The organism is Jannaschia maritima, assembly GCF_030973515.1.
GTDB lineage: Bacteria > Pseudomonadota > Alphaproteobacteria > Rhodobacterales > Rhodobacteraceae > Jannaschia > Jannaschia maritima.
The window spans coordinates 57,672-114,113 of sequence record NZ_JARGZA010000008.1; the positions used below are offsets into that span (position 1 = coordinate 57,672).

The 56,442-nt window shown below is 71.3% G+C and carries 52 protein-coding genes (2 of these 52 running past the window's edge); 32 read left to right on the plus strand and 20 right to left on the minus strand.

The window, feature by feature from the left end:
• Positions 1 to 1,141: the 5' portion of an extracellular solute-binding protein gene (locus tag P0084_RS09390; RefSeq protein WP_308916581.1), read on the minus strand. The gene continues 122 nt to the left of window position 1, outside the view; 1,141 of the gene's 1,263 nt are visible here — the first part of the coding sequence; its start codon is at positions 1,139 to 1,141; its stop codon lies beyond the left edge, outside the window.
• Positions 1,142 to 1,237: 96 nt separating this feature from the next.
• Between P0084_RS09390 and P0084_RS09395 the strand changes: the two genes are divergently transcribed.
• The 8 genes from P0084_RS09395 to P0084_RS09430 all read left to right on the plus strand — a co-directional run bounded on the left by P0084_RS09395 (position 1,238) and on the right by P0084_RS09430 (position 11,529).
• Entirely contained in the window at positions 1,238 to 2,407 is a 1,170-nt protein-coding gene (locus P0084_RS09395; RefSeq protein WP_308916582.1) for an ROK family transcriptional regulator, read from the plus strand.
• Positions 2,408 to 2,420: 13 nt separating this feature from the next.
• A complete protein-coding gene (locus tag P0084_RS09400; protein ID WP_308916583.1) occupies positions 2,421 to 4,661 on the plus strand; it encodes a PIG-L family deacetylase in 2,241 nt (746 codons plus the stop codon).
• Between the two features lie 4 nt (positions 4,662 to 4,665).
• Positions 4,666 to 5,532 (plus strand): DMT family transporter, encoded by an 867-nt coding sequence (locus tag P0084_RS09405; protein ID WP_308916584.1) that lies wholly within the window; start codon positions 4,666 to 4,668, stop codon positions 5,530 to 5,532.
• A gap of 141 nt (positions 5,533 to 5,673) precedes the next feature.
• Positions 5,674 to 6,924 (plus strand): ABC transporter substrate-binding protein, encoded by a 1,251-nt coding sequence (locus tag P0084_RS09410; RefSeq protein ID WP_308916585.1) that lies wholly within the window; start codon positions 5,674 to 5,676, stop codon positions 6,922 to 6,924.
• 49 nt (positions 6,925 to 6,973) lie between these two features.
• Entirely contained in the window at positions 6,974 to 7,900 is a 927-nt protein-coding gene (locus tag P0084_RS09415) for a carbohydrate ABC transporter permease (protein WP_459554089.1), read from the plus strand.
• The gene (locus tag P0084_RS09420; RefSeq protein ID WP_308916586.1) at positions 7,900 to 8,781 is read left to right on the plus strand and encodes a carbohydrate ABC transporter permease; all 882 of its coding nucleotides are present in this window, start codon (positions 7,900 to 7,902) and stop codon (positions 8,779 to 8,781) included. Before P0084_RS09415 ends, P0084_RS09420 begins: the two co-directional genes overlap by 1 nt.
• A gap of 3 nt (positions 8,782 to 8,784) precedes the next feature.
• Positions 8,785 to 9,897, plus strand: coding sequence for an ABC transporter ATP-binding protein (locus P0084_RS09425; RefSeq protein ID WP_308916587.1), 1,113 nt, complete (start codon positions 8,785 to 8,787; stop codon positions 9,895 to 9,897).
• A gap of 33 nt (positions 9,898 to 9,930) precedes the next feature.
• Entirely contained in the window at positions 9,931 to 11,529 is a 1,599-nt protein-coding gene (locus P0084_RS09430) for a GMC family oxidoreductase (RefSeq protein WP_308916588.1), read from the plus strand.
• A 397-nt stretch (positions 11,530 to 11,926) separates the two neighbouring features.
• On the opposite strand, the gene P0084_RS09435 is transcribed toward P0084_RS09430, so the two are convergent.
• From P0084_RS09435 to P0084_RS09455, 5 genes are read right to left on the minus strand one after another with little or no spacing between them, the layout of a single operon-like run.
• Positions 11,927 to 12,352 carry a GlcG/HbpS family heme-binding protein gene (locus tag P0084_RS09435; RefSeq protein ID WP_308916589.1) on the minus strand — a complete coding sequence of 142 codons (426 nt, stop codon included), beginning with the start codon at positions 12,350 to 12,352 and terminating at the stop codon, positions 11,927 to 11,929.
• Position 12,353: 1 nt separating this feature from the next.
• Complete coding sequence (locus tag P0084_RS09440; RefSeq protein ID WP_308916590.1) at positions 12,354 to 13,178, minus strand: sugar phosphate isomerase/epimerase family protein; 825 nt, start codon at positions 13,176 to 13,178, stop codon at positions 12,354 to 12,356.
• Complete coding sequence (locus tag P0084_RS09445) at positions 13,175 to 14,311, minus strand: dihydrodipicolinate synthase family protein (RefSeq protein ID WP_308916591.1); 1,137 nt, start codon at positions 14,309 to 14,311, stop codon at positions 13,175 to 13,177. The genes P0084_RS09440 and P0084_RS09445 overlap by 4 nt, the downstream gene beginning before the upstream one ends.
• Before the next feature lie 50 nt (positions 14,312 to 14,361).
• Positions 14,362 to 15,114: a 3-ketoacyl-ACP reductase gene (locus P0084_RS09450; RefSeq protein ID WP_308916592.1), complete on the minus strand. Its 753-nt coding sequence runs from the start codon at positions 15,112 to 15,114 to the stop codon at positions 14,362 to 14,364.
• Positions 15,111 to 16,277: an acyl-CoA dehydrogenase family protein gene (locus tag P0084_RS09455; protein ID WP_308916593.1), complete on the minus strand. Its 1,167-nt coding sequence runs from the start codon at positions 16,275 to 16,277 to the stop codon at positions 15,111 to 15,113. The genes P0084_RS09450 and P0084_RS09455 overlap by 4 nt, the downstream gene beginning before the upstream one ends.
• Positions 16,278 to 16,384: 107 nt before the next feature.
• Between P0084_RS09455 and P0084_RS09460 the strand changes: the two genes are divergently transcribed.
• Positions 16,385 to 17,398: an aldo/keto reductase gene (locus P0084_RS09460; protein ID WP_308916594.1), complete on the plus strand. Its 1,014-nt coding sequence runs from the start codon at positions 16,385 to 16,387 to the stop codon at positions 17,396 to 17,398.
• Between the two features lie 19 nt (positions 17,399 to 17,417).
• Here the strand turns inward: P0084_RS09460 and P0084_RS09465 are convergent, their stop codons facing one another.
• Together P0084_RS09465 and P0084_RS09470 are read right to left on the minus strand one after the other, a co-directional pair.
• Positions 17,418 to 18,191 carry an enoyl-CoA hydratase/isomerase family protein gene (locus P0084_RS09465; protein ID WP_308916595.1) on the minus strand — a complete coding sequence of 258 codons (774 nt, stop codon included), beginning with the start codon at positions 18,189 to 18,191 and terminating at the stop codon, positions 17,418 to 17,420.
• Positions 18,188 to 19,768 carry an acyl CoA:acetate/3-ketoacid CoA transferase gene (locus P0084_RS09470; protein ID WP_308916596.1) on the minus strand — a complete coding sequence of 527 codons (1,581 nt, stop codon included), beginning with the start codon at positions 19,766 to 19,768 and terminating at the stop codon, positions 18,188 to 18,190. Before P0084_RS09470 ends, P0084_RS09465 begins: the two co-directional genes overlap by 4 nt.
• 121 nt (positions 19,769 to 19,889) lie before the next feature.
• Here P0084_RS09470 and P0084_RS09475 point away from each other — a divergent pair, with 121 nt between their 5' ends.
• Positions 19,890 to 20,708 carry an aldo/keto reductase gene (locus P0084_RS09475; RefSeq protein ID WP_308916597.1) on the plus strand — a complete coding sequence of 273 codons (819 nt, stop codon included), beginning with the start codon at positions 19,890 to 19,892 and terminating at the stop codon, positions 20,706 to 20,708.
• A gap of 109 nt (positions 20,709 to 20,817) precedes the next feature.
• Here the strand turns inward: P0084_RS09475 and P0084_RS09480 are convergent, their stop codons facing one another.
• Positions 20,818 to 21,090 (minus strand): hypothetical protein, encoded by a 273-nt coding sequence (locus P0084_RS09480; protein WP_308916598.1) that lies wholly within the window; start codon positions 21,088 to 21,090, stop codon positions 20,818 to 20,820.
• A 207-nt stretch (positions 21,091 to 21,297) separates the two neighbouring features.
• Here P0084_RS09480 and P0084_RS09485 point away from each other — a divergent pair, with 207 nt between their 5' ends.
• Positions 21,298 to 22,275 (plus strand): hypothetical protein, encoded by a 978-nt coding sequence (locus tag P0084_RS09485; protein ID WP_308916599.1) that lies wholly within the window; start codon positions 21,298 to 21,300, stop codon positions 22,273 to 22,275.
• A gap of 151 nt (positions 22,276 to 22,426) precedes the next feature.
• Here the strand turns inward: P0084_RS09485 and P0084_RS09490 are convergent, their stop codons facing one another.
• Positions 22,427 to 24,034 (minus strand): GMC family oxidoreductase, encoded by a 1,608-nt coding sequence (locus P0084_RS09490; RefSeq protein WP_308916600.1) that lies wholly within the window; start codon positions 24,032 to 24,034, stop codon positions 22,427 to 22,429.
• Between the two features lies 1 nt (position 24,035).
• The gene (locus tag P0084_RS09495) at positions 24,036 to 25,538 is read right to left on the minus strand and encodes an aldehyde dehydrogenase family protein (RefSeq protein ID WP_308916601.1); all 1,503 of its coding nucleotides are present in this window, start codon (positions 25,536 to 25,538) and stop codon (positions 24,036 to 24,038) included.
• Positions 25,539 to 25,764: 226 nt separating this feature from the next.
• On the opposite strand from P0084_RS09495, the gene P0084_RS09500 reads away from it, so the two are divergent.
• On the plus strand, positions 25,765 to 26,451 hold the full coding sequence (locus P0084_RS09500) for a TetR/AcrR family transcriptional regulator (RefSeq protein ID WP_308916602.1): 687 nt from the start codon (positions 25,765 to 25,767) through the stop codon (positions 26,449 to 26,451).
• On the opposite strand, the gene P0084_RS09505 is transcribed toward P0084_RS09500, so the two are convergent.
• Together P0084_RS09505 and P0084_RS09510 are read right to left on the minus strand one after the other, a co-directional pair.
• Positions 26,409 to 27,443, minus strand: a complete 1,035-nt coding sequence (locus P0084_RS09505; RefSeq protein WP_308916603.1) for a glycosyltransferase — start codon at positions 27,441 to 27,443, stop codon at positions 26,409 to 26,411. The two genes, P0084_RS09500 and P0084_RS09505, sit on opposite strands and share 43 nt — an antisense overlap.
• An 18-nt stretch (positions 27,444 to 27,461) precedes the next feature.
• On the minus strand, positions 27,462 to 28,661 hold the full coding sequence (locus P0084_RS09510) for a glycosyltransferase (RefSeq protein ID WP_308916604.1): 1,200 nt from the start codon (positions 28,659 to 28,661) through the stop codon (positions 27,462 to 27,464).
• Between the two features lie 109 nt (positions 28,662 to 28,770).
• Here P0084_RS09510 and P0084_RS09515 point away from each other — a divergent pair, with 109 nt between their 5' ends.
• From P0084_RS09515 to tviB, 15 genes are all read left to right on the plus strand, one after another.
• Positions 28,771 to 29,790, plus strand: a complete 1,020-nt coding sequence (locus tag P0084_RS09515) for a hypothetical protein (RefSeq protein WP_308916605.1) — start codon at positions 28,771 to 28,773, stop codon at positions 29,788 to 29,790.
• A 247-nt stretch (positions 29,791 to 30,037) separates the two neighbouring features.
• Positions 30,038 to 31,156, plus strand: coding sequence for a C4-dicarboxylate TRAP transporter substrate-binding protein (locus P0084_RS09520; RefSeq protein ID WP_308916606.1), 1,119 nt, complete (start codon positions 30,038 to 30,040; stop codon positions 31,154 to 31,156).
• Positions 31,157 to 31,169: 13 nt separating this feature from the next.
• Complete coding sequence (locus P0084_RS09525; RefSeq protein WP_308916607.1) at positions 31,170 to 31,805, plus strand: helix-turn-helix domain-containing protein; 636 nt, start codon at positions 31,170 to 31,172, stop codon at positions 31,803 to 31,805.
• The gene (locus P0084_RS09530) at positions 31,798 to 32,316 is read left to right on the plus strand and encodes a TRAP transporter small permease (RefSeq protein WP_308916608.1); all 519 of its coding nucleotides are present in this window, start codon (positions 31,798 to 31,800) and stop codon (positions 32,314 to 32,316) included. Before P0084_RS09525 ends, P0084_RS09530 begins: the two co-directional genes overlap by 8 nt.
• 4 nt (positions 32,317 to 32,320) lie before the next feature.
• Complete coding sequence (locus tag P0084_RS09535; protein WP_308916609.1) at positions 32,321 to 33,631, plus strand: TRAP transporter large permease; 1,311 nt, start codon at positions 32,321 to 32,323, stop codon at positions 33,629 to 33,631.
• A gap of 19 nt (positions 33,632 to 33,650) precedes the next feature.
• Positions 33,651 to 34,883 carry a metal-dependent hydrolase family protein gene (locus P0084_RS09540; RefSeq protein ID WP_308916610.1) on the plus strand — a complete coding sequence of 411 codons (1,233 nt, stop codon included), beginning with the start codon at positions 33,651 to 33,653 and terminating at the stop codon, positions 34,881 to 34,883.
• Between the two features lie 2 nt (positions 34,884 to 34,885).
• Positions 34,886 to 35,638, plus strand: coding sequence for an ABC transporter ATP-binding protein (locus P0084_RS09545; RefSeq protein ID WP_308916611.1), 753 nt, complete (start codon positions 34,886 to 34,888; stop codon positions 35,636 to 35,638).
• Complete coding sequence (locus tag P0084_RS09550; protein WP_308916612.1) at positions 35,635 to 36,339, plus strand: ABC transporter ATP-binding protein; 705 nt, start codon at positions 35,635 to 35,637, stop codon at positions 36,337 to 36,339. The genes P0084_RS09545 and P0084_RS09550 overlap by 4 nt, the downstream gene beginning before the upstream one ends.
• Positions 36,340 to 36,359: 20 nt before the next feature.
• On the plus strand, positions 36,360 to 37,544 hold the full coding sequence (locus P0084_RS09555) for an ABC transporter substrate-binding protein (protein ID WP_308916613.1): 1,185 nt from the start codon (positions 36,360 to 36,362) through the stop codon (positions 37,542 to 37,544).
• A gap of 6 nt (positions 37,545 to 37,550) precedes the next feature.
• On the plus strand, positions 37,551 to 38,414 hold the full coding sequence (locus P0084_RS09560; protein ID WP_308916614.1) for a branched-chain amino acid ABC transporter permease: 864 nt from the start codon (positions 37,551 to 37,553) through the stop codon (positions 38,412 to 38,414).
• The gene (locus P0084_RS09565) at positions 38,414 to 39,325 is read left to right on the plus strand and encodes a branched-chain amino acid ABC transporter permease (RefSeq protein WP_308916615.1); all 912 of its coding nucleotides are present in this window, start codon (positions 38,414 to 38,416) and stop codon (positions 39,323 to 39,325) included. The genes P0084_RS09560 and P0084_RS09565 overlap by 1 nt, the downstream gene beginning before the upstream one ends.
• On the plus strand, positions 39,322 to 39,792 hold the full coding sequence (locus P0084_RS09570) for a GAF domain-containing protein (protein WP_308916616.1): 471 nt from the start codon (positions 39,322 to 39,324) through the stop codon (positions 39,790 to 39,792). Before P0084_RS09565 ends, P0084_RS09570 begins: the two co-directional genes overlap by 4 nt.
• Before the next feature lie 211 nt (positions 39,793 to 40,003).
• On the plus strand, positions 40,004 to 41,308 hold the full coding sequence (locus P0084_RS09575; protein ID WP_308916617.1) for a DUF2793 domain-containing protein: 1,305 nt from the start codon (positions 40,004 to 40,006) through the stop codon (positions 41,306 to 41,308).
• Between the two features lie 268 nt (positions 41,309 to 41,576).
• The gene (locus tag P0084_RS09580; protein ID WP_308916618.1) at positions 41,577 to 42,779 is read left to right on the plus strand and encodes a glycosyltransferase family 4 protein; all 1,203 of its coding nucleotides are present in this window, start codon (positions 41,577 to 41,579) and stop codon (positions 42,777 to 42,779) included.
• Positions 42,780 to 43,046: 267 nt separating this feature from the next.
• The gene (gene tviB, locus P0084_RS09585; protein WP_308916619.1) at positions 43,047 to 44,330 is read left to right on the plus strand and encodes a Vi polysaccharide biosynthesis UDP-N-acetylglucosamine C-6 dehydrogenase TviB; all 1,284 of its coding nucleotides are present in this window, start codon (positions 43,047 to 43,049) and stop codon (positions 44,328 to 44,330) included.
• Positions 44,331 to 44,365: 35 nt separating this feature from the next.
• On the opposite strand, the gene P0084_RS09590 is transcribed toward tviB, so the two are convergent.
• The 6 genes from P0084_RS09590 to P0084_RS09615 form a co-directional block, all read right to left on the minus strand.
• Entirely contained in the window at positions 44,366 to 45,424 is a 1,059-nt protein-coding gene (locus P0084_RS09590) for a lyase family protein (RefSeq protein WP_308916620.1), read from the minus strand.
• A complete protein-coding gene (gene pcaD / locus P0084_RS09595) occupies positions 45,421 to 46,239 on the minus strand; it encodes a 3-oxoadipate enol-lactonase (RefSeq protein WP_308916621.1) in 819 nt (272 codons plus the stop codon). Before pcaD ends, P0084_RS09590 begins: the two co-directional genes overlap by 4 nt.
• The gene (locus P0084_RS09600) at positions 46,236 to 47,399 is read right to left on the minus strand and encodes a CaiB/BaiF CoA transferase family protein (RefSeq protein WP_308916622.1); all 1,164 of its coding nucleotides are present in this window, start codon (positions 47,397 to 47,399) and stop codon (positions 46,236 to 46,238) included. The genes pcaD and P0084_RS09600 overlap by 4 nt, the downstream gene beginning before the upstream one ends.
• Positions 47,396 to 48,949, minus strand: coding sequence for a tripartite tricarboxylate transporter permease (locus P0084_RS09605; protein ID WP_308916623.1), 1,554 nt, complete (start codon positions 48,947 to 48,949; stop codon positions 47,396 to 47,398). Before P0084_RS09605 ends, P0084_RS09600 begins: the two co-directional genes overlap by 4 nt.
• Positions 48,950 to 48,953: 4 nt before the next feature.
• Entirely contained in the window at positions 48,954 to 49,460 is a 507-nt protein-coding gene (locus P0084_RS09610) for a tripartite tricarboxylate transporter TctB family protein (RefSeq protein ID WP_308916624.1), read from the minus strand.
• A 67-nt stretch (positions 49,461 to 49,527) separates the two neighbouring features.
• Positions 49,528 to 50,487 (minus strand): Bug family tripartite tricarboxylate transporter substrate binding protein, encoded by a 960-nt coding sequence (locus tag P0084_RS09615; protein WP_308916625.1) that lies wholly within the window; start codon positions 50,485 to 50,487, stop codon positions 49,528 to 49,530.
• Positions 50,488 to 50,619: 132 nt separating this feature from the next.
• On the opposite strand from P0084_RS09615, the gene P0084_RS09620 reads away from it, so the two are divergent.
• A complete protein-coding gene (locus tag P0084_RS09620) occupies positions 50,620 to 51,546 on the plus strand; it encodes a LysR family transcriptional regulator (protein WP_308916626.1) in 927 nt (308 codons plus the stop codon).
• On the opposite strand, the gene P0084_RS09625 is transcribed toward P0084_RS09620, so the two are convergent.
• A complete protein-coding gene (locus P0084_RS09625) occupies positions 51,515 to 52,273 on the minus strand; it encodes a sulfite exporter TauE/SafE family protein (protein ID WP_308916627.1) in 759 nt (252 codons plus the stop codon). The genes P0084_RS09620 and P0084_RS09625 overlap by 32 nt on opposite strands.
• A 685-nt stretch (positions 52,274 to 52,958) precedes the next feature.
• Here P0084_RS09625 and P0084_RS09630 point away from each other — a divergent pair.
• The 4 genes from P0084_RS09630 to P0084_RS09645 form a co-directional block, all read left to right on the plus strand.
• Positions 52,959 to 53,696 (plus strand): PP2C family protein-serine/threonine phosphatase, encoded by a 738-nt coding sequence (locus P0084_RS09630; RefSeq protein WP_308916628.1) that lies wholly within the window; start codon positions 52,959 to 52,961, stop codon positions 53,694 to 53,696.
• A gap of 117 nt (positions 53,697 to 53,813) precedes the next feature.
• Positions 53,814 to 54,761, plus strand: a complete 948-nt coding sequence (locus P0084_RS09635) for a tripartite tricarboxylate transporter substrate binding protein (RefSeq protein WP_308916629.1) — start codon at positions 53,814 to 53,816, stop codon at positions 54,759 to 54,761.
• Positions 54,762 to 54,771: 10 nt separating this feature from the next.
• The gene (locus P0084_RS09640) at positions 54,772 to 55,233 is read left to right on the plus strand and encodes a tripartite tricarboxylate transporter TctB family protein (protein WP_308916630.1); all 462 of its coding nucleotides are present in this window, start codon (positions 54,772 to 54,774) and stop codon (positions 55,231 to 55,233) included.
• A gap of 3 nt (positions 55,234 to 55,236) precedes the next feature.
• Positions 55,237 to 56,442, plus strand: the 5' portion of a protein-coding gene (locus P0084_RS09645; RefSeq protein ID WP_308916631.1) for a tripartite tricarboxylate transporter permease. The gene runs 288 nt beyond the window's last position; only the first 1,206 of its 1,494 coding nucleotides appear in the window; the start codon lies at positions 55,237 to 55,239; its stop codon lies beyond the right edge, outside the window.

Sequence of the window (56,442 nt, forward strand, 5' to 3'; positions counted from 1 at the left end):
GCTGCGCGCTCTCGTTCACGAACTGCGTCGTGTTCGCGTATTCCAGCCCGCGGATGAACGGCCCATAGACCGGATCGTTGGCGTTCTCGTCCGTCATGCCGACCGACGGCTTGGCGGGCAGCTCACCCACGACGTCGAGCCAGACCTGCATCGCCTCGTCGGAGGTGACGTATTCCATGAACTTGACGGCGGCGTCGTACCGTTCGCCCTCCGCCTTCGTGGTGATCGCGTTCACCCAATAGCTGCTGTAGTTCGACCGCGTGCCGTCCGGTCCCGCGGGCAGCTCGGCCACGCCCCAGTTCAGGCCGCGCGTGTCGGCCAGCGACCCGATGCGGAAGCTGCCGTCGATGTGCATGCCCGCCCGCCCGGCTTTGAACGCGGCCTGCGGCTCGTCCATGAAGCCGATAGACGACACCGCGTCCTCGCCCTCCGTCAGACCCACGTAGAACTCCAACGCCTGACGCCCGGCATCGGAGTCGTAGGCGACCTCGCGCGCCGTCTCGTCGGCATAGGGTTGGCCGCCGAACTGCCGGACCAGGACCTCCCTGAACCAATGGTGGTCCTGCGCCGTCATGCCCGCGGTCAGGCCGACCTGGGTGATGTTGCCCGCGCCGTCCCGCTCGGTCAGCTGGGCGGCGACCTCGACCAGCTCGTCCAGGGTTTCCGGCGGGCCGTCGATGCCCGCGGCTTCGAACAGGCGCTCGTTGTAGAACAGCGCCAGCGAGCGCACGGCGGTGGGCAGGGCCCAGTACTCGCCGTCGACCTTCATGGCCTGGACCATGGGGAAGAAGTCCGCGTCGATCCGGTCGGCGGGGAACGCATCGGCGGGCAGGGGCTGGATCAGCCCTGCCTCGATGTAGTCGTTCAGCCAGCCATAGAACAGCTGCACCACGTCCGGTCCCTCGCCCGCGGGGATCGCGGCGGCGACCTTCGTGCGGTAGTCGGCATAGGGAAAGGTGGTCATCGTGACGGTGATGTCGGGGTTCGCCTCCTCGAAGGACGCGATCAGCTGCTCCATCGCATCGACCCGGGCGTCGAAGAAGTACTGCCAGTACTCGATCTCGACCTGCTGCGCGGACGCGCCCGCGGCCCAGATCGCCGTGCCTGCCGCCAGAGCGGCCATGCGTGCCTTCGTGGTCATGTCGTTCTCCCCATCTGCGGCCCGCGGGGCGGGCGTCGAACCCATGCAAAGCTCAAACCGCTTGAGCGGTCAAGCGGCTTGCCCTATCGCTTCCGCATGACCACCGCTCCCGACCATCCGCGCCGCGGCGCGAACGCCGCCCGGTCGCGGGACCACAACCGGCAACTGGTGCTGGGCCAACTGCACGCGGGCGGCGCCCTGGGACGGGCTGAGATCGCGCGCCGGTCGGGCCTGACGACGCAGGCGGTCAGCAACATCATCGCGGACCTGGAGGCGGAAGGGCTGCTGCGTCCCGCGGGCGCCGCGCGGGGCCGTCGGGGCCTTCCCGCGATCCAGTACGCGGTGAACCCCGCGGGTGCCTATGCCCTGGGCGTGGAGATCCGGCCCGCCGCGCTTCTGGCCACGCTGCTGGACCTGGGGGGCGGCCCCGTCTGGCAGGGCCGCGTGGCCGTGGAGGCCGCCGACCCGGACGCGGTGGCGGCCCCCCTGCGTGCGCTGCGCGACGCGGCTCTGAGCGCGGTGCCGCCGGGAGGGGGCCGGGTCCTGGGCGCGGGCGTGGCCATGCCCGGTCCGTTCGGTCGCACGGCGTTGTCGGGACAGGCGACGGACCTACCGGGCTGGCAGGACGCCGACCCGGCCGCACGCCTGGCCGACATGCTGGATCTGGACGTGGTGGTCGAGAACGACGCCAACGCCGCGGCCATGGCCGAGCGCATCGCCCTGGCGCCCGAGGGGATCGACACGTTCGCGTGCCTGTACTTCGGCACGGGGCTGGGCCTGGGCATCGTGCAGGACGGGCGCCTGGTCCTGGGCGCGCACGGCAACGCGGGCGAGGTGGGGCAGATCCCCATACCCGGCGCGGCAGGCGGCGCGGTGCCGTTGGAGCACGCCCTGTCGCGCGCATCGGTCGAACGCCACCTGCGCCTATCGGGACGCGACGCGCGCGAGATGGACGCGGTGGCGGCCCTTCACGCGCGCGGCGACGGGGCGATGCGCGAATGGATCGCGACCGCGGCGGCTGCGCTGTCCCACGTCCTGACGCTGATCGAGAACATGCTCGACCCCCGGACCGTGGTGCTGTGCGGCGCGATGCCCGCCCCCGTGCTGCGCGACGTGATCGCCGCCACCGCCTTGTCGCCCACCGTGTCGCGCCGCCCCGACGCCACGGCGCCCTTGCGGGTCGGGACTTGCTCGCGCATGGCGGCGGCGCGGGGCGGGGCCGCGTTGATGCTGTCGCGCGCCTTCACTCCGGCCCTGGCCGCGTGACGGTGGACGATCGATGACGCCCGATCAGGCCCGGCTGGAGGACGACCGCGCGGCGCCCCGCCTCGTGACGCTGTGGCATGTCCTGACCGCCCTGCGCAGCCCCGTGCGGTTCCTGCAATCGGGCGCGCATCCCGACGACGAGACCTCGGCCATGCTGGCCGCCCTGCGGTTCCGCGACGGGATCGACCTAGCCTATGTCTGCTCGACCCGCGGCGAGGGGGGGCAGAACGACATCGGATGGGAATCGGGCGCGGCCCTGGGCGTCCTGCGGACGGCGGAGATGGAGCGCGCGGCCGACCGCCTGGACATGGCGCTGTGGTGGATGGGGGAGGGGCCGGACGACCCGATGCGGGACTTCGGCTTCTCGAAGTCGGGCGAGGAGACGCTGGAGCGTTGGGGTCGCGACCACACGCTGCGGCGGTTCGTCCGCGCGGTCCGCGAGGCCAGGCCCGACATCCTGTGCCCGACCTTCCTGGACGTGCCGGGCCAGCATGGACACCACCGCGCGATGACCTGGGCCGCGGGCGAGGTGATGGGCCTTGCCGCGGATCCGGCCTTCGCGGTCGACGGGACCGACCCCTGGACGGTGGCCAAGCTGTACCTGCCCGCATGGTCCGGGGCGGGCACGGCCTATGACGACGATCTTCCGCCGCCGCCCGCCACCGTGGCGGTCGATGGCGGCGGCCGATGCCCCGTCACCGGCTGGCCCTGGGCGCGGATGGGACAGCACAGCCGCGCCATGCACCGGACGCAGGGCATGGGCCGGTGGACCGGGAACGAGGGCGGCGCCTTTCCGCTGCACCGGGTCGGCGGGGGACGGGAGGGGGCGATCACGGACGGCCTGCCCGCCGACCTGTCCGACATCGGCGCGGGGGCTGCGATGGCGGCGTTCGAGGAAGCGCGCATGGCGTTCCCGGACGGCGGGGCGGTCGCCGCGGCGCTGGCCCGCGGCCTGGCCGCCCTGCCGGAGGGCGGGCCCCACGCCCACCGGTTGGACCGCAAGCGCGCGCAGGCGATGCGGGCGCTGTGGCTGGCCTCCGGCGCGGAGGTGCGGGGCGCGGCCGACCGGTCCTTCGCGGCGCCGGGCGAGCGGGTCGCCGTCGCGGTGGACCGGCACGACGGGATCGCGACGGACGTGACGGTCTCGGTAGCGTGGCCCGACGGATGGGCGGATGGCGCGCCCGTGGCGGGCCACCGTCCGGCGGCCTATGCCATGCGCTACGACCCCCTGGACCCGCCGAGCCCGGCACTGGCGGTCACCGCCCGCGTGGCGGGACAGGCGGTCGCCGTGGCCCTGCCGCTGGACCGGACCGTCGCGGCCCGGCCGGACGGGGTGGCGCTGGATCCGCCCGCGCAGATCCTGAACCGCGCTGCTGGGTCGGATGCGGCCACGCCCGTGGTCCTTTCGCCTGCGGGCGCCGCGCTGGATCTGCCCCCGGGATGGCGTCACGCGGCGGGCGCGCTCCATCCTCCGTCGGACGCGGCGGGCGCCGTCGGGATACCGGTCCTTCGGGACGGCGCGCCCGCCGCCGTGGTGACGCCGGTGCAGGCGCCGCACGTGCCGCCGCGCGTGCTGGCCATGCCCGCGATCCTGCGCATCGCCGTGCTGGACGTCCTTCTTCCGGACGCGCGGATCGCCGTCGCCTCCGCCGGGCGGGACAGGGTGGCGCATTGGCTGGGCCGCCTGGGGGCCGACGTGGTGGAGGCCGACGACGCGCTGCTGGATGCGGGCCTGCCGGGGGTGGACACGCTGGTCCTGGGGATCTTCGCCCTGCGCTTCCGCCCGGGCCTGTCGGCGCGGATGCGGGCCATATCCGACTGGGTCCGGGCGGGTGGCACCCTGGTCACGCTGTACCACCGGCCCTGGGACGATTGGGACCCGACCGCCATGCCCGCACGGCTGGAGATCGGGCAGCCGTCCCTTCGCTGGCGGGTGACGGACCCGGAGGCGGCGGTCACGCATCTGGCTCCGGACCACCCCGTCCTGACGGGGCCGAACCCGATCGGGCCGGACGACTGGGCCGGGTGGGACAAGGAGCGCGGCCTCTATTTCGCGTCGTCCTGGGACGGGGCGTACCGGCCGCTGCTGTCGATGTCCGATCCGGGCGAGGCGCCGCTGGAGGGCGCGCTCGTGTCCGGCGACGTGGGCCGGGGGCGGCACGCGCATTGCGCGCTGATCCTGCACCATCAGATGGAGCGGCTGGTCCCCGGGGCGTTCCGGTTGATGGCGAACCTGTGCGCGCCCCGGCGCTGAGGCGGTGAGCGGGCGGTCCCCGCCGGGCGAATGGCGGGGCGTCGCATGGCTGCTGGCGGATATAGGGCTGAACGTCTGGGCGCTGACCATCGTCAAGGCGACGGGGGCGGAGCTGTCGGCGTGGCAGCTGGTCTTCCTTCGCGCCGCCGTGGGGCTGGCGCTGATGGTGCCATGGATCGCGTGGTCGCGGGCCGAGTTCCGCCGCGCCCGCCGTCCGGGCCTGCATCTGCTGCGGATCGCCCTGTCCGCCGTGACGCTGACCGCCAGCTTCCATGCGGTCGCGCGCCTGCCCTTCGCCCTGTTCACCGCGATGAACTTCACCCGACCCCTGGTGATGATCGCCATGGCCGCCCTGTTCCTGGCGGAGCCCGCGACCCCGCGACGGTGGGCCGCAGCCCTTCTGGGCCTAGCGGGTGTGGTCGTGGCGGTGGGGCCCACGGCGACCCCCGATCCGGCGCTTCTGGCCATGGCGGTGACGGTGCTGTGCGGGACGGGTGCGATCGTGGTGACGCGCAAGCTGAACGACCAGCCGCCCGTGGTCCTGATGACGGCCTACACCGCGGGGCTGGCCCTGGCGACGGCCGGACCGGCCCTGGCGGCGTGGCGGCCGGTGAGTGCGGATCTGTGGCCCGTCCTGCTGGCGGTGGGGCTGTTCGCGCAGGGCGCGCAGTTCTGCTTCCTGCGCGCGCACCGATTCGCGACGGCGGGGCGGCTGGCCATCGCGGGCTATGCCGGGTTCGTGCTGACGACCGCGATCGGGTGGGCCGTGTTCGGCGAATGGCCCGCGCCGGCGTTCTGGCCCGGCGCCGCGGCGATCCTGTTCGCGGGTTGGCTCGCGCGGCCCGTGCGGGGGCGGGGGGCGGATCGATGACGTGGGCGGATCGGTGACGTGGGCGGATCGAGCCGCATGCGTGGCGCGCGGACCGGACGAATCGACCTCCGGCCGGCTGATCGGACTTGGCAGGACCGGCAGATGTTGTAACCATCCGGTTACAACAAACGGGAGGACGACATGATCCGGATTCTTACGACGACGGTGGCGCTGACCGCGGCCCCCTTCGCGGCCTTCGCGGACGGCCATTCGGGCGACGTGGAAGTGCTGCACTGGTGGACGTCCGGCGGCGAGGCCGCGGCGTTGAACGTCCTGAAGGAAGATCTGGAAGGGCAGGGCATCGGTTGGACCGACATGCCCGTCGCGGGCGGCGGCGGCGAGCAGGCGATGACTGTGCTGCGCGCGCGCGTGACCGCCGGCAACGCGCCGACCGCGGTGCAGGCCCTGGGCTTCGACATCCTCGACTGGGCCGACCAGGGCGCGCTGGCCGACCTGAACGCGGTCGCCGCGGAACAGGGCTGGGACGACGTGGTGCCCGAGGCGCTGAAGGCGTTCGCCAAGTCGGACGGCCAATGGGTGTCCGCGCCGGTCAACGTCCATTCGACCAATTGGGTCTGGGCCAACACCGCGGTGCTGGAGGAGAACGGCATCGAGATCCCCACGACCTGGGAGGAGTTCACCGCCGCCGTCGAGACCTTGAAGGCCGCCGGCATCACCCCCATCGCCCATGGCGGGCAGGCGTGGCAGGACGCGACCGTGTTCGACGCGGTCGCCATGTCGACCGGCGGGCCGGAGTTCTACGAGGCCGCGTTCATCGACCTCGATCCCGAGGTCCTGGGCTCGGACACGATGCGCGAGGCGTTCGACCGGATGGCGTTCATCCGAGAGAACGTGGACGACAACTTCTCCGGCCGGGACTGGAACCTGGCGACGGCCATGGTCATCAACGGCGAGGCCGGGTTCCAGATGATGGGCGACTGGGCCAAGGGCGAGTTCGTGAACGCGGGCCTGACCGCGGGCGAGGACTTCGCCTGCTTCCGGTTCCCGGGCACGCAGGATCAGGTCACGTTCAACGCCGACCAGTTCATGATGTTCGACCAGGACGGCGAGGTGTCCCCGGAGCAGGCGGCCCTGGCGATGGCGATCCTGTCTCCGGAGTTCCAGTCGGCCTTCAACGTCGTGAAGGGGTCCGCGCCGGCGCGCACGGACGTGTCCGACGAGGCGTTCGACGCCTGCGGCAAGAAGGCGATGGCCGATCTGGCTGCGGCCAACGAGTCGGGCAACCTGTTCGGCTCGATGGCGCACGGCCATGCGGCGCCCGCCGCGGTGAAGAACGCCATGTTCGACGTCATCACGGCCCACTTCAACGGCGAGTTCGATAGCGAGACCGCCGTCGAGGAGATGGTGACCGCCGTCGAGATCGCCCAGTGATCCACGTCGGGGCGTCCTTCGGGGCGCCCCGCCTTCCGGGGGGAACGCCATGAGCCTGGCCAACGCGGAGGTGCGTCCGGTCGTGACGCCCAAGCGCGCCGCCGACATGCGCACGCGCCTGCAAGGCTGGATTCCCAAGCTGGTGCTAAGCCCGTCGGTCGCGCTGATCTTCGTGTTCGTCTATGGGTTCATCGCCTTCACCTTGTACCTGTCGTTCACCGACAGCCGGATCCTGCCCTCCTACGACTGGGTGGGGCTGGAGAACTATTCAAAGCTGTTCCGCCTGTCGCACTGGACCATCGCGGTCACGAACCTGGCCGTGTTCGCGGGCCTCTACATCGCGATCTGCACGGCCATCGGCCTGGCGCTGGCCATCTTCCTGGACCAGAAGATCCGCGGCGAAGGGCTGTTGCGCCCGATCTATCTGTATCCCATGGCCCTGTCCTTCATCGTGACGGGCACCGCGTGGAAGTGGATCCTGGATCCCGGAATCGGGATCGAGAACACGATGCAGCTGTGGGGCTGGGAAAGCTTCGCCTTCGACTGGATCAAGAACCGGGACTTCGCGATCTACACGGTCGTGCTGGCCGCCGTCTGGCAGTCGTCCGGCTTCACCATGGCGATGTTCCTGGCGGGCCTGCGGGGCATCGACAACGAGATCCTGAAGGCCGCGCAGATGGACGGCGCGTCCAACTGGCAGCTGTACCGGCGCATCATCATCCCGCAGCTGCGCCCCGCCTTCCTGTCGGCCTTCGTCATCCTCAGCCACCTGGCGATCAAGTCCTACGACCTGGTCGTCGCGTTGACGGGCGGGGGGCCGGGCCGGGCGACCGAGCTGCCCGCGACGTTCATGTACTCCTACACGTTCAGCCGGAACCAGATGGGCATCGGCGCCGCCTCCGCCGTCATTATGCTGCTGACCATCGCGGCGATCATGGTCCCCTATCTCTATGCCGAACTGCGGGAGCGTCGCTGATGGCCGCGGCGTCCTCCGACACCGCCATCCGCACGGGTCGCGTGGCGCGCGCGGGGATCTACCTGTTCCTGCTGCTGTTCGCGCTGTTCTATCTGCTGCCGCTGTTCGTGATGGGGGCGAACTCGCTGAAGCCCCTGGGCGAGATCACGGGCGGGAACATGATGGCGCTGCCGTCGGACTGGACCATCGCGCCCTGGCTGTCCGCCTGGTCCACCGCCCAGATCGGGGTGGAGCCGACAGGGCTGCGGCCGTACTTCTGGAACTCGATCAAGATGGTCGTCCCCGCGGTCGCGATCGCGACCGTGCTGGGGGCGCTGAACGGGTACGTCCTGACCAAGTGGTCGTTCCGGGGCGACAAGGTCTTCTACGGGTTGATGCTGTTCTCGTGCTTCATCCCGTTCCAGATGGTGCTGATCCCCATGGCCCGGGTCCTGGGGCTGGCGGGCATCGCGGGCACCACATCGGGGCTGGTGCTGGTTCACGTCGTGTACGGGATCGGCTTCGCCACCCTCTATTTCCGCAACTACTATGCCGCGTTCCCGACCGAACTGGTGCGCGCGGCGCAGATCGACGGGGCGGGATTCTTCCAGATCTTCTGGCGCATCATGTTGCCGTCTTCGGGGCCGATCGTCGTGGTGTGCGTGATCTGGCTGTTCACGAACATCTGGAACGATTTCCTGTTCGGGGCGTCCTTCGCGGATGCCGACAGCCAGCCGATGACTGTGGCGTTGAACAACCTGGTGCAGTCGTCGACGGGCGTGAAGGAGTACAACGTCCACTTCGCGGGCGCGATCCTGGCGGCGCTTCCCACCCTGCTCGTCTATGTCGTGGCGGGCCGATACTTCGTGCGCGGCCTGATGGCCGGCAGCGTCAAGGGCTGACCCATGGGCTTTCTCGACATCGACAACGCGACCAAGAGCTATGGCGCCGTGGAGGTGCTGCACAACGTCGACATCTCCGTCCAGGAGGGGGAGTTCCTGGTCCTGGTCGGACCGTCGGGCTGCGGGAAGTCCACGCTGCTGAACATGATCGCGGGGCTGGAGGACATCACCTCGGGCGAGATCTCGATCAAGGGGCGCACCATGAACGGGGTGCACCCGTCCAAACGCAACATCGCAATGGTGTTCCAGTCCTACGCCCTCTACCCGAACATGTCGGTGGCGCAGAACATCACCTTCGGGTTGGAGATGCACGGCACCCCCAAGGCGGAGCGGCAGGCCGCGCTGGGGAAGGTGGCCAAGCTCCTGCAGATCGAGCCCCTGCTGGACCGCAAGCCCGGCGCGCTGTCGGGCGGGCAGCGGCAGCGGGTCGCGATGGGCCGGGCCCTGGTGCGCGACCCGGACGTGTTTCTGTTCGACGAACCGTTGTCCAACCTGGACGCCAAGCTGCGCGTCGACATGCGCACCGAGATCAAAAAGCTGCATCAGACGCTGGGCACGACCATCGTGTACGTCACCCACGACCAGATCGAGGCGATGACCCTGTCCACGCGGATCGCAGTGATGAACGGAGGCTACGTGCAACAGCTGGGCACGCCAAAGGAGATCTACGACGACCCGGCGAACCTGTTCGTGGCGGCCTTCATGGGGTCGCCATCGATGAACCTGCTGCCCGCGACCGTGCGGGTGGCGGACGGGCGCGTCGCGGCCGAGGTCGACGCGCCCGGCGGGCCCGTGTCGCTGGCCCTGACGCGGGGGGCGGACGCCCTGCGGGCGCGGGACGGGCGGCGGATCGTGCTGGGCATCCGACCGGAGGCGATCACCGATCCCGACGGGGCCGACCGCGGGTCGAACGCCCTGGAACGGATCGAGGCACGCATCGACGTGGTGGAGCCGTCGGGCGCGGACACCTTCGTCACGCTGGCGCTGGGGGGGCGGGACTGCATCGCCCGTCTGCGCGCGGATGCCGACGTGCGCGCGGGCGAGACGGTGCCCCTGACGGTGAACATGGAGAAGGCGACGGCCTTCGACCCGGACACGGAGATGCGGATCGGCTGACGCGGGCGGCCGGGCGGGCAGGGGGGCCACGACGTGACCGAATACGACCACATCGTCGTGGGCGGCGGATCGGCGGGCTGCGTCCTGGCCGCGCGCCTGTCGGAGGAGCCCGACGTCAGCGTGCTGTTGCTGGAGGCCGGCCCGAGGGACCGCAACCCCCTGTATCACATGCCCGCGGGCTTCGCGAAGATGACGAAGGGGCTGGGGTCGTGGGGCTGGCAGACGGTGCCGCAGCGCCACCTGGGCGGGCGGCGGCTGAACTATACGCAGGCGAAGGTAATCGGCGGCGGGTCGTCGATCAACGCGCAGATCTACACCCGGGGGCATGCGGGGGACTACGACGCCTGGGCCGCGGCGGGATGCGAGGGCTGGAGCTACCGGGAGGTGCTGCCCTATTTCCGGCGGTCGGAAGGGAACGAACGGTTCTCGAACGCCTATCATTCGGGGACGGGGCCGCTGGGGGTTTCGATGCCCCGCGGGGCCCTGCCCATTTGCGATGCGTTCCTGCGGGCCGCCCAGGACTGGGGGATGCCCTACAACCCCGACTTCAACGGGGTGCGGCAGGCGGGGTGCGGGTTCTATCAGCTGACGCAGCGCGACGCGCGACGCAGCTCCGCGGCGCGGGCCTTCCTTGTCCCCGCGGAGGGCCGGGCGAACCTGACCGTGCGCACGGGCGTCGCCGTCCGCCGCGTGATGGTGGAGGGGCGCCGCGCGGTGGGGGTCGAGACGGCGGACGGCCCCGTTCGCGCCGGGCGCGGGGTGGTCCTGGCGGCGGGGGCCATCGGCTCGCCCTGGCTGCTGATGCGGTCGGGCATCGGTCCCGCGGACCATCTGCGGCAAAGGGGCGTGGCCGTCGTCCACGACCTGCCGGGCGTGGGCGAGAACCTGCAGGACCACCTGGACCTGTGCACCATCGCGGAATGCACGGGGGCGCACACCTATGACGGGATGGATCGCTGGGACCGGGCCGCGCGGGCTGGGCTGCAATACCTGTTGACCCGGACCGGCCCCGTGACCGCGTCGCTGTTCGAGACGGGGGGGTTCTGGTACGCGGAGGACGGCGCCCCGTCGCCCGACATCCAGTTCCACCTGGGCCAGGGGTCGGGGATCGAGAAGGGGATCGAGGCACTGTCGGGGCACGGGGTCACGCTGAACTCCGCCTATCTGCGGCCACGGTCGCGGGGGACGGTCCGGTTGGATGCGGACCCCGACGCCCCGCCCCTGATCGACCCGAACTATTGGGCGGATCCGCACGACCGCGCCATGTCCCTGCGCGGGCTGGAGATGGCGCGCGAGATCATGGCCCAGCCCGCCCTGGCCCCCTTCGTGCGGCGCGAGGTCCTGCCCGGCGCCGGGGCGTCGGAACGGGAGGTGATGGAGTATGCCGTTTGCGCCGCCAAGACCGACCACCACCCTGCGGGGACATGCCGGATGGGGGTGGACGACGCGGCGGTCGTGGACCCCGCGCTGCGGGTGCGGGGGATCGAGGGGCTTCGGGTCTGCGACGCCAGCGTGATGCCCCGGGTGCCGTCGTCCAACACCAACGCGCCCACCCTGGCCGTGGGCGAGAAGGGGGCCGACCTGATCCGGGGGCTGGAGCCGCTGCCCGCCGCGGTGGTCCCGCCCAACTGACCCGATTCGCCAGGCACGGAGCGGGCGGAACGTCTTCCCGTTTTCGGCACCACGCAGGGTGTGCACCCCCCGTACACCCCCTGTACACCCCCCGTACATACGCGAGGCACCGTCCGGGGTCGGCGTTGGGGTATGCAGAACCGTTCCGACACAGGGGGCGGTGTCCGGCGGTCCACTATGGTGGACCGCGCTGCGGACCTCAGCTATCCCCCGGATCGACCCGTCCCTGCGGGACCGGTCCTTCGCCCCCCGCACACCCCCGGTACATAGGCGAAGGCACCGTCTCGAGGCGGCGTTGTGGGTGCCGCGCCGTTCCGAGCGGGCGGCGGCGTCCAGCGGTCCGCGCGGGCGGGCGGCGTTCGGGCGGGGGCATCGGCGGGGGCGGGCGTCGGCCGCGTCAGGCCGGGTCGAAGCCCAACTCGGCCAGCGCGGTGGCGACGCATTCGGCGTCCTGGTGGCCCGATGCGCCGGACGCGCCCATGCCGCCAACCAGCGTGCCGTCGAGGCGGATGGGCTGCCCGCCCTCCCAGGCCAGGAGGTCGGTGCGGCTGGACAGGCCGCCCGCCAGGGCGGGGTCGCGCATCCGTTCCATGAAGGCCAGGGTCGTCTTGCCCAGCGTGGTCGTCACGGCCTTGTCGGTGGCCATGCGCAGCGTCGTGGGGCGCACGCCGTCGGGCCGGGCCGCGGCGATCACGTCGCCGTTCGGGTCCACCACGGCGACGGCCACGGACCAGCCCCGCGCGCGGGCGTGACGCAGGGCGGCGGCGACGAGCGCCGCGGCGGCGTCGTAGGTGACGGTCGGGGGGGCGTGGGTCAGGTCCATGTCAGCACCCTGGCAGGCGTTCGACGATCGTGTCGAGCACATGGCCGGGATCCGCGGCCCACCAGCGACGCGAGAACACCTCCACCTCCACCGGGCCGGTGTAGCCCGCGCCTTCGGTGGCGGCGCGGATGGCGGGGATGTCGGCGACGCCGTCGCCCATCATGCCCCGGTCGAGCAGCATGTCCGACGTGTCGCGCATCCAGTCGCACAGGTGCAGACCCGCGATGCGCCCGCCCGCGGCGGCGCAGGACGCGGCGAGGGTTCCGTCCCACCAGACGTGATAGACGTCCACCGCGATCCCCAGGTCCGGCACGCCCGATGCCTCGCACACCGACAGGGCGTCGGCGATCGTGAAGATCACCGTGCGGTTCCCCCCGAACATCGGGTTCAGCGGCTCCAGCACCAGGCGCACGCCCGCGCCGCCCGCGTGCTCCGCCAGGCCGGCCAGGCGGTCCGCCAGGCGCGCGCGGCTGGCCTGCAGGCCGACGGTGCCCGTCTCCGTCCCGCCGGTGACGACGGTCAGCACGGGCGCCCCCAGGGCGGCCGCGTCGTCGACGGCGGCCCGCAGGTCGTCGTCGGACGCGGCGTCCGGGCCGGTGAGATAGGGGGTGCGGCACAGCCCGTCGACGCGCAGGCCCGCGGCGCGCGCGCGCTCGCCCACGGCCCGCGCGCGGCCCGCCAGTTCGCCCCGCCAGAAGACGATGCCGCCGAAGCCGCGTCCGGCGCAGGCGTCGATCACGCGCTCGACCGGCCAGCCCGCGCCGTGGCCGGGCAGGTTGTGCCCCAGCGTCGCGGTGTTCAGCGCCAGCCGGGTGCGGGCGATCACAGCCCGTGCATCCGCAGGAGGCGGTTCATCCGGTCCACCGCGAGGTCGGGATCGGCCAGGAGCCCGCAGGCATCGGCCATGCGGAACGCGTCGGCGAAGTAGGGCAGGGGCCGCTTGCCCTGCGCGCCGTCGATCATGACGAAATGGTCCTGGTGTCCGTTCAGCCAGGCCAGGAACACGACGCCCGTCTTGTAGAACCGCGTGGGCGCGCGGAACACGTGCCGGGCCAGGGGCACGGTGGGGTCCAGCGTCGCGCGGAAGCCCGCCACGTCGCCCCGGCCCAGTTGATCCACGGCCCGTCCGACCGCGACGGCCAGCGGATCGAAGATCCCCAGGAGCGCGTGGCTGTGGCCTTCGCCGTCGCCCTGCATCAGCTCGGGGTAGTTGAAGTCGTCGCCTGTATACATCCTGACGCCCGCGGGCAGGCGGCGGCGCAGCGCGACTTCCTTGTCCGCGTCTAGGAGGCTGATCTTGATGCCGTCGACCTTGGCCCTGTTCGCCTCGATGATGCCGACCACGGTGTCGAGCGCGGTTCCGAAATCGTCCGTGCCCCAATAGCCCGCCAGCGCGGGATCGAACATCGCGCCCAGCCAGTGCAGGATGACGGGACGGTCGCATCCGGCCAGGACGTCGCCGTAGAGCGCGGCGTAGTCGTCGGGGGACGTGGCGACGCGGGCCAGGGCGCGCGACGCCATCAGGACGATGCGGCCGTCCGCCGCCTGGATCGCCTCCACCTGTTCGGCATATGCGCGGCGCACGTCGTCGGTGGTCCGCGCCTCGGCGGGGTCCAGGTGGTCCGTGCCGCAGCCGTTGAACACCAGCGCGTCGGGCAGTTCCGCCCGGGTGCGGCGGATCAGCTCCAGCGCCTGCGGCCAGCCGAGCCCCATGCCGCGCTGCGCGGTGTCCATCGCCTCCGCGATGCCCAGGCCCAGGCCGTGCAGGTGGCGGCGGAAGGCCATCGTCGCGTCCCAGTCGATCGCGCGGATGTCGTCGGCGAACGGGTCGGCGACCACGTGCGCGGCGGAAAAGCAGGTCCGCGCGGGGTCGGGGCCCAGCGGGGTGGGCGGGATCGGCGTGCCCGTCAGCGCATGGGGGGACAGGGTGCCGGTGGCGTCGGGAAGGGCGATTTGCATGGGGTCCTGCCGTGGTTCGCGGAATGGGGGTGGGATCGGGGGTCGCGGGTTCAGAAGCGCGGCACGAGCATACCGCCGTCGGCATGGATCACCTGGCCCGTCGTGTAGGGCAGGCCGCCGGTGGCCAGGGTGGCGACGATCGCGCCGACCTCCCCCGGTCGGCCCACGCGGGGGATCAGCGTCAGGCCGTCGCGGGCGCGATCCTCGTAATCCGCGATGACGGGGGCGGTCATGTCGGTGGCGATCAGGCCGGGGCGGACGTCGTAGACGGGGATCCCTTCGGGTCCCAGCCGCGCGGCCCAGGCCTGCGTCGCCATCGCGGCGGCGGCCTTCGACGCGCAGTATTCGGACCGGGGCACCGCCACGGCGGTGGCGTTGGCGGAGGTGACGGTGACGATGCAGCGCGGGCCCGTGCGCCCGATCATGCGCCGGGCGGCCGCCTGCGTCAGGAAGAACACCGCCTTGGCGTTGACCGTCAGGCACCGGTCCCAGGATGCCTCCCCCACGTCGAGGGGGTCGCCCCGGGACGCCACGCCCACGCCCGCGTTGTTGACCAGGACGGTCAAGGGGCCGAGCGTCGCTTCGAGGTCGTCCAGCGCGGGGTCGTGGGCGGACAGGTCGGCCACGTCGAAGGGTAGGGGCATCGCGCGGGCCCCCAGGGCGGCCACGGCCGTGCAGGCCTCCGCGACGTCGGCGAGGGTCAGGCCGTTGAGCGCGACGGCGAACCCCTTCGCGGCCAGGGCCTCGGCGCAGGCGCGCCCGATGCCGCGGCCCGCGCCCGTGACCAGGGCCACGCCCGTCACGCGGCGGCCCCGTTCTTCAGGAGGTCGCGGGCGATGATCACCCGCTGGATCTGGTTCGTGCCCTCGTAGATCTGGGTGACCTTCGCGTCGCGGTACAGGCGCTCGACCTCGAACCCCCGGATGCAGCCGGACCCGCCGAACACCTGCACCGCGTCGGCCGACCGCGCGACGGCCATGTCGCTGGCGAAGCGCTTGGCCATCGAGCAGGCGCGGGTCGCGTCCTCGCCCCGGTCGATCCGGGCGGCGGCGGCGTGGGTCAGGAGGCGGGCCGCCTCCACGTCGACGGCCATGTCGGCCAGCATCCATTGCACGCCCTGGAACTCGCCGATGGTCCGGTCGAACTGCCTGCGCTGGCCGGCATGGTCGACCGCCGCTTCCAGCCCCGCCTGGCCGATGCCCACGGCGAGCGCGGCGATGCCCACGCGGCCCTTGTCGAGCACGCTCATCATCATGTGGAAGCCGCGGCCTTCCGGCCCCAGAAGCGCATCGGCGGGCAGGCGGACGCCGGTGAAGGCGAGCGCGCCGACGGGGCTGGCGCGCTGGCCCATCTTGCGTTCCTTCGGGCCGCGTTCGACGCCGGGAGCATGGAGGTCGACGGCGAAGATCGACATGCCGCGTCGGCCCGCCGCCCGGTCGGTCCGGGCCAGCACGAAGCCCAGATCGGCCACGGGGGCGTTGTGGATCCAGATCTTGCTGCCGTCGAGGACCCAGCCGTCGCCATCGCGGACCGCTTCGGTGCGGATCGCGGACACGTCGGTCCCCGCTTCGGCTTCCGTGATGCAATAGGCGACGCGGATCCGGCCCGCCATCACGCCGGGCAGCCACCGGTCCCGCTGGGCGTCCGTGCCGTGCCGCACGAGCAGCGTTGCGATCAGCTCGACCAGGCCGCACTGGTCCGCGACGGAGGCGGAGCCGCGCGACAGTTCCTCCATCACCAGGGCATAGGCGAGGGTGTCCAGGCCGGGGCCGCCCATCCGTTCCGGGACGGCGATGCCGAACAGGCCCAACTCGCCCATCCGGGCGTAAAGGTCGGCGGGGAAGCGTTCCTCCGCGTCCAGGGCTTCGGCGATCGGGCGGATCGCGTCGTTCGCGAAGCCGCGCGCCATGTCGCGGACCTGGAGGTGCGTGTCGTCCAGCTGCATTCCCGTTCCCGACGTAACCATTCGGTTACTTACCGATCCCGGCGGCGGGTCGTCAACCGCGATCGTTCTGGACAGCCGTTCGTGCGGGCCGGTAAGTAACCAGGCAGATACTTGTGGGGAGAGGAACGATGACGCCATCCACGAAGGTCCCGTTCGGCCGCACCGACCTGGAGGTCACGGCCTTTGGGTTCGGGACCGCGCCCCTGGGCAACATCTTCCGCGAGATCGACGAGGCGACGTCGGAGGCGATGTTCGACACCGCGTGGGAGGCGGGCGTCCGATACTACGACACGGCGCCGATGTACGGGCACGGGCTGGCCGAGCTGCGCACGGGCCATGCCCTGCGCTGGAAGGACCGGGATTCCCTGGTGCTGTCGTCCAAGGTGGGCCGCCGCCTGGTGCCGACCAGGCGGGCGGAGATCGAGTTCGCGCCCTGGACCAACGCGGCCCCCTTCGCCCTGGAGTTCGACTACTCCTACGACGGGACGATGCGGGCGTTCGAGGACAGCCTGCAACGGCTCGCGCTGGAGCGGATGGACATCTGCTTCATCCACGACATCGACGTCTTCACCCGGGGCGACGATCAGTCGGCGGTGTTCGCGCAGGCGATGGACGGCGCGTGGCGGGCGCTGTCGCGCCTGCGCGACGAAGGCGTGGTCAGGGCCATCGGCGTGGGCGTCAACGAATGGGAGGTGTGCCATGCCGCCCTGGAAGCGCGCGACTTCGACTGCTTCCTGCTGGCGGGGCGCTACACGCTGCTGGAGCAGGACGCGCTGGATGCGTTCCTGCCCCTGTGCGAGGCGCGGGGCGCGGCGGTCGTGGTGGGGGGCGGCTTCAATTCCGGCATCCTGGCGACGGGCGCGCGAGACGGGGCGAAGTACAATTATGCGCCCGCGCCGCCCGCGATCCTGGACCGGGTGCGCGGGATCGAGGCGGTCTGCGCCGATCACGACGTGCCCCTGCCCGCGGCGGCGTTGCAGTTCGTGGTGGCGCATCCCGCGATCCCGTCCTTCATCGCGGGCACGCGCACCGTCGAGCAGCTGCAACAGAACCTGGCCTGGTTCGAGCACCCGATCCCGGCTGCGTTCTGGTCGGACCTGAAGGCGAAGGGCCTGCTGCGCGAGGACGCGCCGACGCCGTGACGGGATCGGCCGGGGCGGATCAGTCGGTCCCCTTCCGGAAGTCGGGGGCGCGCTTGGCGCGGAAGGCGGACAAGCCCTCGGCCAGGTCGTCTGAGCGGGCGGCGAGGCTGCCGGCGAGGCTTTCGACGACGCGGCCGACCTCCTCGCCCTCCGCGGCGGCGATCATCATCTTGGCCAGCTCGGTCGCGCGGGGGCCACGGCACAGGACGCGGGCGGCGGCGTCTTCCGCGGCCCGCATGGCCCCGCCGGTGTCGACCACCGCGTCCACCAGCCCCAGGGCCAGGGCGTCCGTGGCCGTGAACACCTCGCCGAACAGGGCCATCCGGCGGACCACCTGGGGGCCGAAGCGGCGGACCGCGCGCTGCGTGCCGGACCAGCCCGGTATGATGCCCAGGCCCGTTTCGGGCTGCCCGACCTTCACGTGGGCCTCCGCGATGCGCAGGTCGGCGCAGGCGGCCAGCTCCAGCCCGCCGCCGAGCGCGTGGCCGTCCAAGACCGCGATCACCGGCTGCCGGAGGCGGGCCAGGGCGTCGAAGGCCGCGTGACCGTCGCGGACCCAGTGCCGCCCGAAGGCGTCGGCCCCTTCGCCGGACCACGCCTCGATGTCGCCGCCCGCGCAGAAGGCGCGGCCCTCGCCCGACAGGATCACGACGGCCGCGCCGGACCGCTCGATCTCGCGGGAGCGGAGCGCCAGTTCGTCCACCATCGCGACGTCGAGCGCGTTGAGCTTCTCGGGCCGGTCCAGGACCAGCCGCGCGACGCCCCCCTCGACCGACAGGCGGATCCGGCTCATGGGGCCAGGCCGATCGGTTCGGGGCGGAACAGGGCGGCGTCCATCTCCCGCAGGTCGTGGGCGACGTGCAGGGGCGTGGCGGCCTGGTCCAGGACGTCGCCCTGCAGGTCGATGCCGGGCGCCACCTCCACCACCGTTAGGCCGTCGGGGCGCAACTCCATCACGCAGCGTTCGGTGACATAGGTGACCCGCTGGCCCTGGGCCACGGCGCGCGGGCCGCTGAAGGACACGTGGTCCACCCGGGGGACGACCTTGGCGATCCGGCCCGGCGCGTCCAGCCTCAGGCGACCGTCCGCGACGTCCATCCTGGCCCCCGCCCCGAAGGTGCCCGAGAAGACGATCCGCTTGGCGCGCGCGGTGATGTCCACGAACCCGCCCGCGCCCGCCGTGCGGTGGGGGGTGGCCTTCAAGCGGGACACGTTGACCGACCCGTCGGCCCCGATCTCGAGGAAGGACAGGAGCGAGCAGTCGAAGCCCCCGGCCTGGAAGTAGGCGAACTGGTGGGGCGAGGCGACGAAGGCCTCCGCGTTGGCGGAGCACCCGAACTTGAAGTCCAGGAGCGGGATGCCCCCCACGGCGCCCTGCTCGATCACCCAGGTGACGTCGCCGTGGCGCCCTTCCTCCAGGAGGATGCGGGGGACGTTGGCGGACACGCCGAAGCCCACGTTGACGGCCCAGCCCTTGCGCATCTCGCGCGCGACGCGGCGCGCGATGACCTTCGAGACGCCGAACTCCATCCGCGCGAAGCCGTCGAGCGGGCGGATCAGCTCGCCCGATATGGCGGGGTCGTAGGGGGTGGCGGTGGTCTGAAGCTGGTCCGGTGCCTCGACCACGCAGTCGACCAGGATGCCGGGCACATGCACGTCCTTGGGGCGGATCGACCCGTCGGCCGCGACGCGGCGGACCTGCGCGATGACCAGCCCGCCCCGGTTGCGGGCGGCCAGCGCCATCTCCATCGCGCCCAGATACGCCCCCTCGTCCTCGAAGGACAGGTTGCCGCGCGTGTCGGACGTGGTGGCCCGGACGATGGCCACGTCGGGCGCGATCGCGGGGAAGTAGAGCCACGTCTCGCCGTCGAAGTCCTGCCGGCGCACGATGGGCGCGGCGCGCGCGGCGTCGTTCATGGCGCAGCCGTGGCCGCCCGGGCCTTCGGGATCGACGAAGGTGTCGAGGCCGACCTTGGTCAACACGCCGGGCCTGTGGGCCCCCGCTTCGCGTAACATGTCGAAGACGACGCCGGACGGGACGTTGTAGGCGGGGATCGCGTTCCCGGTGATCATTTGCCAGATCGCGGGCGGCTCGGCCTTCGTGGGGCCCGATGGATAGGACCCGCCGATGATACGCGCCAGGCAGCCCGGCTTGGCGATGTGGTTGACCCCTTCGATGCCGAAGAAGTCGCCCGCAGCGATGGGATGGATGGTGGTCAGGTCGCGGGGATGGGCTTCGGCGTCGAACCGCGCGCCGATCGCCGCCAGCACCGCGTCGGGGCAGCAAAGGCCCGAGGACGAGTTCACCGCCACCACCGCGCCGTCGGGGATGCGGGCCACCGCGTCGGCCGCGCTCGTCTGCTTGGACACGCCGAGCCCTCCTTCCAAGTAACCAATCGGTTATCTGGTCTATGCCGTGGGCGAGGGGCGCGATCAACCCGGGTCGCGGAGGACGCTGGGCATGAAGTAACCGGGCGGTTACGATGGGCGGATGAGCATCTACTACACCAAGTCGTTCCAGCGGGCCTTCGGCACGTTCCCCCTGACCGGCGACACGGCGCGCCGGGCGATCGAGACGGCGGCGGAGGTCGGGTACCGCGCCTTCGACACCGCGCAGATGTACGGCAACGAGGCCGAGACGGGCGACGCCCTGCGCGCGACCGGCCTGGCGCGGGGGGACCTGTGCGTCACGACGAAGGTGCATCCGGACAACTTCGCCGCGGACCGGTTCGTGCCATCCGTGGAACGCAGCCTGACGGCGCTGAAGCTGGACCGCGTGGACGTCCTGCTGTTGCACTGGCCGCCCGCGGACGGGGTCGTGGCACCATCGCTGGAGCTGTTGCAGGGGGCCAGGGACGCGGGTCTGGCCGACCACGTCGGCGTGTCGAACTATACCGTCGCGATGATGCGGGAGGCGGCGGCCGCGATCGACGCGCCCCTGGTGACGAACCAGGTGGAGTTCCATCCGCTGCTGAACCAGGACGTCCTTCTGGCCGGGTCGGCGGAGGTGGGAATCCCCCTGTCGTCCTATTCCTCCGTCGCGCGGGGCGCGGTGTTCGAGCATGCCGACTTCGCCGCCATCGGCGCGGCCTACGACAAGTCGGCGGGGCAGGTGGTGCTGCGCTGGATCCTGCAGAAGGGCGTGTCTGTCAACACGATGTCCACGAACCCCGACAACATCCGCGCCAACTTCGACGTCATGAATTTCACACTGTCCAACGTGGACATGGCCCGGATCGAGCGGTTGACCCGGACCGGGCACCGTGTCGTGGGGTCGGGCCAGGTGCCCTGGGCGCCGGACTGGGACTGACCGGGGGCGGTCGCCGGGCGACGGTATCGTGGAGGACGCCAGAACGCTCGCACCCTGCGCGACTGCCTCGCCGAACACATACGGCGCAGTGGCCCCGACCGCGCGCCGTTCAGATGCTGACGTATCCCCCGAAGTGCCATGCGACGATCCACGCCCCTGCGGCGAGCCCGATCAGGGGCGTGACGAGCCAGACGGATGCCCGGCGGTACAGGGCTGCGACCGAGGTGGCCGACAGGATCGATGCGAGAACGAAGTCCAGGAACGGGACGACGCCGACCATCGGCCAGAATGTGTGCAGGGCGACGACGCCGCCGAAGAACCCTGCGAGCCCTCCCGCGACCATCGAGAGGACGAGCAGGGCGATGCGTGGAGCTGCTTTCATGGAACGGGCATGGGCATTCGATCTATCCACCCCTTGATCCTCCCCGATCCTGCCGTCCAGGCTTCGACCGTCGGCGACGCCCCGGGCGACCCTCTCCCGGGACGTCACGGGCGAGAGGTCCGGCCGACGTTCCTGTGATCGCGTTCACATCGCTCCGTCCGATGATCTGCCACGACCGTCCCATCGTCACCAGGAAGGGATAGAACGATGGCAACCTCGAACTTCATAACCGTCCGCAACGAACGCGAGATCGACATCTGGGTCGCGGTCTCGAGCGATCGCATCCAGGTCAAGCGGCAGAGCCGCGCGAACAGTTCGTCCGACAGCGAAAGCTCGTCCTGGAACAGCGAGATCGGAGTGAACGGTGAAACCACCACGACGGTCGGCGGAAACGTCACCGCCGGAAAGAAGGGCGGCATCACGGTCAAGGGGGGCGGATCGTCGGAAACGGCATCGCAGCGATCCGCGTCCTCCGACCAGGAGTTCGCGGTCCAGACCGGTCCGGAGGTGAGCGGCTTCCGTTTGCCACCCGGCACGCAATACGACCTGGCGATCCAGGCGTCGGCGAAGCAGTACTTCCTGCTGATCAAGGAGGGGGACACGATCTATTCGGAGAACCAATCCTTCGACGTGGCGACGCAGAACTTCGTCGTGGTGAACGGCAAGGGCGTGGTGGAGTTCGAGAACCCGGACAAGACCCTGTTGATGGCGATGTCCACCGTCAGCATCCTGTTCGGGTCCCGCTGGCTCGCCACGCCGGTCTCGGCGAAGAACTGGCCCGCCGCCAACTTGGGCGCGAGCGCGCAGAAGCATATCGTCGTCCGCGTCGAAGCGGACGGGCAGCCGGAAACGCCCTTCAAGCCGAAGCGCGCGCTCCGATCCGGCGACTATGTCCGGATCATCACCCTCGACACGACCGACGAGGGGTACAACCAGCTCTACTCGTCGAAGAAGGGGTGGGCGTACTACGACAAGGCGCGCAAGGGGCACGACAAGCAGATCTGGCGCATCCACGTACCCGGCGCGGCCGACAAGCCGGTCGCATCGACCGACGACGTGTTCTTCACGAACAAGAACTGGCCCGACGCCCGTCTTCGCGCCTACGACGACGAGTGGATGAGCGTGGAGGACGACCCGGCGGGGAGCATCGCGCGATTGACGGTGCATCAGACGGGGTTCAGCTGAAGCGATGCCCCCGACGCACGCGGTGGGTCGGGGGCTAGGCTCGGGGCCGGTCGGAGGGGCCGGGCCCGCGACGCCCGTACCGGGATGCCCCTCGCCGTATCGCCTTCCCGCCGGATCGAGAGCTCGGGGCGGCCTCCTCGGACCCGACCCTTCAGCGGTTGCCGCGGATCAGGTCGGCGGCCTTCTCGGCGATCATGATGGTGGGGGCGTTGGTGTTCGAGCCGACGAGGCTGGGCATCACGGAGCTGTCGCAGATGCGCAGGCCATCGATGCCGATGACGCGGAGCTGGGGGTCCACCACGGCCATGTCGTCGGTGCCCATCTTGCAGGTGCCGGTCGGGTGGTAGGACGTGCGCCCGTACCGGCGGGCATAGGCGGCGTAGTCGCCCGCCTCGCGGATCGCCCCGTCGGGGTGGCGGATGGCGCGGACGTGCCGGGCCATCGCGGGCTGCGAGAAGATCTCGACGCTTCGGCGCACGCCTTCGGCGGAGATCGCCAGGTCGTCGGGGTGGCCCAGGAAGTCGGGATCGACCACCACGGGGGCGGCCGGGTCGTCCGAGCGCAGCCGCACCGTGCCGCGGGCCTTGGGGCGGGCGTTGTAGCTGTTGAGCGTGACGCCCGAGCTGCCCGGCCGGACGGAGGGGACCCCGGCCTCCGCCCCCGCGCCGGCGAGGAAGTGGAACTGAAGGTCCGGCACGGCGTCCGGGTCGTCCGCGCCCCCCGAATACCAGAACGCGCCCCCTTCCACGACGTTCGAGGTCACGGGCCCCGATCCGAACGCGTAGTATTGGATGCCCGCCAGGGCCGCGTTCCACCACGACCTGTAGCGGTCGAGCGACTGGTGGCCGGTCAGCTCGGCCACGATGTCGATGCCGAAATGGTCCTGAAGGTTCCGGCCCACGCCGGGCAGGTCGGCCCGCACCGCGATGCCGTGCCCCGCCAGGTGGGCGGCGGGGCCCAGGCCGGACAGCATCATGAGCTTCGGCGATCCCAGGGCGCCGGCGGTCAGGATCACCTCCGACGACGCGGCGAGGCTGCGGCGGGTGCGGCCGTCGAAGACCTCGACCCCCGTGGCGCGGCCGTTCGCGATCGCGACGCGCTCGATCAGGACGTCCGTCCGGACGGTCAGGTTGGCGCGCTCGCGGATGGGCTTGAGGTACGCGGTGGCCGCCGAGCAGCGCCGTCCGTCGCGCGTGGTGGTCTGGTACACGCCGCATCCCGCCTGCCGCGGCCCGTTGAAGTCGGGGTTGTACGGGATGCCCGCCTGCTGGCACGCCTGCACGTAGGCGCGCGTCATCGGCTGGGGCGAGTGGAGGTTCGACACCCCCAGCGGCCCCTCGGTGCCGTGCCAGTCGCCCGCGAGGAACGTGTTGCCCTCGGACCGCAGGAAGTAGTCGCGGACCTGGTCCCACCCCCATCCGGCGGCGCCTTCGTCCCGAGCCCATCGGTCGTAGTCGGACGGGTGGCCGCGGGTGTAGACCTGCGCGTTCACCGAGGACGACCCACCCAGGACGCGGCCCTGCGCATACGGGATCTCGCGGTCGTCCGCGTGCTTCTGGGGGACGGTCCGGAAGCCCCAGGTGAGCGGGCCGTCGGTCATCTTGGCGAAGCCCACCGGCATGTGGATCAGCGGATGGCCGTCGCGCGGCCCGGCCTCCAGCAGCAGGACGCGGCGGTCGGCGTCCTCCGTCAGGCGGTTGGCCAGCACGCAGCCGGCGGACCCTGCGCCGACGACGATGGTGTCGTAGCCTTCGGCCACCTCAGTCGATCCAGTGCTGCCGGGGGCCGAACGCGATGTGGACGGACTTGACCTGGGTGTATTCCTCTACGCCCATCATGCCCGCCTCGCGGCCCCAGCCGGACGCCTTGAAGCCGCCGATCGGAAGCTCCGGCCCGCCGGCCAGGGTCGTGTTGACCCAGAACCGTCCCGCCCGCACGCGGCGCGACACGGCCATCGCGGTGTCGATGTCCTTGGACCAGACGGAGGCGGCCAGGCCGTATTCGGTGTCGTTCGCCATCTCGACCGCCTCGTCCAGGGTGTCGAAGGGCAGGATCGTCAGGACGGGGCCGAAGATCTCGTCCCGCGCGATGGTCATGTCGGGGGTGACGTCCGTGAAGACCGTGGGCGCGATGAAGCGGCCCCGGCCCAGATCCATCGCCGTGCCGCCCATTGCGAGGGTGGCCCCCTCGGCCTTGCCCTTCTCGATGTAGTCCAGGATGGCGCGGTTCTGCGCTTCGGTGGTGATGGCGCCCGCCTGCGTCGCCTCGTCGAGGGGGTCGCCGGTGCGGATGCGGGCCAGCTTGTCGGCGACCTTCCGGGCGAACGCGTCGGCGACGGCGCGTTCCACGATCAGGCGCGATCCCGACACGCAGCACTGGCCGGAGTTGAACGCGATGCCGAACGCGACCCCGTCCGCGGCGTCGTCGAGATCCGCGTCGGCGAAGACGATCTGCGGGTTCTTGCCCCCCAGCTCCAGCCCCAGCTTCTTGAAGTTCGACCGAGCCGACGCCTCCACCACGGCGCGGCCCGTGCGGGTGGAGCCGGTGAAGGACACCATGTCGACGTCCCGATGCTCCAGCATCGCCTGGCCCACGGTCGGTCCGGTGCCCGTGACCACGTTGAAAACGCCCGCGGGCAGCCCGGCCGCCCGGAGGATGTCGGCCAGGATCAGCGTGGTGGCGGAGGTGAACTCGGACGGCTTGGCGACGACGGCGTTGCCGGAGGCGAGGATGTAGGGGACCCGCTCGCACAGGATCAGGAACGGGAAGTTCCAGGGCGTGACGACGCCTACGACGCCGACGGGCTCGCGCATGACGAGGGACAGGGCGTCGTCGCCGACATTGTTGAACGTGTCGCCGTGCAGCGTGCGCGCGAGGCCCGCGGCCAGCTCGAACATGCCGACGCAGCCCGACACCTCGCCCCGCGCCTGTGCGATGGGCTTGCCGTTCTCCAGCGTTTCCCAATACGCGATCTCGTCCACGCGCTCGCGCAGCAGGGCGGCCGCGCGCAGGAGCACGGCGGCGCGGTCCGCCCCGCCCAGGCCCGCCCAGCGGCGGTCGTCGAAGGCCGCGCGCGCCGCCGCCACGGCGTCGTCCACGTCGGCGGGCGTGCAGGCGACCGTCCGCGTCACGGGGACGTCGTGGGCGGGGGAATGGCGGACGAACACCTCCCGCTCGCCCGCCGGCACGTCGCGGCCATCCACGTGGAAGCCAAAGGTCCGCGGCTCGGACGGGAGGGATAGGCGGGTTGTCTGCTGGTCCATGGAAGGCTCCCGGGCGTCGATGTCGGTATGGGAAGGCGGGTCAGGCGCGCCGCGGGACCGTCCGCCGTTCCACGAGCGTCTCGGTGAACGGCATGACACCCCTTCCGCCGCGCACGGGGGGACGGCTCCGCCATAACGCACTGGGTGGTTACTTGCTGTTTTCCGCAGGTGTCAAGTCTGCTATGCGTCGGGACGCGACCCCGCCGGTCGGGAGGGCAGGACAGCCATGGACGGATCGCCGCAACCACGCGCGCGCGACGCGGACGCCACGCGCCGCCGCATCCTGAACGCCGCGAAGGAGGAGTTCGCCCGGGTGGGTCTCGGCGGGGCGCGGGTCGATCTGATCGCCGAGCGCGCCGAAGCCAACAAGCGCATGATCTATCACTATTTCGGGTCGAAGGAGGCGCTGTTCCGCGCCGTCCTGGAGGAGGCGTATCTCGCGATCCGTTCGGCCGAGCGCGCGCTGGACCTGGAGCATCTGCCCCCGCTGGCGGCGATGGAGCAGCTCGTCCGGTTCACGTGGCGGTACTATCTGGAGAACCCGGAGTTCATCCGGCTGGTGAACAGCGAGAACCTGCACGGCGCGCGGCACATCGAGGGATCCGTGCCCCTGCACGACGCGTCGCGCGGGCTGACGGAACTGACGGGCGCGATCCTGCGGCGGGGCGTCGCCGAGGGGTCCATGCGGCCGGGTATCGATCCGGTTCAGTTGAACATCACGATCGCGGCGATCGGCTACTACTATCTGACGAACCGCCACACGGGCGAGTACCTGTTCGAACGCCCGTTCATGACGCAGGCGGCCCTGGACGAGCGCATCGCCTTCAACGTGGAGACGATCCTGCGCCTGGTTCGGGCGGACGCGGCCGGTCAGCCCCGCGGGACCGGCGACGCGGCCACGACGGACGCGTAGAGCGCCTCGTAGCGGGCCGCCATGGTGGCGGCCGAGAACCGTTCGCGCGCGCGGGCCGCGCAGCGGCGGCGGTCGATCCGCACCGCCCGCGCGATCGCGGCGGGCGCTTCGTCCGGATGGTCGACGAGGACGCCGGTGACGCCGTCCTCCACGATCTCGGGCATGGAGCCGCGCCGCGTCGCCACCACGGGGGTGCCGCACATCATCGCCTCCGCGACCGAGAGTCCGAACGGCTCGTCGAAGGCGATGAGGTGCAGGAGCGCCGACGCACCCCCGAGGAACCGCGCGCGCGCCGCCCCCGCGAGGGGCCCGAGCCACTGCACCCGATCGCCGTCGATCCAGGGTTCCACCGCCGCCCGGTGGTGGTCCGGGTCCGCGACGATGCCCGCCATCCGAAGGGGCCGTCCCGCCGCGCGTGCCGCCGCGATGGCCGCGCCGGGACCCTTTTCCGGATGGGACCGCGCGAAGAACGCCAGCGGGGCATCGGGCCCGGGGTCGGCCGGGGGCCATCGCGACGGGTCGATCCCGTGGTGGATCGTCGCCGCGTATCGCAGGGACGGATCCCGGTCCGCGTCCGATATGGCGACGTAGTGGGCCGCGTCCGCATAGGCCCGCCAGATCGGCAGCGTGGCCTCGCGCACCTCGGGCGGGCCCAGGCCGTGCAGCGTGACCACCATCGGCACAGGCAAGATCGGGGCGAAGGGCAGGGCGGGGAAGTCGCATTGCGCGTGGACCACGTCGAACACGCCCTCGGCCGCCAGCCGCGCGGCGGCGCCGAGATGCATCGCCTCCCACACCTTCACGTCGAGCGGCGCCTCCTCGTAAGGGTGGGGGGCCGTCACGTGGAGGCGGCCCGCCGTCCGGGACCCGCTGGCGGCGAACAGCGTCACGTCGTGCCCGCGCGTCACGAGCGCCTCCGTTAGGGTGCTGGTGGCGGACTCCCACGGACCATAGGCTGCGGGCGGGCAGCGCCACGCGATCGGGGCGATCATCCCGATCCGCACCGAACCCTACTCCGCCGCGTGGAGGTCCGGCACCGCGTCCCGCCGCGCCACCCGCCGCAAGGTGCGTTCGAGCGCGCGGGCGTGCCGGGGCCAGGTCGCGCCGCGATGGGCGTGCCACAACCGTTCGGACAGGGCCTGGCGCCGCCGGTCGTCCCCGAGGAGCGATGCGGCCGCATTCGCCAGCACGTCCGGCGCGCCGAAGGGGACGAGGCATTCGGGGGCGAGCACCTCGCGGGCATGCCAATAGGGCGTGGACAGGGTGGGCACGCCGCAGGCCAGCGCGTAGGCCAGGGTCCCCGACGTGATCTGCGCGGGGTTGGCATAGGGCGTCACGTAGAGGTCGGCCGCCTGCAGGAGGTCGCAGAGCTCGTCGTCGGCGACGTAGCGGTCCACCATCTCCAGCGCGTCCTGCACGCCGCCCGCCCGCGCGCGGGCCCGGAGCGCGTCGCGGTATCGCTCGCCTTCCGTCGCCACGAGGGCGGGATGCGTGGCACCGACCAGGACGTACCGGACCGCCGGGACCCGGTCGCGGATGGCGGGAAGGGCGTCGATCACCATCTCGATCCCCTTGCCCGGCGACAGGAGGCCGAAGGTCATGATGGTCGGTCTTTCCAGCCAACCCAGGCGCGCGCGCATGTCACGGGCCGGGACGAGCGGCCGGTCCGGCACCCCATGGGGCACGACGTGGACCTCCGGTCCGTCGGGGCGGGCGTTGCAGAGGATGTCCCGCCCGTGTCGGGCCATCACCACGAACGCCCCCGCCCGCGCGGCCAGGCCCGTCATCACCCGGGCCTGCGCCGGGTCGGGGGCGTCGAGCACGGTGTGGAGGCGGACCACCGCGGGCGTGCGCGCCGCGTCGAGCAGGTCGAGGAGCCAGGCCCCGGCGGGGCCGCCGTAGATGCCGAACTCGTGCTCCACCAGGACGACGTCCGGCCCCCATGCGGCCATGGCTGCGCCGGCCCCCGCATGCGACGCCCGGTCCCCCTGATCGACCGTCCGGTCGACCGCGCCACCGAAGCGGTGGGTTGCCCCAGGTTCCACCATCGCGGTGACGTGGACCCGATGGCCGGCGCCGCGCAGCGCCGCGGCGACGTCGCGGGTGAAGGTCGCGATCCCGCAGCGTCGCGGGGGGTGGTTGCCGACCAAGGCGATGCGCAGGCCGCCCCGGCGAACGGAAGCGGCGTCGGGTCGAGAATCGTTCTGCATGTATGCTCCGTACCGGCGGCCGATCCGGGGTCCCATGGACGGCCATGCCTCTGAGCGTGTTGAACAAGTTCCGGTTTGGGATTGTTCCCCGCCACGCTAACTCGTTGGCATGGTTCCGCTCGAACACCTGGTCCGCCTAACCGATGGCTGCGGCATCTGGCAGCACGCCCGCCACGCCGTGCCGGACCGCCGCCATGGATATTGCCTGGACGACGTGGCACGCGCGCTGTGGTTCTGCGCCCGGCGCGCCCGCCTAGATCCCGTAGATCCGGTCCCTGGACGCCTGGCCACGGTCTATGCCGGCTTTACGGACCATGCGTGGGACGGGGAGGCGGGGGCGTTCCGCAACTTCATGACCGCCGATCGACGCTGGATCGGGGACGAGGACGAGGACGCGTCGGCCCGCACGCTCCTGGCCCTCGCCGAAACGGCGACGTCGTCGCTGGGGGAGGGGATCTCGGGCTGGGCCGCCGATCTGTTGCGCGAAGCGCTGCCGATCGCGGGACGCCTGCAATCCCCGCGCGGCTGGGCCTGGGCGCTGGGAGCGTTGCGGCGGGCGGAGCGGCTGGATCACCACACGGACGGGCTGGCGTCTCCGCTGGCGCGGCGGCTGCAGGATTGCTGGGCGGCGGCGGCTTCGCCTGCCCATCCGTTCTTCGAGCCGTATCTGGCCTACGACAGTCCCAGGCTCGCGCAGGGCGCGCTCGACGGGTCGCGCTGGGTGCCCGCCCTGGGCGATGCCGGCCTGGCGGCGATGCGTTGGCTGTCCGACATCCAGAGGGGTCCGGATGGCCGGTTCCGGCCACCGGGCTCGTGGGGGTACGGACGGGAAGGCGCGCCGGCGCTCCATGCGCAGCAGCCGCTCGACGCATGGGCCCATGTGGAGGCATCGCTCGCCGCGGCCCGTGTGACGGGCGATCCCCGGTGGCGGGAGGAGGCCCGCCGGGCGCATGCCTGGTTCCTGGGCGAGAACGACGCCGGCCAACCATTGGCGACGCCCGGGGGCGGCTGCCGCGACGGGATCGACCCGCAGGGTATCAGCGTGAACCAGGGGGCCGAATCGACACTCGCATGGCTTCACGCGGATGCCGCGATGGCGCTGGCGGCGGCCGAGGCGGAGGGGGAGTGACGGGGTGACGGTGCCGCTCCGCCCACGGGGCGTGCCGGCCTCCGTCGCCGACCTCGCGTTCCCGGTCGCGGCACGCCGCCATCCCGCGATCGGCGTCCGTTCGGGCAGGGTGCCGCATCCGCGGGCCCCTGCATCCCCGCGGAGCCGGATCCTCCATGCCGCCCGTCGGAGGGAAAACAGTCAGCGTTGACCGTTTCGCCGTCCGGACCTAGCGTCATCGCAAGGACATCACGATGGGGAGAAGACCATGCGACCGACCGCGATCGTTGCCGCCGCCCTGTTTGCCGCCACCGGCGCGCAGGCTCAGGTGGAGTTCATCGCCAACTCCTTCTATTCCGCCCAGGCCCCCTTCTCGAAGTACGGCTATACCGAATGGGCCGAGCGGGTCCGGGACCTTTCGAACGGGGAGTTGGCGCCGGAGGTCTATACCGGGACGGTCCTCCTGGCGCCGCGCGCGTCGATGCAGGGCGTGCGCGACAACATCGTCCAGGTGGCCCATCACGCCGCCGTCTATACCCCGTCGGAGCTGCCCGTCGCCAACGCGGTGCAGGAGCTGGGCTTCAACTACGACGACCCGCTCGCCGCGATCCTGGCCGTCACCGAGTTCTCGATGACGAACGAGGACCAGCTGCAGGAATGGCGCGACAAGGGGATGGTCTATCTGGGGGGCTATGCCACGCCGCCCTACATCCTGTTCTGCCGCGAGCCGATCCGCACCCTGGACGAGTTCCAGGGCAAGCGCATCCGCACGGCCGGATCGACGGTGTCGCTGTGGGTCGAGGCGGCCGGCGGCGTGCCGGTCAACGTGCCGTCGTCCGAGATGTACACCGGCCTGGAGCGGGGGACGCTGGACTGCGCGTCGAACGCGGCCAGCGACCTGATCGACCGGTCCCTGTGGGAGGTGGCCGAGCATACGACCGTGCTGCCGACGGGGATGTACTATTCGGGGCCGCAATGGGGCTTCAACCCCGGGTTCTGGGCATCCCTGTCGCCCGAGCACCGTTCCGTCCTGATGGAGGCGACGGCGCAGACGATCGGGTCGATGATGGTCAACTACATCGCCAACGCCGAGGCCGCGCTGGTCACGGCCGCGGAGCGGGGCAACACCATCCACGAACCGGCGGAGGATCTGGCGCAGTCGGCCGACGACTTCCGCGCCCAGGCCATCGACATGGCCTACGAGATGGCCGCCGACCGCTACGGGCTGTCGAACGGCCGCGAGCTGATCGACGAGTTCCGCGCGACCTACGATCGGTGGCAGGGGTTGCTGGACGAGATCGACCGGACCGACCCGGAGGCCATCGCTGAGCTGGCGATGACGGAAATCTACGACAAGATCGACCCCGAAACCTACGGCGTGGAATAGAGCGGGACCCGCCGTGCTGGCGGACGCCCCCGGTCCGGGTGCGGCACGGTCGCGCCGCACCCGCGCCCGCATCCTGGACGCCACGCGGGCCTGCATCCTGGAGCGTGGCCTGCGCGACACGACGACCGTCCTCGTGACCGAACGGGCCGGGGTGTCGCGCGGCGCGTTGCTGCACCATTTCCCCGCGAAGGAGGATCTGCTGCGCGAAGCCCTGCGCGACCTGCTGGTGCGCGAGGTCGCGCACATGCGCGGCCTGGCCGGGGACGTGACCGCGGGGCGGCTGGACTTCGACGGGCTGATCGACCGGCTGTGGGGCCGCTTCTCCGGTCCGCTCTACATGATCTCGCTGGAGTTCGTGAACGCTGCGCGGACGGATGCGGCGATCCTGGACGTGCTGCGCGCCGTGGCGCCCGACTTCAACGAGGCCAGCCGCGCGATCTGGGACGAGCTGGTCCGCGTCCGGCTGGGCCGGACGTCGCCGCGCCACGGGGCCGCGTTCACCGCGACGCTGTGCCTGCTGCGGGGGATGGCGACGCAAACCATCTGGCGCGACGATCCGGAGATCCTCGACGAGGCGCTTGCCTTCTGGAAGGACGCGATGCGGGATCTGGGCATCACCGCCGACCGCGTGGATGCCGTCTATGGATGATGTCGCGGAACCGTCCCACGGGCCGCTGGCCTGGGTCGCGGTCTGGACGAACCGCGCCTTCGTGGTCGTGGCCGCCGTCGCTGTGGTGGCGATGATGGCGCACGTCACGATCGACGTGGCCTGGCGGGCGCTGGCCAACGGCGCGCTGATCGGGACCGTCGAGATCGTGTCGTACTACTACATGGTGGTCCTGGTCATGCTGGCCTTCGGCTATGTCGAGCTGCGGCGTGAGCATATCCGCGTGGACCTGTTCGTGCAGCGCATGCCCGCCGGCGTGCAGCTGGCGTTCTATCTGGCGGCCTGCGCGATGGCGGCGGCGTATTTCGGGGTCCTGCTGTACCAGTCCGTTCAGGACGCATGGCGCGCCACGGCGCAGGCGGAAACGGTGATGGCGAACTTCGTGTTCTTCATCTGGCCCGCGCGGTGGGCGCTGCCGCTGGGTTGGCTGGGGATCCTGCTGGCGGTGATCGCCAACGCGGCCCGGGCCGTCCAGACGCGAAGGGCGCTGTAGGCTCATGGACAACCTGACCATCGGGCTGATCTGCACGGGCGTCACCCTGGTCCTGATCGCGCTGCGTTTCCCGATCGGGGTGGTGCTGGGCGCGGTGGCGCTGGTGGGCATCTCCTGGATGACGTCGCCGCGCGTCGCCTGGGGCATGATCTCGGCCACGCCGTTCGACTTCATCGGCCAATGGGAGCTGTCGGCCGCGCCCATGTTCCTGCTGATGGGCTACATCGCGACCTCGGCCGAGCTGACGCGCGGCATGTTCGACGCGCTGCGGCTGTTCCTGGCACGCCTGCCGGGCGGCCTGGCGATATCGAGCGTGGGGGCCTGCGCGTTCTTCGCCGCCGCCTCCGGGTCCAGCGTGGCGACGGCGGCGGCGATGTCGCGGATCGCCGTGCCCGAGATGCTGAAGTACCGCTACGACAAGGGGCTGGCGACGGGCACCATCGCGGCGTCGGGCACGCTGGGATCGCTGATCCCGCCGTCGGTCCTGCTGATCCTGTACGGGGTGAACGCGGAGGTGTCGGTGGGCCAGTTATTCATGGCGGGGTTCATCCCGGGCCTGGTGTCGGCGCTGCTGTACGGGGTGATGATCGTGATCCGGGTCAAGGTCAGCCCCGCGCTCGCCGGTCCCGTGCAGGAGCGCGCGACGCGGGCCGAGAAGGTCGCCGCGCTGCGCGAGGTCTGGCCGCTGCCGACCCTGATCCTGCTGGTGCTGGGGGGCATCTTCACCGGCGTCTTCTCGCCCACGGAGGCGGGCGCGCTGGGGGCGGCCTTCGCCACGGCCATCGCCCTGTGGCGGCGCAGCCTGACGCGGGCCCGCTTCCGGGAGGCGGTCGTCAAGACGCTGGAAGGGACGGCGTCCATCTTCCTGATCCTGATCGGATCGGTCTTCTTCACCCGGTTCCTGGCGCTCAGCGGCCTGCCGACCGCGTTCTCGGACGCGGTGCTGTCGGTCAGCGCGGAGCCCTGGTGGATCCTGTTCGCGGTGGCGGTGATCTACATCCTGCTGGGCATGCTGATCGATTCAATCGGTCTGCTCCTGCTGACGCTGCCGCTGGTCCTGCCGTTGGCGCAGGGGGCGGGGATGGACCTGATCTGGTTCGGGATCATCGTCATCAAGCTGCTGGAGATCGGGCTGGTGACGCCGCCCATTGGGCTGAACGTCTACGTCATCAAGGGTGCGCTGGGGAACATCGTCACGCTGCCGCAGGTGTTCCGCGGCGTGGCGTGGTTCATCGTGATGGACTTCGCGGCCCTGTTCCTGATCATCGCGGTGCCTGCCCTGTCGCTTTGGCTGCCATCGCTCGCCTATCGTTGAGACTTGCCGGGAGGATGGCATGACGAGCACCTTGATACAGAACGCGCGGATCGTGGACGGGTCCGCCGACAGGGCCGCGGACCCGCAGGACATCGCCATCGAGGACGGAACGTTCCGCGCGGTCGGCGGGGACGCGGCCTTCGACGCGGAGCACGTGATTGACGTGGACGGCGCGGTGGTGCTGCCGGGGCTGATCGACTGCCATGTCCACGTCACGGCGGTGGACGCGAACCTGCCCGCGAACGTGGATCTGCCCAACTCGCTGGCCGCCTATCGCGCGATGCCGATCATGCGCGGCATGATTGAGCGGGGCTTCACCACCGTGCGCGACCTGGGCGGCGCCGACATCGGCATCGTCCGCGCCATCGAGGAAGGGCTGATCGCGGGGCCGCGCCTGGTCATATGCGGCCAGGCCCTGAGCCAGACGGGCGGGCATTGCGACCAGCGCGGCCGATACGTCACGCAGGCGCCCGACCACTATGTCGGGAAGTTCGGCGCGATGGGGCGGATCGTCGACGGGGTGGCGGAGGTCCGCAAGGCGTGCCGGGAGGAGATCAAGGCGGGCGCGACCTTCATAAAGGTGATGGCGAACGGCGGGGTGTCGTCGCCCACCGACCCGATCCACTTCCTGGGCTTCGCGGTCGAGGAGCTGCGGGCCGCCGTCGAGGAGGCGGCCAATGCCGGGACCTACGTCGCCGGGCACCTCTATACCGACGAGGCGATCGTCAGGGCGCTCGATTGCGGCGTCCGTTCGATTGAGCACGCGAACCTGATCCGGCGCGACACGGCGGAGCGCGTCGCCCGCGAAGGGGCGGTCGTGGTGCCGACCAATGTGACGTACGACCTGCTGGCGCGGGAAGGGGCGCGGTTCGGCCTGCCGCCCGCATCGGTCGCCAAGATCGCCGACGTGCTGGACGCGGGGCTGGAGGCGCTGACGGTGCTGCACGAATCGGGCGTGCTGATGGGGTACGGCTCGGATCTGCTGGGGGGGATGCATCCCTGGCAATCGGACGAGTTCACGATCCGGGGCCGCTACATGCCCGCCCACGACGTGATCCGATCGGCCACGCTGGACGCGGCCAGGCTGATGCGGATGGAGGGACGGATCGGGACCATCGCGCCCGACGCCAATGCCGACCTGATCGTGATGGACGGCGATCCGTTGGACGATCTATCGCTCCTGAAGGGGCAGGGGGCGCACATGCGGGCCATCATGAAGGACGGGGCGTTCGTGAAGTCGGAACTGGGCTGAGCATGCTCGTCGCCACGGGCATCGCGCGCGGCTTCTATGGCGTGCAGGCGCTGACGGCCGCGGACCTGACGGTCGAGCGGGGGACCGTCACGGGCCTGATCGGGCCGAACGGGGCGGGCAAGACCACGATGTTCAACTGCCTCAGCGGCGTCGTGCCGCCCGAAGGCGGCACGGTCACGTTCGAGGGGGTGGACGTCACCGGCTGGCGGCCCGAGGCGATCGCGCAGGCGGGACTGGTGCGGACGTTCCAGATCGCGCGCGGGTTCCCGTCACTGACGGTGCTGGAATCGCTGCTGCTGCATGGCGACAGGCAACCCGGCGAGGGTCTGGGGGCCGCGCTGCTCGGTCGTGGCCGCGCCCGCGAGCGCGCGTTGGTGGCACGGGCCGAAGGCGTGGCGGAACGGTTGAACCTGACCCCCGTGCTGCACGCGATGTCCACCGAACTGTCGGGCGGGCAGAAGAAGCTCCTGGAGATCGGGCGCGCCTTGATGGGCCGCCCCCGCCTGGTCCTGCTGGACGAGCCTGTGGCGGGGGTGAACCCCACCCTCGCGATCGAGATCGCGGACCGGATCGCGGCCCTGCGCGCCGACGGGCTGACCTTCCTGGTGGTGGAGCACGACATGGAGATCGTGAAGCGCCTGTGCGACCCGGTGGTGGTCATGGCGGGCGGCGCGACCTTGATGCAGGGGTCGTTCGCCGACGTGGTGTCGGATCCTCGGGTACAGGCCGCGTATCTTGGGACCCGGGTCGCGTGACGGTCCTGGCCGCCACCGACGTGTCCGGCGGGTACGCCCGGACGGACGCGATCCTGAAGGGGATCGCCATCGAGGCCGCGGCGGGCGAGATCGTGGCGATCCTGGGACCCAACGGCGCCGGCAAGTCCACCTTCCTGCGCGCCGTCACGGGCCAGCTGCCGCACGTCGCGGGGCGGATCGCGCTCGACGGGACCGACATCGCGGGTTTGCGGCCCCGGCGCGTCGCGCGGGCGGGCGTGGGCTATGTCCCGCAGGAGGCCAACGTCTTCGCCACCCTGACCGTGCGCGAGAACCTGGAGATGGGGGCCTGGTTGGCCCGGGACCCCGGGTCCCGCATCGTGGACATGCTGGATCGTTTTCCCGTCTTGGCCGAGAAGCGGCGCGACGCGGCACGGACCCTGTCCGGCGGGCAGCGGCAGATCCTGGCCATGGCCATCGCCCTGATGGTCGAGCCGAAGCTCCTGCTGCTGGACGAGCCGTCGGCCGGCTTGTCGCCGTTGGCCGCGGGCGCGCTGTTCGACACGATCCGGCAGGTGGCGGCGCAGGGCGTCGCCGTCGTGCTGGTCGAGCAGAACGCGATGGACGCGCTTTCCATATGCGACCGGGCCTATATCCTGGCCGCGGGACGCAACCATACGACCGGAACCGGCGCGGCCCTGGCGGCCGACCCGGACATACGCCGCACCTTCCTGGGCGGCTGACAGCAAGGGGGACGAACACGATGACCTACTACATGAACCGCCGCCTGTTCCTGGGAACGTCCGCGGCCGCATTGGCTGCGCCCGCGATCCTGCGCGCGCAATCGGGACCGATCGTGCTGGGCACGCTGACACCCTTGACGGGCGTGGGCGGCACCTATGGCCCGGCGATGCGCGACGCGATGCTGGGCGTGGTGTCGGACGTGAACGCGGCCGGCGGCGTCCTGGGCCGCGAGGTCCGCGTCGTGTCGGAGGACACCCAGACCTCGCCCGAGGCGGCGGTGCGCGCGGCGCGCAAGCTGATCGACGTGGACGGCGTGGCGGCGATCATGGGGACCTGGGCCTCGTCCGTCACGACCGCCGTCGCGCCCCTGTGCTGGGAATCGCAGACGATGCTGATGTGCGTGTCGGGCGCCGACAGCATCACCGAGTTGCCGCATGGCGGCTACATCGCGCGGACGCAGCCGAACTCGAAGCTGCAGATCCGCGTGGCGGGCGAGTTCATGGTCGAGGAAAGCGCCACGTCGATGGCCTGGATCGGGCCGCAGACCCCCTTCGCCGCGTCCAGCATCGAGATCCTGGAGGAGATCGCAGCCGGGGCGGGCGGCGGCATGGAGAGCCTGATCTACGAGGCGGACAAGAGCACGTACCGCTCGGAGGTGGACCAGATCCTGCGCGGCAACCCGGATTTCGTCATGCTGGGCGGTTATGCGGCGGATTCCACCGTCCTGCTGCGCGACATCTGGCAGGCGGGCTACGAGGGGCGGATCATCGGGCCGGCTTATGCGGTCAACGCCTCGGTGGTCGAAACGCTGCCGGTCGAGGTGCTGGAGGGCGTGTTCACCTGGGAGGGCGCCCCCGCCGTCGAGAGCGCGGCCTATGCCGACGTGCAGCGCATCCTCGGGGTGGAGGACGTCGACCCTTATTCCGCGCAGACCTACGACCACATGAGCCTGGCGATCCTGGCCATGGCGGCGGCGGGCGAGGCCACGGGCGCGGCCATCCGCGACACCCTGCGCACCGTGTCGCAGGGCCAGGGCGAGGTGGTCGAGAGCGCGGTGGCGGGCTTGGCCGCCCTGGGCGAGGCCGTGGACTATCAGGGCGCGTCGGGTCCATGCGACTTCGACGAGATCGGCGACATCACGGGCACGCAGTTCGTGTTCAAGCGGATCGAGGGCGGCGCGCCATCGGTCTACAAGCGGGTCTGACGGGCGTTGGACCTGCTGCCGCAACTGCTGGTGAACGGGATCGTCCAGGGCACCCTGCTGGCGATCCCGGCCATCGGCTTCACCGCGATCTTCGCGGTGCTGCGCTTCCCGAACTTCGCGGTGGCCAGCCACGCGACGATCGGGGCCTTCGCGGGCTATGCGGCCAACGTCTGGCTGGGCCTGCCGGCGGCGCCGGCGCTGGTTGCGGCGTTCCTTGTCGCGGGCCTGATCGGCGTCCTGTCCGACGAGGTCGCGCTGCGCCCCCTGCGACCGCACGGGGCGCTGACCACCGCCATCGCCAGCATCGCGCTGACCATCGTGCTGGAGAACGTCGTCCGCCTGATCTTCGGCAACGACCTGCGGGGCTACGACCTTCCGATCGTGCGCGACTGGCGCTGGCTCGGCGTGCGGATCGGGCCGCAGCAGGTGCAGAACCTCGCGATGGCGCTGGCGATCATGGCGGCGGTCTTCGCGACCCTGCGCTATACCCGGATCGGCAAGGCGATGCGGGCGGTGGCGGACAATCCCGCCCTGGCCGAGCTGAAGGGAATCGACCCCGTCACCATCGGGCGGATCACCGTGTTCGCGGGGATGGGCCTGGTCGGCGCGGGCGGGATGCTGCTGGGCCTGGGCACGTCGATCGACCCGCTGACGGGGTTCCGGTTCATCCTGCCCATCTTCGCCGCCGCGGTCGTGGGCGGCCTCGGATCCATCCCCGGCGCCGCTCTGGGCGCGATGGTCGTGGGCATCGGCGAAGAGCTGTCGCTCCTGGTCCTGTCGCCGGCCTACAAGTCTGCGGTGGGCTTCGTTGCGATCGTGCTGGTGCTGGCGTTCCGTCCGCGGGGCATCCTGGGCGAACGGGCGTATTGATGGAGAGCTACCTCCTGGCCACACTGACCTTCGCGGGCATCTATGCGCTGCTGGCGCTGGGACTGAACGTGATCTGGGGCATGGCGGGGATGATCAACCTGGGCATGGCCGGGTTCTTCGCGCTGGGAGCCTACGCGTCGGCGCTGACCACCACCGCGCTGGGGCTGCCCATCGCGGCGGGGGTCGCTGCGGCGATGGCGCTCGCGGCCCTGTGCGGGGGGGCTCTGTCGCGGCTGACGCTGAACCTGCGCGGCGATTACCTGGCCATCGTCACGCTGGGCTTCGGCGAATTGATCCGCCTGATCGCGGCCAACGAGATCTGGTTGACGAACGGGTCGGACGGGATCCCCGGCATTCCGGGGCCCATGCGGGCGGATCTGACGCCGCTGCAGTTCAACGCCCTGTCCTGCGCGCTGGTGCTGACCGCGGTGGCCGTGGTGTGGGTGGTGGCCGAACGGCTGCGGCGGTCGCCCTATGGCCGGGTGCTGCGCGCGCTTCGGGACGACGACGTGGCCGCTGCGGTCGCGGGCAAGTCGGTCCGGCGCTTCAAGGTGCAGGCCTTCGCGCTGGGGGCCGGCGTCCTCGGGCTCGCCGGCGCGGCCTATGCGCATTTCACGTCGTACATCGCGCCAGACATCTTCCGCCCGCTCCTGACGATCTACATCTTCCTGGCGCTGACGGCGGGGGGCACGGGCAACAACGCGGGCGCGGTGCTCGGCGCGGCGCTGGTGATCGCGATCCTGGAAGGGTCGCGCTTCGTCGAGCCTATGATCCCCCACCTGAACGGCGCGCAGGGCGCCGCCCTGCGCGAGATCCTGATCGGCGGCACGCTGATCCTGGTGATGCGGCTGCGCCCGCAGGGGATCCTGGCGGAACGACCGCCCGAACCGGAAAGGGCGGCCCAACCATGAGCGACACCGATCTGATCGACGACTTAAGGCGGGCCCCCGACCTGTATCCCGCGCTGGAGGCCGCGATGGCGCGCACGATCGGGCACAGGCTGTTCACGCTGATGGTGATCGACCCCGCCGCGGCGGAAGCGGCGCGGGTCCATTCCTCCGACCCCGCGGCCTATCCCGTGGCGGGCCGAAAGCCCTTAGGCGATCTGACGGAATGGGGCGACGTCGTGCTGCGCCGGGGGGAGCCGTTCATCGGATACGATGCCGGGGACATCGCGCGGGTCTTTCCCGACCACGAGACGATCGCGCGGCTGGGCTGCGCATCGGTCCTGAACGTGCCGGTCGTCGACGCTGGAACGGTGATCGGCACGATGAACTTGCTGCACGAAGCCGGGCATTTCGATGAAGCCGATGCCATCCGCGCCGCGCCCTTCGCCGCCCTTCTGGTCGGGCCCTATCGGGAATGGGCGCGGGGGTGACGGCCCGGATCGCATCGACGTCCCGCCGCGTCGCATCGATCCCCGGTCGCACGGCCCCGGCGCCCCGGTGGCGCGCTTCCGCGGGCGGCTGGGTGGGGTCCTCGTCGCGCGGGGACGCGGGTCGCCCATCGCAGGCCGGCCCTTAACGTTCCGTTCACTGCTCCCGCGAAGAACGCGATCCCTGCAACCTATACAGCCATGGGGTCCCGCGATGGATTGGGAACGTTCTCCGACACTCGGCCTGCCGTACATCCAGGAAGGCCAAGCCCAGGCCCACGTGACGCATAACGAGGCCATCCGCACGCTCGACCTCCTGGTGCAGGCCACGGTGGCCGCCCCGCCGCGCGACGAGCCCCCGGCGCTGGCGGACCTGCCCCACGGCGCGTGCTATCCCGTGGGTGATTCCCCCTCGGGCGATTGGACCGACCGGGCCGGGGCGCTGGCCGTCCACGAAGGCGGCGCCTGGACCTTTCTGCAGCCGCGGGCCGGCTGGCGCGTCGCGGTGGCGACCGACGGACGGGTCCTGCAGCACGACGGGGCGCGTTGGTCCGCCACCGTCACCCTTGGCGTGAACGCCGAGCCCGACCCCGTCCACCGCCTGAGCGTGGCGGCCGACGCGACGCTCCTGGGCCACGATCCCGACGGGTCCGGCGACCACCGCGTCGTCGTGGACAAGGCCAGTGGTGGCGACACGGCCAGCGTCGTGTTCCAGACGGCACGGTCCGGTCGGGCCGAGATCGGAACGACGGGGAACGACGGCCTGGCCCTGCGGGTCAGCGCCGATGGGGAGGCCTGGACGGACGCGCTGCGGTTCGACGCGACCGGGCGCGCGGTTTCGGGCGAGGCCGTCCAGGCGGACGCGTCCGACGCCACGCCGGATCGGCTGCTCCGCGTCGGCGCCTTCGGTCTGGGGTCCACCGGGACCGCGGCCTACACGGACGACCTGAATGGGCCGCTGGTCACCGGCTGGTACTATACGAACGGCAACACGGCCGCCCGCCCGACGGGCAACAGCTTCTGGCTCGTGCGCATGGAGCAGGGCGGCGGCATCGGCACGCAGACGGCCTATCTCCACAAGACCGGCGCGACCTACCGACGCCAAGCGGCCGGGAACGTCTGGAACCCCTGGCGGCAGCTCTACGACCAGGCCTCCGTCGTCGGCAACGTCGGCCAATCGGGCGGCGTCCCCACCGGCGCGGTGATCGAACGCGGATCCAACGCCGGCGGCGAGTACGTCCGTTGGGCGGACGGCACGCAGATCTGCACGCACAGGCTGACGGTCACCGTCACGACCGAGCAGTCGGGCCCGTTCCATCGGTCCAACGCCCCGCACGTCTGGACCTACCCCGCCGCATTCACGGGGGCCGTCACGGCCTCCGTGACGCCGGACGACACGACCCGATGGGCCTGCGTCTCCCCCGGGACGGCGAACGCGCAGTTCCGGATCGTTTCCCCGGGGGGGCTGTCCGGCCTGGACCGCACCTTCCAATGCTCCGCCATCGGGCGCTGGTTCTAAACGCGACGGGCGGACGGGCCGGTCCATCGCCCGTCCGCCCCGCGAGGTCATGGGACGCGACCGAGGCGACCCGTCCCGGCAGACGGCGTCGCCGCAGGTCGGTCCCTCGGCCGGACCCGGACGGGATGCATGGCCGTCACATCCCTGACCTGATACCCGGCGCCGTCCGCGGACAGGGCCGAACGCAATCGACTTCGCGGGACGGTCGGGGTAGCCGCGGGGCCATCCGCACCCGCCGCAATCCTCCCTCCCGGAAAGACCGTCGCAGATGAGATCCGATATGTCCGATCCGGAGGAGCCATCCGAGGCGATGGGTGGCCACAGGTTGCTATACGTGGTGAACGACGCGCCGTTCTTCCTGTCCCACCGGCTGGCATTGGCGGTGCGGGCGCGGCGGGCGGGCTACGACGTCACGGTCGCGTCGCCCGAGGACGCGGCCGCGTTCGACCTGCTCCGATCCGAGGGGCTGACGGCCGTGGCGATCCCCTTGGACAGGGGTGGAATGAACCCCTTGAAGGACGCGCGCGTCCTGCGTCACCTATGGCGCCTGATGGCCCGGATCCGACCCGACGTGGTTCATCTGGTCACGTCCAAGGCGATCATCTACGGCGGCATCGCCGCGCGGCTCCAGGGGATCCCCGCGCTCGGCGCGTTCTCCGGCATGGGCTACGTGTTCTCGAACAGGTCGGCGAAGACCCGGGCGTTGAAGGCGTTGACGATGACGCTGTACCGCCTCGCCTGCCGCCATCCCCGGTTCCTCGGCCTCTTCCAGAACGAGGACGACCGCCGCGCGGCCGTCGATGCGGGGGTCATGCGAATGGAACGGACCCGCATCGCCCCCGGCAGCGGAACGGATCTGAAGGTCATCCGCGCGACGCCGCTGCCGCGAGGACGCCCCGTCGTCCTCCTGCCGGCGCGCATGCTGCGCCAGAAAGGTGTCGCCGAGTTCGCGGCCGCCGCGGAAATCCTCCGATCAAGGGGCGTCGACGCGCTGTTCCGCCTGCAGGGGGATCCCGACCCCAGGAACCCGTCTTCGTTCACGGAGGAGGAGCTGATCGCCCTCGCGAGGGCGCCGAACGTGGAATGGAACCCCCATACCAGCGACATCGCCGCCGCCCTGTCGCGCGCGCATGTCGTGGCGCTGCCTTCGCATGGCGGGGAGGGCCTTCCCAAGACGCTGATCGACGCCGCCGCGGCGGGCCGTCCGGCTGTGGCCACCGACGTTCCGGGGTGCCGCGACGCGATCGTGCCGGGCAAGACCGGAGTGCTGTGCCGTCCGCGCGACGCGGCGGATCTGGCCGACAGGATCGCCGCGTTGCTTGCGGACGGCCCGCGCCTGGACGCGATGGCGCGGGCGGCGCGGCAGCATGCCGAAGCGCATTTCGACGTCGGACGCATCGCCGACATGCACATGGACCTGTACGGGGAACTCGCGGTCGCGGCCCCGCGGAGGGGTCGGGCGGGTCCGTGACGAACCCGATACGTCGGCGGCGCGTGCGTCCGCATCCGAGGACCGTCCGGCCGTGACGCGACCCGCCGCGACGGGTGGGTCCGGAGAAGCGCGGGGATGGGACGGGCAGTGCGACGCGCCTGCCATGAAAGACGCGCGCGGAGGGCCCCGAGGCACGGCATCGTCGGCTATGCCTCACCGTCGATCCTGGCCGCCCGGGGCTTCGGTTGATCTCCCGCGCACGCTTCGACAGAAGCCCCGCATCCCATGCCGCGAGGATCCCGGACGATGTCATCCACGTTTCCCCCAGACGCGACCGTCGCGGTCGTGGGCCTCGGCTATGTGGGGCTGCCGCTGGCGGTCGAGTTCGGCCGCGTGCGCCCGACGGTCGGCTTCGACATCGACGCGTGCCGGATCGCGGCGTTGCGCGACGGCCGGGACGCGACGCTCGAAGTGTCGGAGGACGAACTCGCGACCGCGCGCCACCTGACGTTGGCGGACGACGTCGACGCCCTGCGCCCTGCCACGGTCTTCGTCGTCACGGTCCCCACGCCCATCGACCGGTACAAGCGGCCGGATCTCGGTCCCCTGCTCGCGGCGTCACGGACCGTGGGCGCGGTCCTGAAGCGCGGCGACACGGTCATCTACGAGAGCACGGTCTATCCGGGCGCCACCGAGGAGGATTGCGTCCCCGTGCTGGAACACGCCTCCGGCCTCCGCTTCAACACGGATTTCACGGTCGGCTACAGCCCCGAGCGCATCAATCCCGGCGACAAGCAGCACCGTCTGCCCGACATCCTGAAGGTCACGTCCGGCTCGACGCCCGAGGCGGCGGCGCGCATCGACGCGCTCTACCGCGAGGTGGTCGTCGCGGGCACGCACAGGGCGCCTTCGATCCGCGTGGCGGAAGCCGCGAAGGTGATCGAGAACACGCAGCGCGACCTCAACATCGCGCTGGCCAACGAGCTCGCCGTGATCTTCGAACGCCTGGGCATCGACACGGAGGCCGTCCTGGCGGCGGCTGGCACGAAATGGAACTTCCTGCCCTTCCGGCCCGGCCTGGTGGGCGGGCACTGCATCGGGGTCGATCCCTATTACCTGACCCACCGGGCGCAGGCGGCGGGCCACCACCCGGAGATCATCCTGGCCGGGCGACGGCTGAACGACGGGATGGGCGAATGGGTGGCCTCGCGGCTGGTGAAGGCGATGCTCGGGCGGGGCATCGCCGTGAAGGGCGCGCGAGTCCTGATGCTGGGGCTGACCTTCAAGGAGGACTGCCCCGACATCCGCAACACCCGCGTCATCGACGTGGTCGAAGCGCTGGAAACGTATGGGTGCGCGGTCGACATCCACGATCCCTGGGCCGATCCCGCGCAGGTGGAGGCGGTTCTGGAACGGGGCCTGCGTTCGGAGCCCGAACAGGGCCGCTACGACGCGATCGTGATCGCGGTGGCGCATCGGCAGTTCCGCGACGCCGGCGCCCCGGCGCTGCGCGCGTTCGGCCGTCCGGACCACGTCCTGTTCGATCTGAAGTACGTCCTGCCGAGCGTGGAAAGCGACCTGCGCATGTGACACGGACAGGTCCCGCCGTGGACGTCCCGGCCGGTTCAGTCGGGCGCCCGCGGTCCCATCCGCCGGATGGCCGCCAGAAGCCGCTCGGTGGCGCGCAGCGCGCCGCCGGTCGTGCGCACCAGCGGCGGCAGGGCCAGCCATTCCAGCGTCCACGCCGGTCCCGACCGCTCGGATCCGTGCAGGGCCGCGGCACCCAGCACCCCGTTCTGCGCCGCGGCGTGCAGGGCCAGCGCGATCAGCAACTCGGCGTCCACCGGGTTGACCTTGTGCGCCATCGACGACGACGCGCCGCCATCCAGCTGGACCGCGTCCGTTCCGTCCTGCGCCATCGATCCGATATCCGCGCCAATCTTCCCCAGCGCCGCGCAGCAGACCGACAGTGCGCTTCCGACGCGGCAAAGGCGGCCCCGCTCCGTGTGCCATGCGCCGCCCGGATCGCGCAGATCCAGGCGTGCGGCCAGGGCCGCGCGCAGGGGCGGCCCATCATCCCCGAACCTTCCCAACGTTCCGACGGGACCGGCGAGCTGCACGGCCATGTCCTCCGCGCGGACGCGCGACACCTGCTCCCGCGCGACACGCACGCCGGAGGACCAGGCGGCGATGCGGTCGGCCACCGTGATGGGCAGGGCGTCGCGCATGCGGGTGACGGCCATCAGCGGCCGGTCGCCCCATCGGTCCGACAGCGCGGCAAGGCGGTCCTCCAGGTCGCCGAGGCGTTCGGCGAAGCGCGGCAGGAGGTCGGCCAGACAGAGCATCAGCGCGGTATCGATCACGTCCTGGCTGGTCGCGCCGTGATGCAGGTGACGGCCCGCGGCGCCGGTCGCCTCGCGCATCTGCGCGATCAGCGCCGGCACGACCACGCCGTCCCGTGCCGTGCCCCGACGCAGCCCGTCCATGTCGGGCCGGAACCCGTCCAGGTCGCGGCGCAACGCATCGGCCGCGTCGGCCGGGATCAGCCCCATCTCCGATTGCGTCGCGGCCAGCGCGATCTCGAACCGCAGCATCGCGGCGAGTTCGGCGTCCCACCCCATGCGCATTCCGGTTTCGGCGTCGTCGACCCACGCGGACAGGACGGGATGGTCGAAGGCGGTCACGCCCGCCCCGCCCCGGCGAGGAAGCGGGATATCTCCCCCGCCATCCGCTCGGGCGCCTCCAGGCAGGGGAGGTGACCGGCCCCGGGGATCTCGGCATGGGCCGCGCCGGGGATCGCCGTGGTCAAGGCCCGCACGGCCGCGGGCGGGGTGGAGGCGTCCTCGGCCCCCACCAGGCATAGCGTGGGCACCGCGATCGATCCCACCTCGCCCTCCAGGTCCGTGTCGCGCAGGGCGGCGACGCTGCCGAGATAGCCGTCCACCGGCTGGCGCAGCAGCATCAGGCGCATCAGGCGAACGACCTCGGGCCGGGCCGCGCGGAAGCGGGGCGTGAACCAGCGTTCCATCTGTTCGTCGGCGATCGCGGCCATGCCACCCGCGCGGATCGCGTCCGCGCGCGCGGCATAGCGTGCGGCGCTGCCGATCCGTGCGGCGGTGTCGCACAGGATCAGTCCGGCGATCCGGTCCGGCTGGTCCAATGCGGCACGCATCGCGACCATTCCCCCGATCGACAGCCCGCAGACATGGGCGGGCCGTTCCTCCGCCTCGATCAGCGAAAGAAGGTCGGCGGCGTGATCGGCCATCGCATAGGGCGGGGTCCCCGATTCGGACAGGCCATGTCCGCGAAGGTCGTAGAGGATCAGATCGGCCTGGCCCCGCAACCGGGCCGCCACGTCGTCCCAGATCCGCGCATCGCAGCCCAGCGAATGGACGAGGATCAGCAGCGGCGCGCCCGGTCGCCCGGCGGCCATGTGGCGGACATGCAGCACGGCGCCGCGAACCTCGCGCGCACCCAGGGGGTCCCCGGCATCCGTCATCCGTCGGACCCCCGGCTGGGACGGCCCAGCACCGCGGCATCGTCCGCGCCAAGGGCGCGCGGCGGGCCGGCGGGGCGATGCGCGTGTCCGCCTATGCGGAAGGGCAGGCCCGGGGCCCGTCCGCCACCCGGCAGGGGGTGCAGCACGCCGCGGCCCGCGACCTGCGGCATGGCCAGCGCCTCGGGAAGCGTGCGGACCACGGATACGGCCACGCCTTCGGCGCGGAGCCGGACCTCCCAGGCGGGCGCGTCGTCCGCCGCCAGCGCCGCGGTCAGGGCATCGGCGAGCGCGGGGGCGTTCGCGGCCCGCGCCCCCGGCCTGGCGAAGCGCGGATCGTCCAGCCAATCGGACCGGCCCACGCCGCGGGCGAGACCCGCGAAGTGCCGCTCCTCGTTGACGCCGAGTGCGATCAGCCCGGTTCGGCACCGGAAGGTCCCGGCGGTCGGGCTGCGGGAATTGGCGGCGTTGCCCCGGGGCTTCGGTTCGGTGCCCGTGGCGGTCATGTCGGTGATCGTGGAGGCCATCAGCGTCATCGCGGTGTCGAACATGGACACGTCGACGAAGGCGCCCGCCCCGGTGCGGTCGCGCTCGACCAGGGCCGCGCAGATCGCGAACCCCGCCGCCAGCGCGGTGCCGTAATCCATGATCGGCGCGCCGGTCCGAAGCGGGCCGGTCTCCGTCGTTCCGGTCAGCGTCATCAGCCCGGACGCCGCCTGGATGTTGACGTCGTAGGCCGGCGCATCGCCCATCGCACCGCGTCCGTACCCGGTCATCGCGCAATGGATCAGGCGCGGGAAGCGCGAGCCCAGATCGGCGAGGCCGAGCGTCCCAAGCGTTCGCGGAAGGTGGTTCTCGACCAGCACGTCCGCCGCGCCGAGCAGGCCGTCCATCGCCTGTCGGTCGTCGCGGGTCGAAAGGTCCAGCACGACCGATGCCTTGCCCGCCGCCTGCGTGGCCCAGGCGGTCGAGCGACCCTCGGCGGCCGCGGCCCCGTCGGTCCCGCCGCGCCAGCGCATCGCGTCGCCGCGCGGGCTCTCGACCTTGACGACCTCCGCGCCGAGCAGGCCCAGCATGTAGCCCGTCGCGGGCCCCGCCAGGACATGGGTGAAGTCAACCACCCGTATGCCCGCCAGGGGCCCCGGAGCGGACGCACCCGTCACGACGCGGCCACCCGCCGCGCCTGGCGACGCTGCCCGATCAGGCGCACCGCGACCACCAGGACCGCGACGACCAGGAACCCGCCCGCCACGGGTTCGCGCAGGAAGATCAGCGCGCCATCGTCGCTGAGCAGGAGTGCCTGGCGAAAGGATTCCTCCATCCGGCCCGCCAGGACGAAGGCGATCACGAAGGCCGCCGCGGAGAAGTCCGTGCGCCGCATGGCATAGCCGATCACCCCGAACAGCAAGGCGATGCCCACGTCCATGATCTGCGCGCGCGCGGAATAGCTGGCGGTCACGGCGGTCAGGAAGATGAACGGATACAGGAACCGGGGCGGCACGCGGGCGATGGTCTTGCCGATCAGGGGGCCGCCCCAGAAGCCCATCGCGCCGTACGCCGCGATGCCCACCAGCCCGGCGGCGAAGAGCGCGAAGATCAGCTCGCGCGACGAGAAGAAGTCGCCCGTGTCGGTGATGATCATGTTCGTGTCCGAGAAGAGCAGCGGTCCGATCTGTATCCCGTGGATCAGGAAGACGCCGATCAGGACGGCCGCCACGGTCGAGCCCGGCACCCCCAGCGTGAGCAGCGGGATCATCGACGGACCCGATACGGCGTTGTTGGCCGATTCCGGGGCCGCGATCCCCTCGATCGTGCCCGTGCCCCACTCCGCGCCGTTGGGGGCGCGGCGCTTCTCCTCGCCATAGGCGACGAAGCAGGCCACCGACGATCCCAGGCCGGGCATCATTCCGATGAACGAACCCATCAGGGACGAGCGCGCCATCAGCGGGACCAAGCGGCGGACCTCCGCGAAGGTCAGCCGGTCGTCGCGATGCGTGTCGGCCAAGCCCGCGTCGACCAGCTCTCCCTTCGCCATGCGTTCGGCCTGGACCACGATCTCGGAGATGACGAACACCCCGATCAGCAGCGGCACCAGGGACATGCCGTCGCGCAGCTCCGGCGCGCCGAAGGTCAGGCGCGGCGTGTTGGTGATGATGTCCGTCCCGATCAACGCGACCAACGCGCCGAACACCACCGACAGGATGCCGCGCAGCACCGACTTGCCGACGACGGACCCGATCACGACGAAGGCCATGGCGTAGATGGCGAAGTACTCGGTCGGCCCGAAGGTGCGCGTGTACTGCGCGATCCAGACGGCGCCGAAGATCAGGATGACCTCGCCCACGTAGTCGCCGAACACGCTGGCCACCGTCGCCGTGCGCAGCGCCCGGTTGGGCTGGCCGCGCTTGGCCATCGGATGCCCGTCGAGCATCGTCGCCGCCGAGGCCGCCGTGCCGGGTGTGTTGAACAGGATCGCGGCGATCGACCCGCCGTAGCGGCCCGACTTGCCGATCACGTACAGGAACGCCAGCGCGGGCAGGGGCCCGAGATAGAAGCTGAGCGGCAGCAGCATTGCGATGGCCGCCGAGGCCGTCAGCCCGGGCAGCGCGCCGAACACGATGCCGACGAACGCCGCGAGGATCGTGAAGAACAGCGCCTCGGGGTCGCCGAACAGCATCCCGAAGCCGCCGATGAGGTCTCCGATCGCCTCCACGCCGTCAGTCCGGCGTCACGAGGCGGGAGAGCGGGCGCAGATCCAGGAGCGCCCCGCGCGGATCCAGAAGGCCCATCATCCCCATGAAGGTGAACTGATAGACGATCGCCGCGACGAGCGGCACGGCGATCAGCGCCGCGGGGCTCCGGACACCGAACACCCACATCGTCAGCAGCATGCCCGTCGCCGCGGCCCCCATGAAGCCCACGGCCCAGAAGGCGAGCGTGAAGACCGCGCCCGCCGCGATGACCGCGGCCACGCGTCCGAGGTCGCCGTCCCCGAACCCATAGTCCGGATCGGCCGGCAGGCTCGGCCGCATCAACGCCCCGGCGCCGATCGCCGCGCCCAGCACGATCATGGCGGACGACAGGAAGACCGGCACGAACCGCGGGCCGACCGTGCCATAGGACCGGGGATCGATGCGCCACGCCTCCCACAGCAAGACGGCGCCCACCGCGATCACGGTCGCGGCGACGCCCAGATCGATGCGGGCGCGATAGGACGGCGTCATGGCGGCGCTCCTGACGGGTGGGACGGATGGGGACATGGCGCCCGTGCCAGCGCCATGTCCGGGCGCCTCAGTCCTGGGCGTCCTTGATGCCTTGGACCACCGGGCCGAACGTGTCGTAGAGCCGGGCGAGGTTCTCGCCGCCGCCCGCCCCGTCGAGATACAGCGCGCCCATGCCCGCACGGCCGAGGAAGCGGTCGAACGCCTCCATGCCCGCCACCTCCTCGACGGCGGCGGACACGTCCGTCACCACCTCCTCCGGCAGGCCCGGCGGGCCATAGACGCACATCGGCCCGGTCACGCCGAGCGCGTCCAGACCCTGTTCGCCGAAGGTCGGGACGTCCGGATTGGCCGGATCGCGCTCGCTGGCCGGAATGCCCAGCATCTTGATGTCCTCCTCGAACCCGGCGGCCTGCTGGGTCCCGTTGAAGGAGGCGTCGACGTCCCCGGCCACCAGGGCGTTGCGCGTCTCGCCGCCGCCCCGGAACGGCACCACCTGGTGGTCGATCCCGTTGGTGTTCAGGAACAGATGGCCGACGATGGCGTGCATGGTCGCGGCGCCCGAGGTCGACCAGCGCACCGTTTCGCCGGACTCCTTCACCATGTCGACCCATTCCGCCGCAGTGGTGGCGGGATGGTCGACGGGGACCTGGAGGCTCGTCACCAACTGGCTGACGCAGCCGAGGTTGACCAGCGCCTCGCGCGGGTCGAACTCCGCCTCCGGCGTGTCGAGCGAGGTCGCCGCGAGCGTTCCGTTGTTGATGATGTAGAGCGTGTATCCGTCGGCATCCGCCTCCGCCACGGCCTGCGCCGCCTGAAGCCCCGAGCCGCCGGGCTGGTTCACGATCACCATCGGCATGCCGTTCATGGACGACGCTTCCGACGCGAACGAACCGAAGCTGCGGGCCGACGTGTCGGTCCCGCCACCGGCGGAGAAGCCGACGACCAGGCGGATCGGCCGCTCCGGATAGTCGGCGAACGCGGCCGTCGCGGTCAGAATGGCGGCCCCCGAAAGCAATAGGGTTCTCATGGCTGTCCTCCCGAATAGTCCCTCGCCTGCGCGGCGCGGGTTTTTCCGGACATCAGCGTGGCACAGTCGGCGATCCCGCACTATTGCTAAGGATCGATGTTTCCCTGCGGATTTCGGAAGGGTGGTGAGATCGTGAAGCTGGACTCCCTCCGGGCCTTCGAAGCGGTCGTCGAACTCGGCTCGCTCAGCGCGGCGGCGCGCGCGCTGCACGTATCCGAACCGGCCCTCAGCCGGAAGATCGCCGGGTTGGAGGCGGAACTCGACTTGGTCCTGTTCGACCGCGCCCGACGCCAGCTCCGACCGACGGAGACCGGCCGCGCGCTTCTGCAGGAGGTGCAGCCGATCCTGTCCGGCCTGCGGCGGATCGGCGACTTCGCGGACGAGGTCCGGGCCGGCGGCGGGCGGCGGTTGCGCATCGTCTCGATGCCGCGCCTGTGCACCGCGATCACCGGCCCCGTGATCGCCGCCTTCAAGGCCGCGCATCCCGACGTGCGCCTGTCGGCCGACATCCAACCGCGCCGCCTGCTCGAGACGTGGATCACGGGGCAGCGCTTCGACATCGGCCTGTCGACGCTGCCCGCGCATCATCGCGACATCGAAACGAAGCTGCTGTTCGAACTGCCGGCGGTCGCGGTCGTGCCCAAGGCGCACAGGCTGGCCCGCGCGGACCGTGTGACCGTCGCGGACCTGATCCGCGATCCGTTCGTCGCCCCGACCGTCGGGACCGCCCTGCGCGCGCAGACGGAAGCGATCTTCGACCGGGCCAACGCGGTCCTCAGCCCCGCGGTCGAGGTCAGCCAGACGCATCTGGCCTGCCAGCTCGTGGCCCTGGGCGCGGGCGTTATGATCTGCGATCCGATGGTGCCGACCGGGTTCCGCGACAGCCTGACCACGATCCGGATCGAACCCGCCTTCACGATGGCCTTCGGCCTGCACTTCCTGCGCGGTCAGGCCCTGTCGCCCGAAGCGCAGGCGTTCGAGGCGATGGTCCGCGCCCAGGCGGAACGCTTCCAACGGGGGAACGACCTCAGCCCGACAGCGCGATCCGAAGGAGGTTGAGGCCACCGAAGATCGTCAACGCGTCGACGGCCAGGGCATGGCGGCCCTCACCCATCCCGCGCAGCACCTTCTGTCCGACCCAGTTGCCCGGCAGGGTCGCTAGCCCGCAAAGGATGCCCAGCTCCAGCCAGCCGTCGCCGAGCAGGTCGGTGCCGCCATAGACGGCCATCCGCGTCACGTTCATCGTCAGGGCGATCGCCGCCAGCGTCCCCACGAACTGCCGGCGGGTCAGTCCGTAACCGGTCAGGAACGGGATCAGCAGCATGCCCGCCCCGAGCGATGCGCCCGAGATCACCCCATAGACGCTGCCCGCCCCTGCCAGGGCACGGGGACCCGCCTGGATCGAACGCCGTGCGGCCCAGTGGCGCAGCGGAACGAATGCCAGGATCGTCAGGCTCAGGACGAAGGCCACCGCGGTCGCGTCGAGCCACGCATAGACGAAGGCGCCGAAGACCACGCAGGGCGCGGCCGACACCATCACGTAGCCATAGGCGGACCAGTCGAGCGCGTCGCGGTTGAGGAACACCCGCGCGACCCCGCTGATGGTCAGCGCGACCGCCATGACGGGCACGACCGGCTTCACGCCGATCAGGGGCACGAGCACGATGGCCATGAGGAAGCCGCCGCCGATCCCCGTGCCGCCATGGACGACGGAGGTGACGAAGGCGGCCACCAGCACCGCCGCGAGGATCGCGGGGTCGAGCGCGAATATGGCCGACAGGTCCATGACGGCGGTCTAGGACGATCCGGCAGGAACCGCGATGCGCCCACCCGCCATGCGGTCGCCGCGACCGGCATGGCCGCCCGGTTCCTGCATGACACGACGCCGTTCCATCGGCATTCCCCCTCGGCGAATGGCGCCGTCCGCGTCTTGCGCGCGAGGGGACGTCCTTGTCCAGAGCGACCGCCGGACCGGTTCCCCTCGCACGCCTGGAACGGTCCATCCCGCGATCGCGGCGGCGGGTCCACCGTGCGGACAGGACACGCCGTCGCGCCTTCGCCGACCCGAAGGCGTCGATGCGGCGGGAGACGTGCGAACATCCCGGCTGGCGAACTCTGGGTTATCGGCGTATCCCGGCCCGCCGGGCGCGGGTGCCGTGGGACCTCCGCCCCCGATGCGGTCCGTTCGATTGTCAGCTGGCAATCCCGCCGTCCGCGGGAAGCGTCTCCTCATCTCGGGATGGACATGAGGGCCGGGTGATGCCCTAGCATGCATCCATGCGTGCCGTGTTCCCCGTCGACGTCCGATCCATCCGTTCCAGTTCCGACCGAAACCCGCAGACGGGCAGGCAGGGAACGCGACCGGCCATGACGGTTTCGAAGCCCGGCATCGCTCGGGACCGGGCAGCGTCCTGACGGCGGCCCGGATGCTTTCCCGAAGGCCACGCGCGAAGTACGTCACCGGCGGTCGGATGGAGATAGGCCTGCTGCGTCCACAACAGCAGGACGCCTGGATCGTCCTGGGCGACGTCGGCCTTTGGGCCGTGGCGGACGGGATGGGCGGATGGGATGTCGGCGCGCAGGCCAGCGCGGCGATCGCCGACGCGCTGGCCACCGTTCCGGCCGCCGCCGACATCGTGGCGCTGACCGAGGCGGTGGAGGACCGGCTGGGTCAGGCCAACGCCGCGATCTGGGACCGGACGGTGCGTGGCGCGAGGGCGGGGGCGACGGTGGCGGTGCTGCTGGCGCGTGGCGACGGGGCGCGGGTGATCTGGTCTGGGGATTCGCGGGTCTATCGCCTGCGGGGCGGCGTCCTGTCGCGCATGACCCGCGACCATTCGGAGGTGAACGACCTGCTGGACCGCGGCACCATCACGCGGGCGGAAGCCGAGCGCTATCCCGAGGATCGCGTGCTGACCCGTGCCATCGGCACGGCCCCCCGCGCGGAGTTGGAGGTGCGGGGCGTGGACATCGCCGCGGGCGACGTTTGGCTGGTCTGCACGGACGGGCTGACCACGCACCTGACGGATCGCGACATCGAAGCGATCCTGGCGGAGGCGCGCGCGCCGCAGGCAGCCTGCGACGCGCTGGTCGATCTGGCCCTGGCGCGGGGCGGCCGCGACAACGTCACCGCGATCGCGGTCGAGGCGCAGGACGCGGCGCCTCTGTCGTTCGCGCGTTCGATCGCGGAGCGGCTGCGCCAGGGCTGACGCGGCGATGGGGCGGGGCCGTGCCCCTGCGTCCCGATCCTCGGGGATCGGTCCGACGGTCGCGTTGACCCCCGGGCCCGCGGATGCCACGCTGCGGCGATCTGGGAGGATACCACCATGAGAACGCAGACCCTTTCCGTCCTGCTCGGCGCGGCGCTGGCCCTGCCCGCCGCGGCGCAGGACTTCCCCGAACGCCCGATCAACCTGGTCGCCCCCTTCAACGCCGGCGGCGGCACGGACCTGCTGCTGCGCGGCCTGGCCCCCCACTTCGCGGAGGCCATCGGCGGCGACGTGTTCGTGTCGAACATGGCGGGCGGGTCCGGCACGGTCGCGGCCAGCGCGCTGCAGGGGCAGCGGCCGGACGGGTACCAGTTGGGATACTTCTCCGTCACGGTCAGCACGATCCAGCCCCAGATCAAGAACGTCCCCTACGGCGTGGATAGCTGGACGCCGATCTGCTCGGTCGCCGCGAGCCCGTCGATGCTGTTCGTGAACGCGGACAGTCCGTTCCAAACGATGGACGACGTGGTGGAGGCGGTGAACGCGGCTCCGGGCGAGTACGTCTATGGATCCTCCGGCCCGGGGGCGATGACGCACCTGACCACGGTGGCGGCCTTCGCGGGCCTGGGCATCCTGGACAAGATGAAGCACCTGCCGTTCCAAGGCTCCGGCCCCGCGATCAAGGAGCTGACGGCGGGCAACATCCAGTTCTTCGGCGACACGGAGGTCCTGATGCAGCGCGGCGACTTTCGCCCCCTGGTCGTGTTCAACAGCGAACGGCTGGAGAACTATCCCGACGTGCCCACCGCCACGGAGGTCGGCATCGAGGCGCCCTTGAACGAGCTGTACCTATGGGGCGGCCTGTTCGCGCCCGCGGGCCTGGACGAGGATCTGGCCGACATCCTGGAGGAAGCCTGCGAGGTGGCGGTGAACAGCGAAGGCTTCGCCGAGTTCGCCGAAAGCTCGGGCACCGTCATCCGGTATCGCGGCCGCGAGGAGTTCGACGCCTTCTTCCGCGACCAGTACGAGGCGAACCAGGTCCTGATCGACGCGGCCGGCCTGTGACGGCACCCGCGTGAGGGCCGCGGCCTCCGAACGGGTGCTGGTGCTGCTGGCGCTTCTGATCGTGGCGGTGGCCCTGTTCGCGTCGACGTTCGGCCAAACGTTCAGCGGGGGCGGGGACGTGGCGCAGCAGCCGATGTTCTTCCCCCGCATCGTCCTGGGGCTGTGGGCCGCGCTTGCGCTGGCCGCGCTGGTCCAAGCGGTCCTGGCGGGGGAGGGGGTGGCCCCGATCGCCAGCTGGACCCGCATCGGCGTCGTGCTGCTGGCGATCGTCGTCTATGCCAACGCCATCGCGTGGGAAGGGTTCTTCGTCCCCTCCGTCGTCTTCGCGCTGGTCTGCCTGCCCGCCTTCGGGATCCGCAACCCCCTGGTCGTCGCGGCCTTCGCGGTGGCGGTGCCGGGCGCGCTGGTGGCCTTGTTCAACCACGGGCTGGGCATGCCGCTGCCGACGTCCCGGTTCACGTACCTGTTCTAGGCGATGATCGAATCCCTTCCCGCCGCCCTGGCGATCCTGTTCGGCCTGGAAGGGATCCTGGTCTTGGTTCTGGGCACCGTGCTGGGGATCGTCCTGGGGGCGATGCCGGGGATCGGGTCCACGGTCGCGGTGGCCATCGTCCTGCCGTTCACGCTGACGATGGGGCAGGCACCGGCGATCCTGCTGCTGCTCGCCGTCTATGCGGGCTCCGTCTATGGCGGGTCGATCGCGGCCATCCTGATCAACACGCCCGGAACCCCGCAATCGGCCGCGACCTGCCTGGACGGCTACCCCATGGCGCAGCGGGGCGAGGCGGGGCTGGCGCTGGGATGGGCCACGGTGGCGTCCGTCGCGGGCGGCCTGGTGTCGGCGGTGGTGCTGATCTTCCTGGCCCCGCAACTGGCCGCCTTCGCGCTGGAGTTCGGGCCGATCGAGACCTTCGCCCTGATCCTCCTGGGCATGACCTGCATCGTGTCGGTATCCACGGGGTCGGTGGTGAAGGGGCTGCTGGCGGGGACGATCGGCATCTTCCTGTCCACGGTGGGCGGCGATCCGATCCTGGGCGAGATGCGGTTCACCTTCGGGCAGTGGCAGCTGTTCGCGGGCTTCAACCTGCTCGCCGTCGTGATCGGCGTCTTCGCCCTGTCGGAGGTGCTGATCCGCGCCGCGGGTCCCATCACCCGCGTGTCGGAGCTGATCGACTTCCGCGGCGTGCGCCTGCCCACCCGGGCGATGTGGCGCGGGCGGCTGGGGAACCTGGGCAAGTCGGTCGCCATCGGCAACGTGATCGGCGTCCTGCCGGGCACGGGGGCGGCGACGGCGGCGTTCATCAGCTATGCCGAAGGGCGGCGGTCCTCGCCCAACCGCGACGCCTTCGGCACCGGCGAGCCCGACGGCATCGTGTCGTCGGAGGCGGCGAACAACGCCGTCACCGGGGGGGCGCTGGTGCCCACGATGGCGCTGGGGATCCCGGGCGACGCCATCACCGCGGTGATGCTGGCCACCCTGACGCTGCACGGCATCACGCCGGGGCCCCGGCTGGTGGAGGACGACCCCGTGCTGATCGCGGCGATCTTCGCGGGCTTCTTCGTCATCAACCTGCTGCTGCTGCCGCTGGGGATGCTGCTGTCGCGCGTGGCCGCCCCCATCCTGCGCGTGCGCGAGGCGTTCATGATGACCGCGATCGTGCTGCTATGCGCGGTGGGGATC

What these genes read in the sequence shown, in the direction of transcription:
- P0084_RS09530 (WP_308916608.1), top strand. Translation starts at nt 31,798, where the DNA reads ATGGATGATGTCGCGGAACCGTCCCACGGGCCGCTGGCCTGGGTCGCG.
- P0084_RS09485 (WP_308916599.1), top strand. Translation starts at nt 21,298, where the DNA reads ATGGCAACCTCGAACTTCATAACCGTCCGCAACGAACGCGAGATCGAC.
- P0084_RS09460 (WP_308916594.1), top strand. Translation starts at nt 16,385, where the DNA reads ATGACGCCATCCACGAAGGTCCCGTTCGGCCGCACCGACCTGGAGGTC.
- P0084_RS09545 (WP_308916611.1), top strand. Translation starts at nt 34,886, where the DNA reads ATGCTCGTCGCCACGGGCATCGCGCGCGGCTTCTATGGCGTGCAGGCG.
- P0084_RS09515 (WP_308916605.1), top strand. Translation starts at nt 28,771, where the DNA reads ATGGTTCCGCTCGAACACCTGGTCCGCCTAACCGATGGCTGCGGCATC.
- tviB (WP_308916619.1), top strand. Translation starts at nt 43,047, where the DNA reads ATGTCATCCACGTTTCCCCCAGACGCGACCGTCGCGGTCGTGGGCCTC.
- P0084_RS09465 (WP_308916595.1), bottom strand. Translation starts at nt 18,191, where the DNA reads ATGAGCCGGATCCGCCTGTCGGTCGAGGGGGGCGTCGCGCGGCTGGTC.
- P0084_RS09475 (WP_308916597.1), top strand. Translation starts at nt 19,890, where the DNA reads ATGAGCATCTACTACACCAAGTCGTTCCAGCGGGCCTTCGGCACGTTC.
- P0084_RS09520 (WP_308916606.1), top strand. Translation starts at nt 30,038, where the DNA reads ATGCGACCGACCGCGATCGTTGCCGCCGCCCTGTTTGCCGCCACCGGC.
- P0084_RS09500 (WP_308916602.1), top strand. Translation starts at nt 25,765, where the DNA reads ATGGACGGATCGCCGCAACCACGCGCGCGCGACGCGGACGCCACGCGC.
- P0084_RS09625 (WP_308916627.1), bottom strand. Translation starts at nt 52,273, where the DNA reads ATGGACCTGTCGGCCATATTCGCGCTCGACCCCGCGATCCTCGCGGCG.
- P0084_RS09410 (WP_308916585.1), top strand. Translation starts at nt 5,674, where the DNA reads ATGATCCGGATTCTTACGACGACGGTGGCGCTGACCGCGGCCCCCTTC.
- P0084_RS09400 (WP_308916583.1), top strand. Translation starts at nt 2,421, where the DNA reads ATGACGCCCGATCAGGCCCGGCTGGAGGACGACCGCGCGGCGCCCCGC.
- P0084_RS09445 (WP_308916591.1), bottom strand. Translation starts at nt 14,311, where the DNA reads ATGCAAATCGCCCTTCCCGACGCCACCGGCACCCTGTCCCCCCATGCG.
- P0084_RS09535 (WP_308916609.1), top strand. Translation starts at nt 32,321, where the DNA reads ATGGACAACCTGACCATCGGGCTGATCTGCACGGGCGTCACCCTGGTC.
- P0084_RS09495 (WP_308916601.1), bottom strand. Translation starts at nt 25,538, where the DNA reads ATGGACCAGCAGACAACCCGCCTATCCCTCCCGTCCGAGCCGCGGACC.
- P0084_RS09510 (WP_308916604.1), bottom strand. Translation starts at nt 28,661, where the DNA reads ATGCAGAACGATTCTCGACCCGACGCCGCTTCCGTTCGCCGGGGCGGC.
- P0084_RS09615 (WP_308916625.1), bottom strand. Translation starts at nt 50,487, where the DNA reads ATGAGAACCCTATTGCTTTCGGGGGCCGCCATTCTGACCGCGACGGCC.
- P0084_RS09505 (WP_308916603.1), bottom strand. Translation starts at nt 27,443, where the DNA reads ATGATCGCCCCGATCGCGTGGCGCTGCCCGCCCGCAGCCTATGGTCCG.
- P0084_RS09455 (WP_308916593.1), bottom strand. Translation starts at nt 16,277, where the DNA reads ATGGTTACGTCGGGAACGGGAATGCAGCTGGACGACACGCACCTCCAG.
- P0084_RS09580 (WP_308916618.1), top strand. Translation starts at nt 41,577, where the DNA reads ATGAGATCCGATATGTCCGATCCGGAGGAGCCATCCGAGGCGATGGGT.
- P0084_RS09575 (WP_308916617.1), top strand. Translation starts at nt 40,004, where the DNA reads ATGGATTGGGAACGTTCTCCGACACTCGGCCTGCCGTACATCCAGGAA.
- P0084_RS09395 (WP_308916582.1), top strand. Translation starts at nt 1,238, where the DNA reads ATGACCACCGCTCCCGACCATCCGCGCCGCGGCGCGAACGCCGCCCGG.
- P0084_RS09570 (WP_308916616.1), top strand. Translation starts at nt 39,322, where the DNA reads ATGAGCGACACCGATCTGATCGACGACTTAAGGCGGGCCCCCGACCTG.
- P0084_RS09630 (WP_308916628.1), top strand. Translation starts at nt 52,959, where the DNA reads ATGGAGATAGGCCTGCTGCGTCCACAACAGCAGGACGCCTGGATCGTC.
- P0084_RS09425 (WP_308916587.1), top strand. Translation starts at nt 8,785, where the DNA reads ATGGGCTTTCTCGACATCGACAACGCGACCAAGAGCTATGGCGCCGTG.
- pcaD (WP_308916621.1), bottom strand. Translation starts at nt 46,239, where the DNA reads ATGACGGATGCCGGGGACCCCCTGGGTGCGCGCGAGGTTCGCGGCGCC.
- P0084_RS09635 (WP_308916629.1), top strand. Translation starts at nt 53,814, where the DNA reads ATGAGAACGCAGACCCTTTCCGTCCTGCTCGGCGCGGCGCTGGCCCTG.
- P0084_RS09420 (WP_308916586.1), top strand. Translation starts at nt 7,900, where the DNA reads ATGGCCGCGGCGTCCTCCGACACCGCCATCCGCACGGGTCGCGTGGCG.
- P0084_RS09415 (WP_459554089.1), top strand. Translation starts at nt 6,974, where the DNA reads ATGAGCCTGGCCAACGCGGAGGTGCGTCCGGTCGTGACGCCCAAGCGC.
- P0084_RS09435 (WP_308916589.1), bottom strand. Translation starts at nt 12,352, where the DNA reads ATGGACCTGACCCACGCCCCCCCGACCGTCACCTACGACGCCGCCGCG.
- P0084_RS09540 (WP_308916610.1), top strand. Translation starts at nt 33,651, where the DNA reads ATGACGAGCACCTTGATACAGAACGCGCGGATCGTGGACGGGTCCGCC.
- P0084_RS09610 (WP_308916624.1), bottom strand. Translation starts at nt 49,460, where the DNA reads ATGACGCCGTCCTATCGCGCCCGCATCGATCTGGGCGTCGCCGCGACC.
- P0084_RS09555 (WP_308916613.1), top strand. Translation starts at nt 36,360, where the DNA reads ATGACCTACTACATGAACCGCCGCCTGTTCCTGGGAACGTCCGCGGCC.
- P0084_RS09480 (WP_308916598.1), bottom strand. Translation starts at nt 21,090, where the DNA reads ATGAAAGCAGCTCCACGCATCGCCCTGCTCGTCCTCTCGATGGTCGCG.
- P0084_RS09565 (WP_308916615.1), top strand. Translation starts at nt 38,414, where the DNA reads ATGGAGAGCTACCTCCTGGCCACACTGACCTTCGCGGGCATCTATGCG.